The sequence below is a fragment of the Anaeromassilibacillus sp. An250 genome (assembly GCF_002159845.1).
GTDB lineage: Bacteria > Bacillota > Clostridia > Oscillospirales > Acutalibacteraceae > Anaeromassilibacillus > Anaeromassilibacillus stercoravium.
In genome coordinates, this window is record NZ_NFJK01000007.1 from 57,672 (window position 1) to 115,342 (window position 57,671).

Annotated in this window: 51 protein-coding genes (1 of these 51 only partly in view); 33 read left to right on the forward strand and 18 right to left on the reverse strand. The window is 55.4% G+C overall.

From position 1 onward, the window contains the following. Positions 1–689 carry the 3' portion of a DUF362 domain-containing protein gene (locus B5F54_RS07880; RefSeq protein ID WP_172749634.1) on the forward strand. It extends 454 nt beyond the left edge of the window, so only the last 689 of its 1,143 coding nucleotides appear in the window; its start codon lies off the left edge, out of view; the stop codon is at positions 687–689. Positions 690–712: 23 nt separating this feature from the next. Then, a complete protein-coding gene (gene ispE / locus B5F54_RS07885; protein ID WP_087232816.1) occupies positions 713–1,630 on the forward strand; it encodes a 4-(cytidine 5'-diphospho)-2-C-methyl-D-erythritol kinase in 918 nt (305 codons plus the stop codon). Between the two features lie 115 nt (positions 1,631–1,745). Here ispE and B5F54_RS07890 read toward each other — a convergent pair whose 3' ends face one another. Beyond that, entirely contained in the window at positions 1,746–2,399 is a 654-nt protein-coding gene (locus B5F54_RS07890; RefSeq protein WP_087232819.1) for a DUF4190 domain-containing protein, read from the reverse strand. Between the two features lie 155 nt (positions 2,400–2,554). On the opposite strand from B5F54_RS07890, the gene spoIIR reads away from it, so the two are divergent. The 22 genes from spoIIR to leuS all read left to right on the forward strand — a co-directional run bounded on the left by spoIIR (position 2,555) and on the right by leuS (position 29,977). Next, a complete protein-coding gene (gene spoIIR / locus B5F54_RS07895) occupies positions 2,555–3,157 on the forward strand; it encodes a stage II sporulation protein R (protein ID WP_191362233.1) in 603 nt (200 codons plus the stop codon). Between the two features lie 114 nt (positions 3,158–3,271). Then, positions 3,272–6,661 carry a PD-(D/E)XK nuclease family protein gene (locus B5F54_RS07900; RefSeq protein WP_087232821.1) on the forward strand — a complete coding sequence of 1,130 codons (3,390 nt, stop codon included), beginning with the start codon at positions 3,272–3,274 and terminating at the stop codon, positions 6,659–6,661. Further along, positions 6,621–10,154 carry a helicase-exonuclease AddAB subunit AddA gene (gene addA, locus B5F54_RS07905; protein ID WP_087232824.1) on the forward strand — a complete coding sequence of 1,178 codons (3,534 nt, stop codon included), beginning with the start codon at positions 6,621–6,623 and terminating at the stop codon, positions 10,152–10,154. Before B5F54_RS07900 ends, addA begins: the two co-directional genes overlap by 41 nt. A gap of 206 nt (positions 10,155–10,360) precedes the next feature. Beyond that, positions 10,361–10,900, forward strand: coding sequence for a translation initiation factor IF-3 (infC, locus tag B5F54_RS07910; protein ID WP_191362230.1), 540 nt, complete (start codon positions 10,361–10,363; stop codon positions 10,898–10,900). Positions 10,901–10,923: 23 nt separating this feature from the next. Next, positions 10,924–11,121 (forward strand): 50S ribosomal protein L35, encoded by a 198-nt coding sequence (gene rpmI / locus B5F54_RS07915; RefSeq protein ID WP_085531901.1) that lies wholly within the window; start codon positions 10,924–10,926, stop codon positions 11,119–11,121. Positions 11,122–11,177: 56 nt separating this feature from the next. Then, entirely contained in the window at positions 11,178–11,531 is a 354-nt protein-coding gene (rplT, locus tag B5F54_RS07920) for a 50S ribosomal protein L20 (RefSeq protein WP_087232827.1), read from the forward strand. A gap of 61 nt (positions 11,532–11,592) precedes the next feature. Continuing rightward, positions 11,593–12,387 (forward strand): TrmH family RNA methyltransferase, encoded by a 795-nt coding sequence (locus B5F54_RS07925; protein ID WP_237966602.1) that lies wholly within the window; start codon positions 11,593–11,595, stop codon positions 12,385–12,387. Between the two features lie 15 nt (positions 12,388–12,402). After that, positions 12,403–13,566: a DNA-processing protein DprA gene (gene dprA, locus B5F54_RS07930; RefSeq protein WP_087232832.1), complete on the forward strand. Its 1,164-nt coding sequence runs from the start codon at positions 12,403–12,405 to the stop codon at positions 13,564–13,566. A 188-nt stretch (positions 13,567–13,754) separates the two neighbouring features. Further along, a complete protein-coding gene (gene topA / locus B5F54_RS07935) occupies positions 13,755–15,860 on the forward strand; it encodes a type I DNA topoisomerase (RefSeq protein WP_087232834.1) in 2,106 nt (701 codons plus the stop codon). 12 nt (positions 15,861–15,872) lie between these two features. Beyond that, positions 15,873–17,180 (forward strand): methylenetetrahydrofolate--tRNA-(uracil(54)-C(5))-methyltransferase (FADH(2)-oxidizing) TrmFO, encoded by a 1,308-nt coding sequence (gene trmFO, locus B5F54_RS07940; protein ID WP_087232837.1) that lies wholly within the window; start codon positions 15,873–15,875, stop codon positions 17,178–17,180. 47 nt (positions 17,181–17,227) lie between these two features. Next, positions 17,228–18,250 carry a phosphate acyltransferase PlsX gene (gene plsX, locus B5F54_RS07945; protein ID WP_087232840.1) on the forward strand — a complete coding sequence of 341 codons (1,023 nt, stop codon included), beginning with the start codon at positions 17,228–17,230 and terminating at the stop codon, positions 18,248–18,250. A 17-nt stretch (positions 18,251–18,267) separates the two neighbouring features. After that, positions 18,268–18,948 carry a ribonuclease III gene (gene rnc, locus B5F54_RS07950; RefSeq protein ID WP_087232843.1) on the forward strand — a complete coding sequence of 227 codons (681 nt, stop codon included), beginning with the start codon at positions 18,268–18,270 and terminating at the stop codon, positions 18,946–18,948. Further along, positions 18,945–19,970, forward strand: a complete 1,026-nt coding sequence (locus B5F54_RS07955) for an elongator complex protein 3 (RefSeq protein ID WP_087232846.1) — start codon at positions 18,945–18,947, stop codon at positions 19,968–19,970. The genes rnc and B5F54_RS07955 overlap by 4 nt, the downstream gene beginning before the upstream one ends. Continuing rightward, positions 19,961–23,539: a chromosome segregation protein SMC gene (gene smc, locus B5F54_RS07960; protein ID WP_087232848.1), complete on the forward strand. Its 3,579-nt coding sequence runs from the start codon at positions 19,961–19,963 to the stop codon at positions 23,537–23,539. The genes B5F54_RS07955 and smc overlap by 10 nt, the downstream gene beginning before the upstream one ends. A gap of 46 nt (positions 23,540–23,585) precedes the next feature. After that, positions 23,586–24,494, forward strand: coding sequence for a signal recognition particle-docking protein FtsY (ftsY, locus tag B5F54_RS07965; RefSeq protein WP_087232851.1), 909 nt, complete (start codon positions 23,586–23,588; stop codon positions 24,492–24,494). 11 nt (positions 24,495–24,505) lie between these two features. Beyond that, positions 24,506–25,084, forward strand: coding sequence for an XTP/dITP diphosphatase (locus B5F54_RS07970; protein WP_087232854.1), 579 nt, complete (start codon positions 24,506–24,508; stop codon positions 25,082–25,084). Next, positions 25,074–25,628, forward strand: a complete 555-nt coding sequence (locus B5F54_RS07975) for a GNAT family N-acetyltransferase (protein ID WP_172749635.1) — start codon at positions 25,074–25,076, stop codon at positions 25,626–25,628. Before B5F54_RS07970 ends, B5F54_RS07975 begins: the two co-directional genes overlap by 11 nt. Next, the gene (locus B5F54_RS07980) at positions 25,622–25,927 is read left to right on the forward strand and encodes a YhbY family RNA-binding protein (protein ID WP_087232860.1); all 306 of its coding nucleotides are present in this window, start codon (positions 25,622–25,624) and stop codon (positions 25,925–25,927) included. The genes B5F54_RS07975 and B5F54_RS07980 overlap by 7 nt, the downstream gene beginning before the upstream one ends. 24 nt (positions 25,928–25,951) lie before the next feature. After that, positions 25,952–26,548, forward strand: a complete 597-nt coding sequence (gene nadD, locus B5F54_RS07985) for a nicotinate (nicotinamide) nucleotide adenylyltransferase (RefSeq protein ID WP_087232863.1) — start codon at positions 25,952–25,954, stop codon at positions 26,546–26,548. Positions 26,549–26,575: 27 nt separating this feature from the next. After that, on the forward strand, positions 26,576–27,148 hold the full coding sequence (yqeK, locus tag B5F54_RS07990) for a bis(5'-nucleosyl)-tetraphosphatase (symmetrical) YqeK (protein ID WP_087232866.1): 573 nt from the start codon (positions 26,576–26,578) through the stop codon (positions 27,146–27,148). A gap of 24 nt (positions 27,149–27,172) precedes the next feature. Continuing rightward, positions 27,173–27,541 (forward strand): ribosome silencing factor, encoded by a 369-nt coding sequence (rsfS, locus tag B5F54_RS07995; protein ID WP_087232869.1) that lies wholly within the window; start codon positions 27,173–27,175, stop codon positions 27,539–27,541. Positions 27,542–27,562: 21 nt separating this feature from the next. Continuing rightward, on the forward strand, positions 27,563–29,977 hold the full coding sequence (leuS, locus tag B5F54_RS08000; protein WP_087232872.1) for a leucine--tRNA ligase: 2,415 nt from the start codon (positions 27,563–27,565) through the stop codon (positions 29,975–29,977). A gap of 590 nt (positions 29,978–30,567) precedes the next feature. On the opposite strand, the gene B5F54_RS08005 is transcribed toward leuS, so the two are convergent. Further along, entirely contained in the window at positions 30,568–30,864 is a 297-nt protein-coding gene (locus tag B5F54_RS08005; protein ID WP_087232876.1) for a DUF1294 domain-containing protein, read from the reverse strand. Further along, complete coding sequence (locus B5F54_RS08010) at positions 30,861–31,229, reverse strand: zinc ribbon domain-containing protein (RefSeq protein WP_087232879.1); 369 nt, start codon at positions 31,227–31,229, stop codon at positions 30,861–30,863. The genes B5F54_RS08005 and B5F54_RS08010 overlap by 4 nt, the downstream gene beginning before the upstream one ends. Before the next feature lie 208 nt (positions 31,230–31,437). Between B5F54_RS08010 and B5F54_RS08015 the strand changes: the two genes are divergently transcribed. Continuing rightward, on the forward strand, positions 31,438–32,730 hold the full coding sequence (locus B5F54_RS08015; protein ID WP_087232882.1) for a glycoside hydrolase family 10 protein: 1,293 nt from the start codon (positions 31,438–31,440) through the stop codon (positions 32,728–32,730). Here B5F54_RS08015 and mtaB read toward each other — a convergent pair. Beyond that, positions 32,727–34,025, reverse strand: coding sequence for a tRNA (N(6)-L-threonylcarbamoyladenosine(37)-C(2))-methylthiotransferase MtaB (gene mtaB, locus B5F54_RS08020; RefSeq protein ID WP_087232885.1), 1,299 nt, complete (start codon positions 34,023–34,025; stop codon positions 32,727–32,729). The genes B5F54_RS08015 and mtaB overlap by 4 nt on opposite strands. Positions 34,026–34,125: 100 nt before the next feature. On the opposite strand from mtaB, the gene B5F54_RS08025 reads away from it, so the two are divergent. Next, entirely contained in the window at positions 34,126–34,362 is a 237-nt protein-coding gene (locus B5F54_RS08025; RefSeq protein ID WP_087232888.1) for an HPr family phosphocarrier protein, read from the forward strand. Positions 34,363–34,431: 69 nt separating this feature from the next. On the opposite strand, the gene abc-f is transcribed toward B5F54_RS08025, so the two are convergent. Beyond that, positions 34,432–36,324, reverse strand: a complete 1,893-nt coding sequence (gene abc-f, locus B5F54_RS08030) for a ribosomal protection-like ABC-F family protein (protein ID WP_087232891.1) — start codon at positions 36,322–36,324, stop codon at positions 34,432–34,434. Between the two features lie 95 nt (positions 36,325–36,419). Beyond that, positions 36,420–36,857, reverse strand: a complete 438-nt coding sequence (locus B5F54_RS08035) for a hypothetical protein (protein WP_087232894.1) — start codon at positions 36,855–36,857, stop codon at positions 36,420–36,422. 303 nt (positions 36,858–37,160) lie between these two features. On the opposite strand from B5F54_RS08035, the gene B5F54_RS08040 reads away from it, so the two are divergent. The 3 genes from B5F54_RS08040 (at position 37,161) to B5F54_RS08050 (ending at position 39,362) form a co-directional block, all read left to right on the forward strand. Further along, positions 37,161–37,946 (forward strand): sugar phosphate isomerase/epimerase family protein, encoded by a 786-nt coding sequence (locus tag B5F54_RS08040; RefSeq protein WP_237966594.1) that lies wholly within the window; start codon positions 37,161–37,163, stop codon positions 37,944–37,946. Positions 37,947–38,048: 102 nt separating this feature from the next. After that, positions 38,049–38,510, forward strand: coding sequence for a transcriptional regulator NrdR (gene nrdR, locus B5F54_RS08045; protein ID WP_087232897.1), 462 nt, complete (start codon positions 38,049–38,051; stop codon positions 38,508–38,510). A gap of 57 nt (positions 38,511–38,567) precedes the next feature. Continuing rightward, a complete protein-coding gene (locus B5F54_RS08050) occupies positions 38,568–39,362 on the forward strand; it encodes a class I SAM-dependent methyltransferase (protein WP_087232900.1) in 795 nt (264 codons plus the stop codon). Positions 39,363–39,553: 191 nt separating this feature from the next. Here the strand turns inward: B5F54_RS08050 and B5F54_RS08055 are convergent, their stop codons facing one another. The 3 genes from B5F54_RS08055 to pyrB all read right to left on the reverse strand — a co-directional run bounded on the left by B5F54_RS08055 (position 39,554) and on the right by pyrB (position 43,465). Next, positions 39,554–41,293, reverse strand: a complete 1,740-nt coding sequence (locus tag B5F54_RS08055; RefSeq protein ID WP_087232903.1) for a PASTA domain-containing protein — start codon at positions 41,291–41,293, stop codon at positions 39,554–39,556. Between the two features lie 176 nt (positions 41,294–41,469). Continuing rightward, complete coding sequence (locus B5F54_RS08060; protein ID WP_087232906.1) at positions 41,470–42,216, reverse strand: YebC/PmpR family DNA-binding transcriptional regulator; 747 nt, start codon at positions 42,214–42,216, stop codon at positions 41,470–41,472. Between the two features lie 190 nt (positions 42,217–42,406). Next, positions 42,407–43,465: an aspartate carbamoyltransferase gene (gene pyrB, locus B5F54_RS08065; RefSeq protein WP_191395316.1), complete on the reverse strand. Its 1,059-nt coding sequence runs from the start codon at positions 43,463–43,465 to the stop codon at positions 42,407–42,409. A gap of 318 nt (positions 43,466–43,783) precedes the next feature. Between pyrB and B5F54_RS08070 the strand changes: the two genes are divergently transcribed. Further along, positions 43,784–46,678: an acyl-CoA dehydratase activase-related protein gene (locus tag B5F54_RS08070; protein WP_087232909.1), complete on the forward strand. Its 2,895-nt coding sequence runs from the start codon at positions 43,784–43,786 to the stop codon at positions 46,676–46,678. A gap of 23 nt (positions 46,679–46,701) precedes the next feature. Further along, complete coding sequence (locus tag B5F54_RS08075; protein WP_087232912.1) at positions 46,702–47,991, forward strand: 2-hydroxyacyl-CoA dehydratase; 1,290 nt, start codon at positions 46,702–46,704, stop codon at positions 47,989–47,991. 146 nt (positions 47,992–48,137) lie between these two features. Here the strand turns inward: B5F54_RS08075 and B5F54_RS08080 are convergent, their stop codons facing one another. Genes B5F54_RS08080 through B5F54_RS08090 form a run of 3 tightly spaced genes read right to left on the reverse strand, consistent with a single transcriptional unit; the run spans position 48,138 to position 51,861 of the window. Continuing rightward, the gene (locus tag B5F54_RS08080; protein ID WP_087232915.1) at positions 48,138–49,274 is read right to left on the reverse strand and encodes a Ger(x)C family spore germination protein; all 1,137 of its coding nucleotides are present in this window, start codon (positions 49,272–49,274) and stop codon (positions 48,138–48,140) included. Beyond that, positions 49,271–50,389: a GerAB/ArcD/ProY family transporter gene (locus tag B5F54_RS08085; protein WP_087232918.1), complete on the reverse strand. Its 1,119-nt coding sequence runs from the start codon at positions 50,387–50,389 to the stop codon at positions 49,271–49,273. The genes B5F54_RS08080 and B5F54_RS08085 overlap by 4 nt, the downstream gene beginning before the upstream one ends. Next, positions 50,386–51,861: a spore germination protein gene (locus B5F54_RS08090; protein WP_172749636.1), complete on the reverse strand. Its 1,476-nt coding sequence runs from the start codon at positions 51,859–51,861 to the stop codon at positions 50,386–50,388. The genes B5F54_RS08085 and B5F54_RS08090 overlap by 4 nt, the downstream gene beginning before the upstream one ends. A gap of 138 nt (positions 51,862–51,999) precedes the next feature. Between B5F54_RS08090 and B5F54_RS08095 the strand changes: the two genes are divergently transcribed. Together B5F54_RS08095 and B5F54_RS08100 are read left to right on the forward strand one after the other, a co-directional pair. After that, a complete protein-coding gene (locus tag B5F54_RS08095) occupies positions 52,000–52,689 on the forward strand; it encodes a DUF421 domain-containing protein (RefSeq protein WP_237966589.1) in 690 nt (229 codons plus the stop codon). Next, entirely contained in the window at positions 52,686–53,066 is a 381-nt protein-coding gene (locus B5F54_RS08100) for a DUF4363 family protein (RefSeq protein WP_172749638.1), read from the forward strand. Before B5F54_RS08095 ends, B5F54_RS08100 begins: the two co-directional genes overlap by 4 nt. 133 nt (positions 53,067–53,199) lie before the next feature. Here B5F54_RS08100 and B5F54_RS08105 read toward each other — a convergent pair whose 3' ends face one another. From B5F54_RS08105 to B5F54_RS08130, 6 genes are all read right to left on the reverse strand, one after another. Further along, positions 53,200–53,994 carry an amidohydrolase family protein gene (locus tag B5F54_RS08105; protein WP_242969664.1) on the reverse strand — a complete coding sequence of 265 codons (795 nt, stop codon included), beginning with the start codon at positions 53,992–53,994 and terminating at the stop codon, positions 53,200–53,202. 159 nt (positions 53,995–54,153) lie between these two features. Continuing rightward, positions 54,154–54,414, reverse strand: a complete 261-nt coding sequence (rpsR, locus tag B5F54_RS08110; protein WP_087232927.1) for a 30S ribosomal protein S18 — start codon at positions 54,412–54,414, stop codon at positions 54,154–54,156. A gap of 41 nt (positions 54,415–54,455) precedes the next feature. Next, positions 54,456–54,947: a single-stranded DNA-binding protein gene (locus tag B5F54_RS08115; protein WP_087232930.1), complete on the reverse strand. Its 492-nt coding sequence runs from the start codon at positions 54,945–54,947 to the stop codon at positions 54,456–54,458. Between the two features lie 5 nt (positions 54,948–54,952). After that, positions 54,953–55,267, reverse strand: coding sequence for a 30S ribosomal protein S6 (rpsF, locus tag B5F54_RS08120; RefSeq protein WP_087232933.1), 315 nt, complete (start codon positions 55,265–55,267; stop codon positions 54,953–54,955). A gap of 123 nt (positions 55,268–55,390) precedes the next feature. Next, entirely contained in the window at positions 55,391–56,266 is an 876-nt protein-coding gene (galU, locus tag B5F54_RS08125) for a UTP--glucose-1-phosphate uridylyltransferase GalU (RefSeq protein ID WP_087232936.1), read from the reverse strand. Between the two features lie 117 nt (positions 56,267–56,383). Beyond that, positions 56,384–57,466 (reverse strand): RING finger protein, encoded by a 1,083-nt coding sequence (locus B5F54_RS08130; RefSeq protein ID WP_087232939.1) that lies wholly within the window; start codon positions 57,464–57,466, stop codon positions 56,384–56,386. Between the last annotated feature and the right edge of the window lie 205 nt (positions 57,467–57,671).

The window sequence follows — 57,671 nt, forward strand, 5'->3', positions numbered from 1 at the left end:
CTAAGCTAAAAACACATGGAATGATGGGGTTGAGCGCGGCGGTCAAGAATTTGTTCGGCTGCGTCCCCGGTTTGATGAAACCGGAGCTGCACTGCCGTTTCCCGGAGCGTGAGGCGTTCGGGGAGATGGTAGCAGACCTGTGTTGCGCCTTGAAGCCCGCGCTCTGTGTGGTGGATGGCATCGTGGGGATGGAGGGTAACGGCCCCACCGGCGGGAAACCGCGGCTTGTGGGCGCGTTGGCCTCTTCGCGGGACCCGTTTGCGCTGGATATGGTTTGCGCGTCGTTGATCCATCAGAACCCCGTGCATGTGCCATACCTCCGCGCGGGGATGAAGCGTGGGGTGTGCCCGGAGAGCTTGGACGGGCTTTCCCTTTGGGGCGTGCCGGTACAATCGTTGGCAGTTTCCGACTTTATTCAACCGGAATCGTGCAGTGTGAATTTTTTGGATTGGCTTCCGAAGTTTTTACGCCCTTTGGCGGAAAAGGTGGCCACGCCGGTTCCACGCATTCAGACGAATCACTGTGTCGGATGTGGAAAATGTGCGGAAAGCTGCCCGCAGCACACCATCCGGATCGCCGGCGGCCACGCCGTGATCGACTACCGGAAATGCATCCGGTGCTACTGCTGTCATGAAATGTGTCCGAAGCACGTGATCGACATCAAGCGCTTCCGGCTATTTCGCTTTTGACACAAATACAGAAGATACAAAACATGGGGATTGCTGTGCCGCGCATGGCGGTCCCGATTTTATTGTGGGGGATGGTCATGCGGATCAAGGCGTATGCAAAAATCAACCTGGCGTTAGACATCACAGGCAGGCGGGAAGACGGCTACCACCTCTTGGACATGGTGATGCACACGATTTCCCTATGCGACATCCTCACCCTGCGGCAGGGGGGCGATGGGCTTTCCGTGACCTGCGGGCGGACGGATGTGCCGTGCGGAGAGGAAAACACGGTGTACCGTGCAGCGGAGGCGTTCTTCCGGGTGATCGGGCAGCGGCCGAATCTTTCGATCGAGATCGAAAAGCGGATTCCCTCCCAGGCAGGTTTGGCCGGTGGAAGCGCAGATGCGGCCGCTGCTCTGCATGCGCTCAATCGGATGTACCGCGCGGAATTGCCGCTCGAAACGCTTTGTGAAATCGGCCTTACGGTTGGTGCGGATGTACCCTTCTGCGTGTGGGGCGGTTCCGCGCGGGTCCAGGGGATTGGAGAGCGGCTGGAGCGCGCCCCACTGCTTCCAGGCGGTTGGTTGGTGGTCTGTAAGCCGCCGGTCGGGGTCAATACAAAGGAGGCGTACCGGTTGGCGGACGCCCAGGGGGGAAGTTCCGCATCGCGCCATGCGGCCAAGGTGATGGAAGCGCTTTCGCGGGGAAACCTTGCGGAGGTCGGCGCATCCTTGGGAAACGCCTTTGAAGATATTTTACAGCTGCCGGAGGTCGAAACCATCAAGGCCGGGATGCGCGGGTGCGGTGCGCAAGGGGCCTGCATGACCGGGAGCGGCTCGGCGGTCTATGGGCTGTTCGATCGGGAAGAACCGGCAGTAGCATGTAAGGAGCGGCTACAAGGCCGGTACCCCGAGACCTTTGTCTGCCTGCCAATATCTACGTCCGTGGATGTTTTGGAATAGGCCGGACTGCCAGGAAGCTTGCGTTTCCTATGGGGCAACGCACAAAAATTTTGCTTGACATGAAAGAATCCCCCATACCAAAACATGGTATGGGGGATTCGATTTCATTTTCCGCTCAGGCAATCGCCAGAACAAAGGACAGCACAAAATTGAGAATCCAAATAGCAGCACCGATCACGAGGCCGATGATACCGGTGACGAAACCTGCCGAGGCCAGCCCTTTTGCGGTGCTCTGTTTGCCGACCCTGCCGGTGGAAATGGCAATGATGCCGAGAATCACGCCAATCAAGGGAATAAACAGGGACGTAAGGATGCTGAGGATACCCGTCACAAGGGAAATGGTCGCCTTGTTGGTGGGGTTATGTACGGCCACTGGGACGGGAGCGGGTGTGGGGGATTCCTTTGCGAAGGAATCTGCTGCGGTTGCCCCTGTGGGAATCGGTGCTTGCGTCGCAGGAATCTCTTGCGCGAGAAGCTGCACAAGGGTTTGCACCCGGCTGTTCAGTTCGCTTTTCGGCAGCGCGCCGTAAAAACCGGTTACGCCGTGCTCGCCAAAGGATTTGATCCAGGCTTCCAAATGCACGTTTCCCTGCCCGTACTGCAATTTGATGAACTGGGGAGCGGAGACGGCCCCCACCCCTTTTTTCCACACAGTTTCGCCCTTATAGACCGTCTGACGAAACCCTTCCTTCGTGAGAAAATCTTCCGCAATGAATTTGATCAGATCGTCCGGCTTGTTGATGGTGTAATCTGCAATATATCTGGACATGTTCTTCCTCCTTCGTTTCTTCATTTGCATCATAACGGAACATCGGGATTTTGTCAAACTGTTTAGGGGCATATTTCCCGTTTCTTTGGAAGGCGATGTATAATTTCAAAAATATGGGCAATACTCCCGGCATCCAACAGAAAGAGGGACTTGCCATGAAAGTGTTCGAAAAGTCGATCTGCCTTGCAATGATATTGGCCGTGCTGTTTTCCTTCACCGGGTTTGCAGCGCAGTGCGAGGATATTCCGGAGCACGTCCTGCGTCTGCATGTCCTGGCAAACTCCGATTCGCAGGAGGACCAAACGTTAAAATTGCAGGTGCGCGACCGCATTTTGCAGGAGAGCGCGGGGATGCTCGACGGGGTGCGCAACAAGGAAGAGGCTGAACAGCGCATCCGGGAAACGCTCCCAGCGTTGCAGCGCGCCGCCGAAGACGAAATCGAACAGCGCGGCTATACCTATCCGGTTACCGTGGAGCTGGAACAAACCTACTTCCCCACCAGAGAATATGAGCAGGTGACCCTGCCTGCCGGCACCTATGAGGCCCTTCGGGTGTGCATCGGCGCGGCAGAGGGGCACAACTGGTGGTGTGTGATCTTCCCGCCGATGTGCCTTCCGGCGGCAGAAGAGCCGCAGGAGCTTGCAGATGTGCTGGACGCCCAACAGCTTCAGATTGTGGAGGGGCAGAACCGGTATGTGATTAAATTTAAAGCGTTGGAATATTATGAGCAGATCAAAGCGTGGCTGGCTGGTTTGTAAGAGCCATATGCATGAGAAGGAACCCGGTGATGGGTTCCTTTTTTTATATTTCGAATTATTTGTAGCCGGGAACACCGTATAATGGGGAGGAACGAACGATCGGAGGGGTTCATTTTGCTACATTTACTTCTTGGCCGTGCGGGAAGCGGAAAAACGGTACGCCTGCGCAATCTGCTCAAGGAAACGCCGGTGGAACAGCAGCCGGTTTTGCTGGTCCCAGAGCAGGGGTCCTTCCAAAATGAACGCGCGATGCTGCGCCTATTGGGGCCAAAGGAAGCCCAGCGGGTTTGGGTCTTTAGCTTTTCGCGCCTCGCGGATTTTGCTTTCCACCGGTTTGGAGGGTCGGCCGGCCGGCGCTTGGACGACGGCGGCCGCAGCATTTTTATGAGTCTGGCACTCGAGCAGGTGAAGGACCAGTTGGACTTCTACCACAAGAGCGCGGAGGATGCGGAGCTGGTCCGGCTGCTGTTGGCACAGGAGGCGGAACTCAAGATGTGTGGCATCCGGCCGTCCGATCTTTTGGAGGCGGTGGAAACGCCGTCGGACCAGCCGTTGTCCAGCACTTTGCAGCAGAAGGCCCGGGAGCTTTCCTTGATTTTGGAGGCTTACGATGCGCTGGTAGCGCAGAGCTACGTGGACCCGCTGGACGACCTGACGCGGCTGAAAGCGCTTTTGGAGCAACATACCCTTTTTAAAGGCTGCGTGGTAGCGCTCGACTCCTTCCAAAGCTTTACGGTGCAGGAATACCAGATCATCGCCGCCATGCTGGAACAGGCGGACGAGGTGTATGTGTCCCTCTGCACGGACCAGCTGGACGACCCCGAGCGCGGCATGGGGTTGTTTTCCCTGGTGCGCCATACGGGGAACACCCTCATCCGGATGGCCAAGGAGCGCGGGGTGCGTGTTGCTGCGCCGGAGGTGTTGGAGCCGGGGAAACGGTTTCACGCCAAGGGCCTTTCTGCTTTGGAGGCGGGCTCTTTTCGGACGGCCCACGGCGCCCCGCAGCCTGCGCAGGGGGTGACCCTCTATGAAGCGAAAGACCTATACGACGAGGCAGAGACCGCTGCGGCTGCGATCCGGCATCTGGTGATGGAAAATGGCTACCGCTACCGGGATTTTGCCGTGATCGCCCGCACGCCGGACCAATACCGGGGGATATTGGATGTGGCTTTGGAGCATCGGGACATCCCCTACTTTATGGATAAGCCCCAGGCGGTGGATGCGGAGCCCCTGATGCGGTTGGTGCTTTCTGCATTTCAGGTGGTGCGCTCCGGGTTTGCCTCTGGCGATGTGTTTGCCTACTTGAAGACGGGTTTGGCCGGCTTTTCCACGGAACAGATTTCCGCGTTGGAAAATTATACCTACTTATGGAATCTGTCCGGCCGGAAGTGGAAAGAAGCATGGGCGGACCATCCACGTGGATTTGTGGAGGAATGGACGGAGCGGGACCGCGAGCAGCTGGAAGCGCTGAATGAGAGCCGCAGTGCGGTGGTAGAGCCTTTATCCCGGTTTGCCCAGCGGGTGGCGGAGGCCGACGGCGAAGAGATGGCGTTGGCGGTGTACCGCCTGTTGGAGGACGTCCAGGCGGCGGAACATCTAAAAGAATTGGCGGCACGGCTGGCGGCGGACGGAAGGCCGGAGCTGGCGGAACGGCAGCTGCGCCTGTGGGATGTGCTGATGGCGATCCTCGACCAGAGCGCCCTGGTGCTCAAGGGATGCCGTCTGCGCCACACGCGGTATGCAGAGCTCCTGCGTCTGGTGATCTTGGCGAACGACATTGCCAGCATTCCGGAGGGCCTGGACGAAGTGACCGTCGGCGCTGCGGACCGTATCCGCGCGGAGGAACCGAAGGTGGTCTTCCTGCTTGGGGCGGCGCAGGGCGATTTCCCGCTCTCTCCGAGCTCCCATTGTGTGTTCAGCGATGGGGAACGCCGGGAGTTGATCGCGCTCGGCCTGCCGCTGAACGATACGCTGGAGGGCGTTGCCGTGCAGGAACGCTTCCTTGCCTATGCGGCAATGAGCGCCGCTTCGGAGCGATTGTACATCAGCTTTGCCGCGGCCGGTCCGGAGGGCGAGCCAAAGCGCGCCTCTGCGATTGTCACGGAGACACTGTCCATTTTGCAGGGAGTGCCTGTTTATACCCCGTACAGCCTGCCACAGACCTGGACGGCAAACGCCGCGCAGCCCGCCTTTGCGCTGGCCGCACAGCAATGGCAGCGGAATACGCCGCTTTCCGCAACGATGAAGCAGCTCTTTGCGGAGCGGCCCGGCTATGCGGCGCGCACCGCTGCGGTGGACCGAGCGGCTCGGAAAGGTGCTGCCGGTTTCCAGGACGAGGAGAAAGCGCGGAAGCTCTTTGGCGCAAATATGCATGTATCCGCAACGCAAATTGAGACATTTTACCTCTGCCGGTTTCAATACTTTTGCCGTTATGGGCTGCGCGCCAAGGAGCGCCGCACCGCGGAGATGGATGCATTGGAATACGGGAGCCTGATGCACTACCTTTTGGAGCACATCTTCCGCGAGACGGGCGCGCAGGAATTGCACGCCATGGGCCAACAGGATCTCAAAGCGGAGATCGACCGCCTGTTGGAGCAATATATGGAGACGCATCTCGGCGGATCGCGCAATAAGTCGCCGCGTTTTGCGTATCTGTTTGCACGGCTGTCCGAGTCCGCGCTGGTGATCATTGCGCACATAGCGGAGGAACTCTGCCAGAGCGAATTTGCGCCCGTGGACTTCGAACTGCCCGTCGGCGAGGACGGGGTGCCCGCTCTGTCGATCCCTCTGCCGGACGGCGGGCGGGTGTCCATCGACGGGAAGGTGGACCGCGTGGACCTGCTCCAACGGGACGGGGTCCAGTATTTGCGCGTGGTGGATTACAAGACCGGCAAGAAGGAATTCAAGCTGTCGGATGTGATCTATGGCGTCAACATGCAAATGCTCATCTATTTGGCGACCTTGAGCGAAAACGCGGAAGCGCGCTATGGCGGCAATCTGGCGCCGGCGGGGATTCTTTATGTGCCCGCCTCGAGGCCCAATCTCTCCGTGGCGCGCGGCACGTCCAAGGAAAAGGTGCGGCAGGAAGAAACCAAAAAACTGCGCATGAACGGCCTATTGATCGACGACCCAGACATTCTCCACGCGATGGAACCCGACGGCGCGGGGACATACATCCCGGTGACCATCAAAAACGGCGCTCCCGCCCGGCGCGACAGCGTGGTGTCGCCGGGGGAGATGGACGCCATCTTGCGCCGGGTGAAGGATTTGGCCGCATCCATGGCAGAAGAGCTGCACCGGGGCCGCGTGGCGGCGGTCCCGCTCAAGGGCGATACGGACGCCTGCCAGTGGTGCCCGTATTTTGCGGTCTGCGGCAGGGAACAGGAGGACGCCGCGCGGCAGATGGGCAAATGGGACCGCAACGCGGCCCTAGCGGAATTGACAAGGAAGGGGGAGCATACAGATGGGACGGAATTGGACGCCAGGCCAACGGGACGCGATTGAAGCGCGCGGAGGGACGCTGCTGGTTTCCGCCGCTGCCGGTTCGGGCAAGACGGCGGTCCTGGTGCAGCGCGTGATCGAGCGATTGACCGACGAGCGCCATCCGACGGATGCGGACCGCCTTTTGGTGGTCACGTTTACGAAGGCCGCGGCTGCGGAAATGCGGGACCGGATCGCCGCCCAGATCGCCCTGCTGTTGGAAGAAGACCCGTATAACGTGCGTTTGCAGCGTCAGCAGATCCTGTTGGCGCGGGCACAGATCAGCACCATCCACAGCTTTTGCAGCGAACTGGTGCGGGAGAATTTTTATAAGCTCGGCGTGTCGCCGGATTTTCGCATCTTGGACGACGCGGAAATGACGCTGCTTCGCAACGATGCGATGGCGCAGGTGCTGGATGAATATTACGCTCTTTCAGACCCGTCGTTTTTGGAGCTGGTGGACGCCTTTTCCGCTGGGCGCGACGATGCGCGGATTGTCTCAACAGTGGAGACCCTCTATGAATTTGTGCGTTCCCACCCGTTCCCGGAGCGGTGGCTGCGCGAAAAGGCCGCCCTCTATCGGGAGGAGATTCCCGCATCCCAGACCATCTGGGGGGAGACGGCGCTCCGCTATGCGGCGGACGCGGTGGCGTACGCTATCGCCCTGACACAGAACGCACTGTCCCTGATGCGGCAGGATGAGGCGATCGAAAAGGCCTATCACGATGCGTATGCGTCGGACTTGGCCGGTTTGCTGGACTTGCAGGCGCGCATCGCACAAAAGGATTGGAATGGGCTTGCCTTTGCGTGCGGGGATTTTACCTATGAGAAGCTGAAGCCCCTGCGCGGCTATGGGGACGACCCTTTGAAAAATAAGCTGACGGCCTCCCGCAAAGAGGTCAAGGCCACGGTGGAAAAGTTGGCCGGCCTGTTTCAGGAGAGCGAGCTGGAATGTGCGGCGGACATTGCGCGCCTGGCCCCGCTGGTGGCCAAGCTCTTCGAGGTGACGGTCCGCTTTGGCGAGACGCTCGACCGCTTGAAGCAGGAACGCCGCGCCGCCGATTTTGGCGATTTGGAGCACTGGGCGCTGAAGCTTCTTGTCCGCGACACGCCGGAGGGGGCTGTCCGCACCCCGGAGGCGGAGGAGCTGGCCGCGCGGTTTGATGAGATCATGGTGGACGAGTACCAGGACACCAACGAGGCGCAGGACATGATTTTCCGCGCGGTGTCGCGGGAGGAATCGAACCTGTTTTTTGTGGGGGATGTCAAGCAGAGCATCTACAGCTTCCGGCAGGCCATGCCGCAGATTTTCCTGCGCCGCCGCGCGGCCTATCCGCCCTACGACCGCACGCGGGATGTGTACCCGGCCAGCATTGCGCTGGACCGGAACTTCCGGAGCCGCGCAGGGGTCACCGGGGCGGTCAACTTTGTCTTTCGCCAGTTGATGAGCGTCCAGACGGGCGACCTCGATTACGGGGAGGGGGAGGAGCTGATTCCGGGCGCGTCCTATCCCCCCAGCGCGGAGCCCGACACCCAGCTCGACATCATCGACCTCTCCAAAGGGGACGAGGAAGAGATGGTCCGCGTCGAGAGCCGCCACATCGCGGAGCGCATCCACCGCATGATGGCGGAGGGCCTGCTGGTCACGGAGGATGGGGTGCAGCGCCCCGCCGGTTACCACGACTTCTGCATTTTGCTGCGCAGTGCAAACCGGTACGCAAAGGAGTATGCCAAGGAGCTGCAGCGCCTTGGCGTTCCCGCATGGGCGGATACGGGCGGGGGCTTTTTTGCCGCGCCGGAGGTGGCTGTGGCGGTGTCGTTGCTGCGGGTGATCGACAACCCGATGCAGGACATCCCGCTGTTGTCCGTATTGATGAGCCCCATCTATGGGTTTACCCCGGACGATCTGGCGGACATCCGCATCCGGGAGCGCAAAGAGCCGCTCTACATCGCCCTGGTGCGGGCGGCGCAGGAGGGCGATGGGCGGGCAACGCAGGTTTTGCGGGACATCGAGGAGTACCGTGCTCTGGCCGCAACCCTTCCCTCGGACCGGCTGATCAATCTGGTATACGAAAAAAGCGGGTATCCGGATCTGGTGCAGGCGATGGAAAACGGCGAACTCCGGCTGGCAAATTTGCGCCTGCTGTTGGAGTATGCCAAGAAATACGAGGGTTCCGGCTTCAACGGGCTGTCCGGCTTTGTGCGGATGTTGGATCGCTTGGAACAGCAGGATGCCGACCTCGCCTCAGCCTCCACAGTGGGCGGGGCCGAAGTGGTGCAGATTATGAGCATCCATCGCAGCAAGGGGCTGGAATTCCCGGTCTGTATCCTGGCGGGCTGCTCCCGGCGGTTTAACAAGGAGCGCGGGGACGTTCTGCTGCATCCGGAACTGGGATTCGGCGTGAAACTGCGCGACCCGGAGACCGGCGCGCGGGTGACAACCTTGCCCAGGGAGGCCGCCGCATTGGAGATCGACCGCGGGGAGATGAGCGAGGAATTGCGCGTCCTGTATGTGGCGATGACGCGCGCAAAAGAAAAGCTGCTGCTTGTGACCACGGTGAAAGATGCGGAGAAGACGCTGGGAAAGCTGGCCTCCCGTCTGACCGAAGAGCCGCGCCTACAGCCCTATGTGGTGCGGAGCGCTTCCTGTATCTCCGACTGGCTGCTCCTGTGTGCGATGCGCCATCCGGATGGAGGAACGCTGCGCGAGATGGCGGCGGCGCTGCCGGGCGTCACCGTTTCCTGCGATACCCCCTGGGCGATTCGGATCGTTTCTCCCCCCGCCGCGGAAGAGCAGGGGCAGCCAGAAGCGGAGGCCCCGGCAATGCCCGACCAGGCGCTGCTAAGTCAATTGAGAAGCGAACTGGATTTTGTATATCCCTACGCCGGTTTGCGCGGCGTGCCGACCAAGGTGGCGGCCAGCGATCTGGCGGCGGAACCGTTTTCTTTCCAGTATGCCGCCACAGCGCGCCCCGCTTTTTTGAGCAAGCAGGGGTTGACTCCTGCAGAGCGCGGCACAGCGCTGCACCAGTACATGCAGTTCTGCGACTATGAGACGGCGCGCACGCAGCCAGAGCGCGAGTGTGAGCGCTTGGTGAAGCAGGGGTTCCTTTCCCGCGAGGAGGGCGACGCGGTGGAGATGAACCGGGTGCAGGCGTTTTTTGCCTCACCCCTGGCGCAAAGGATCCTGCATGCGAAGCAAGTCCTCCGCGAGTACCGCTTTACCGTGGAGATTCCCTCCGGAGAAGTGCAGCCCGGCCTGCCGGAAACGCTCGCAGGGGAGCCGGTGGTGATGCAGGGCGCGGTGGACTGTGCATTTGAGGAGGACGGTAGCCTGGTTATCGTGGATTTTAAAACCGACCACACTAAGGACGAAGCCGCCCTGTGGGAGCGCTACCGGGCACAGTTGGCCCTTTACCGCCGGGCGCTCGCGGTCTGCACCGGCCTGCCGGTCAAGGAATGCCTGCTGTACTCGTTTTATCTGAACCGCGAAATCCGTGGGGAAGGGATGGGTTGATGTGCGTCCATCTTTTGAAAAATTGTCCTTGACAAACGCTGGGCTAGATGGTAAAGTTAGTAGGTAAAACAAAGCGGGGCTTTGCCCACACCTGTGTGGTTCCGTCCGTCATGGGTCAATACGTACACAGAGCAATCTGTGAAATGAGGTATTGATGCGCGAGCGGAAGGATTCTGCCCGCGCTTTTTGTTGCATTCATAAATAACGTGATTTGGAGGTGCTTAACCATTAGCAACAAGGAACTACAGATCAACGAAGAAATTCGTGACAGAGAAGTGCGTGTCATCGGTTCGGACGGCAACCAGCTTGGGATTATGCCCACCGCGAAGGCGTTGGAGATGGCGTTCGGACAAAATTTGGACCTTGTAAAAATTGCGCCGCAGGCGACGCCTCCGGTTTGCAAAATTATCGACTACGGAAAGTACCGTTTTGAACAGACGAAGCGCGAGAAGGAAGCAAGAAAGAACCAGCGTGTCGTCGAGATCAAGGAAATCCGCCTGTCCCTCAATATCGACACCCACGACTTTGAGACGAAGGTTGGCCATGCCACCCGATTCTTGAAGGAAGGCAATAAGGTCAAGGTTTCCATCCGCTTCCGCGGCCGTGAGATGGGGCATCCTGAGCAGGGCCACGAGATCATGCGGCGCTTTGCAGAGGCGCTCAGCGAGCTTGCCAATGTGGAGAAACCGGCGAAGCTGGAAGGACGCAACATGCTGATGTTCCTTGCATCCAAACCCGCTAAATAATCATTATTAAGGAGGAGCATATCATGCCCAAGATTAAAACACACAGCGGCGCGAAAAAGCGCTTCAAGCTTTCTAAGAATGGAAAGGTCATCCGCGCCCACGCCAATAAATCCCATATCCTGAACAAGAAGACCACCAAGCGCAAGAGAGGCCTGCGTCAGACCACTGTGGCGGACAAGACGAATGTACGCCAGGTGAAGCGCCTGGTGCCTTATAAATAATCGAGGCAGCGTTTCGTTTCCGATCAAAACTATAACCATTACTGGAGGTATATAAAATGGCACGTGTAAAAGGCGCGTTGATGACACGCAAGAGAAGAAAAAAGACTTTGAAGCTGGCGAAGGGCTATTTTGGTGCAAAGAGCAAGCACTTTAAGATGGCGAAACAGGCCGTCATGAAATCCGGCAACTATGCATACATCGGCCGCAAGCAGAGAAAGAGAGATTTCCGCCGCCTGTGGATCACCCGGATTTCCGCCGCCTGCCGCATGAACAACATCAGCTACTCGGTGTTCATGAACGGGCTGAAGAAGGCAAATATCGCGCTCAACCGCAAGATGCTCGCTGAGATCGCTGTGAGCGATGAGGCTGCATTCAAGGCGCTGGTTGAGAAGGCAAAAGCCGCAAGATAAAAAAGCTGGAATTGCGCCCGGAAGAGATGCCGGGCGCAACTTTTCGTTATGGGTGAAAATGATGCCGGAAGTGATTACAAGCCGAAAAAATGAATGGGTGCGCCATGCCGCAAAGCTCGCCTCCTCCGCGGAATTCCGGCGGAGCGAGGGCCTTTTTATAATCGAGGGGGCCCGTTTGTGTGCGGACGCTGCGGACAGCGGCATCGCGGTCCGGACGCTGTTCTATACCGAACAGGCAGCGCAGCGGTATGCCTCGTATTTGGAGCGGGTGGTCCCCCGGGCCGCGCGTGCGTATCTGCTGGCGCCGCATGTGGCGGAATTGCTGGCGGAGACCAAGACGACGCAGGGGGTTTTCTGTATCTGTGAAAAGCGCCCTGGGACGGTGGGGCTGGAGGGGCTTTCGCCCCAAGGACACCTCTTGGCGGTCGAGAATTTGCAGGACCCCGGCAATTTGGGGGCGGTCCTGCGCACGGCGGAGGCATTGGGGCTTTCCGGCGTGCTGCTGGCGGGAAACTGCTGCGATGTGTATAGTCCGAAGGTGCTCCGCGCCAGTATGGGGGCAGTGTTCCGCCTTCCGTTCCGCTCGGTGGAGCGCCTGGCGGATGCGGCGCCAACGCTCCGGCAGATCGGTTTTGCGCTCTATGCCGCTGTGCCGGATCGGACGGCAAAGCGGGTTACGGAGCTCTCCTTTGAAAAGCCTTCCATCATTGCGGTGGGCAACGAAGGGAACGGGTTGGAAGCGGAGACAGTGGCCGCGTGCGGCCAAGCGGTGACGATCCCCATGCGGGGGCGCGCGGAGTCGCTCAATGCGGCGGCCTCCGCAGCCATTCTGATGTGGGAACTGATGCGGGATTGAGAGGAGGAGAACAGGATGGAGTTGGACCGGCGTGCCTATTGGATCTGGCTGCAACATGCCCTGCAAGCGGGCAGCAGCAAGCCGCGCCACATCCTGGAATCCTTTGGCAGCATCGAGGATTTTTACCGTGCGGGCCCGCAGGAGTGGGGCCTGCTGGGGATTTTCACACAGCGCGAGCTTTCCGCAATGCGGGAATATCCCCTACAGGAGGCACAGGCCCAACTCGCCCATTGTGCGCAGATGGGGCAGACGGTTCTCACGCCGGAGGACGGGGAATATCCCTTCCTTCTGCGGCAGATTCATAACCCTCCGGCTGTATTGTATATACAGGGAGAACTTCCGGATTTTGCGGAAGTCCCCGCCATCTCCATTGTGGGGACGCGGAAAGCGACGCTGGTGGGGAAGCGGGTTGCACACAGCTTGGGGTATGGGCTTGCCAAGGGCGGCGCCGTGGTCGTCAGCGGCGGTGCGCTGGGCATCGACACAGCTGCCCACAAGGGCGCGCTGCTTGCGGGAGGAAAGACGGTCTGCGTGCTCGGCTGCGGGATCGATTATCCGTATTTAGCCGCGAATACCTCTTTGCGGGAGGCGATTTCACATAGCGGCGCCCTGCTTTCGGAGTATCCGCCGGGGACACCGGCGCTTCGCAATCATTTCCCCATCCGCAACCGGCTGATTTCCGGACTGTCCGTCGGGACGGTGGTGGTGGAGGCTGCGGAAAAGAGCGGGTCTTTGCTCACCGCGAACAATGCGATCCATCAAAACCGCGACGTCTTTGCCGTGCCCGGCTTGGTCGGGAGCCGTATGTCCCAAGGTCCCAACAACCTTTTGCGCGAGGGAATGAAGGCGGTCAGCTGTGCAAATGACATTTTGGAGGAATATCTTTTCCGCTTTCCAGGAAAAATCCACTTGGAGGAATCGGCGGAAAGTGTTATGCTGATAAAGGCCGCACCGCAGGAGCAGAAACCCACACCGGCCTGCCGAAAAGTGCCGGAGGGCCTTTCAGACGACGCCTCTGCGCTGTTCCAGGCGCTTTCCAGAGAGCCGCGTGCCTTGGCTGAGCTTTGCTCGGAGGCAGGGGTTCCGGCGGCACGCGCCCTTCCAGCGCTTACGGAACTGGAGCTGATGGGTTGCATCCAGGGGTATTCGGGGAGAAGATACGCCTTAAAACATTCTTAGGCTTTATGAAAGCCCGTCCAAATGTCTTGTGGACAGGTTTTCACAAAGTCTAAAGGACTTTGCCATTTTTGGAGATCAACATTGATTTGTAAAACATAGATATATAGGAACGTTGTTGTGCGGGAAGATGGAGTTCCCGCAGCGGTACGGCGGCTGTGCCGTACGAGATGAAAGAGGTGGATAGATAGATGTCGAAATTGGTAATTGTGGAGTCGCCCGCAAAGGCGAAGACCATTAAGAAATATTTGGGCCCTGGATACGATGTGATTGCCTCGATGGGGCATGTGCGCGATTTGCCGGAAAACCGGTTGAGCGTGGATATCAAGAAGGATTTTAAACCGAAGTACGAGATCATCAAAGGCAAAGAAAAATTGGTGGAGGAACTGAAGGAAAAGGCAGAAAAGAGCGATTATGTATTCCTGGCAACGGACCCGGACCGCGAAGGGGAGGCCATCTCTTGGCATTTGGCCTATTTGCTGGACCTCAATACGGAGGACGACAACCGGGTGACGTTCAATGAGATTACAAAAACCGGCGTGACAAACGGGATGGAGCATCCCCGCAGCATCGATATGGATTTGGTCAATGCGCAGCAGGCGCGGCGGATTCTCGACCGGCTGGTGGGCTATAAGCTCAGTCCGTTCCTGTCCCAGAAGATCCGCCGTGGGCTTTCGGGCGGCCGCGTGCAGTCCGTGGCGGTCCGCCTGGTGGTGGACCGTGAGGAAGAGATCCGCAAGTTTGTCCCAAAAGAATATTGGACGATCGATGCGAAGATGATCCCCAAGGGGTCCCGCAAAGCGTTCCCCGCAACATTCTATGGCGACGAGAATGGGAAAATCGAGATTGAGAACAAGGAACAGGCGGATCAAATCCTTGCGGAACTGGAGGGCGCCGAATATAAGATCTCGAAGCTCAAAAAGGGCACGCGCCGCAAATCCCCTGCGCCGCCGTTTATCACCTCCACCCTGCAGCAGGAGGCCTCGCGCCGCCTGGGGTTCCAGGCGCGCCGGACGATGAAGGCTGCGCAGGAGCTGTACGAGGGCGTTGAAATCGAGGGGATGGGCGCGGTCGGTCTCATTACTTACATGAGAACGGACTCCTTGCGCCTGTCGGAGGATGCGCTCAAAGACGCCGCCGACTACATTTTGGAGCGCTGGGGGAAGAAGTATTTGCCGGATACCCCCCGCCACTTTAAGACAAAGAAAAACGCCCAGGACGGGCACGAGGCCATCCGGCCGACGATGCCCAGCCTTTCGCCCGATCAGGTGAAAGACAGCCTGAGTTCGGACCAATATAAACTCTATAAGCTGATCTGGGAGCGTTTCATCGCCTGCCAGATGGCAAACTGCCTCCAGAGCACGACGCAGGCGGAGATTTCGGCCAAGAATTATATCTTCAAGGCGTCCGGCTATACTGTCACCTTCGACGGATTTACCGTGCTTTACGAAGAGAAGAAGGACGAAGACTCCGAGAGCGGCGGGGCGCTGCCGCCCCTCGAGAAGGATATGCCGCTGCGCTGCAAGGAGATCGCAGGCAACCAGCATTTCACGCAGCCGCCCGCCCGCTATACGGAGGCGTCGCTCATCAAGGCGTTGGAGGAAAACGGCATCGGCCGTCCGTCCACCTATGCCACCACGATTTCAACCATCACGGGGCGCGAATATGTGGTCCGCGATGGCAAGGCGCTCAAGCCGACCGAGCTGGGGGAAGTGATCACCAAGCTGATGAAAGAGCGGTTCCCGAAGATCGTCAATGTCAAATTCACCGCACAGGTGGAAGAGGAGCTGGACGAGGTACAGAGCGGGAAGGTCGATTGGGTGGAGACGCTGCACGACTTCTATGGCGATTTCGAGAAGACTTTGAAAAAGGCCAAGGAGGAGATGCAGGGGGTCAAGATCCAACTGAAAGAGGATGAGACCGACATCATCTGCGAAAAGTGCGGCCGCAAGATGGTCGTCAAAATGGGCCGCTACGGGAAATTCATTGCCTGCCCCGGATACCCGGAGTGCAAGAATGTGAAAAAGCTGGTGCAGGAGACCGGGGCGGAGTGCCCCAAATGCGGCGGCAAGGTGATTGTGAAGAAGTCCAAGAAGGGGCGCATCTTCTATGGATGCGCGGAATATCCCAACTGCGACTTCATCTCCTGGGATGAGCCCAGCATGGAGAAATGCCCGCGCTGCGGGAAGACCCTCTTAAAGAAGAAGGGGAAACATCCCAAGTACTATTGCGTTACGCCGGACTGCGGTTATGAGCGCGTGGAAAACCCGGATGAGGAAAATAAAGACGAAGTATAAAAGGAGACGCCGATGAAGATACGAGTGATCGGGGCTGGATTGGCCGGCTGTGAAGCGGCATGGCAGATTGCACAGGCCGGTGTGCAGGTGGAGCTCTGGGAGATGAAACCGCAGAAGTATTCCCCCGCGCACCACAGCCCAGACTTTGCAGAGCTGATTTGTTCCAACTCCCTCAAGGCGGCGCGTGTGGACAGCGCGGCCGGCCTGCTCAAAGAGGAAATGCGGCGGCTCGGTTCCCTGCTGATGCAATGTGCGGATCAATGCCGTGTCCCCGCGGGCGGGGCGCTCGCCGTTGACCGGCACGCCTTTTCCGCGGCGGTGACCAAGGCGATTCGGGAGCATCCGCAGATCGAAGTGCACAGCGGGGAGATTACGGAAATCCCTACGGACGGCGTCAACGTAATCGCCACCGGCCCGCTGACCTCCGACGCACTGGCGGAGAAGATCGCCGCCCTTTGCGGCGGGAGTTTGAGCTTCTTCGATGCAGCTGCCCCGATCGTCACCGCGGAGGGCCTCGGCCGGGACCGCATTTTTGCCGCGTCCCGCTATGGAAAGGGAGAGGACGACGCGTACTTAAATTGCCCGATGAACAAAGAGGAGTACGAGCGGTTCTATGAGGCGCTAATCCACGCCGAGCGCGCGCCGGTCCACGACTTTGATGTGGCGGACCCGAAGGTCTACGAGGGCTGTATGCCCATAGAGGTGATGGCGCAGCGCGGACCGGATACCATCCGCTTTGGCCCGCTTAAGCCGGTCGGCCTGCGCGACCCGGCGACCGGGCACCGGCCCTGGGCGGTCGTGCAGCTCCGGCGCGAAGACCGGGAGGGGACGCTCTACAATCTCGTCGGGTTCCAGACGAACCTCAAATTCGGCGAGCAGAAGCGCGTCTTTGGCCTGATCCCGGGCTTGGAGCAGGCGGATTTTGTGCGCTATGGAGTGATGCACCGCAACACTTTTTTGAATTCGCCAAAGGTGCTGAACAGCGATTTCAGCTTGCGCGCGCGTCCGGATTTGTTTTTTGCGGGCCAGATCACGGGCGTGGAGGGCTATATGGAGTCCGCCGCGAGTGGAATCCTGGCGGGGAAGAACGCCCTTCGCAGGTTGCAGGGAAAGGAGACCCTTACGCTGCCGCCAGAGACGATGATTGGCGCGCTGAGCCGCTATGTACAAAACGGCGGCGAGGGCGATTTCCAGCCCATGGGCGCAAACTTTGGCGTTATGCCGCCCGTGGTTCCGCATATCCGGGACAAGCGTTCCCGCTATGCGGCCTTTTCCGAACGCTCTTTACAAACGTTAGACGAGTTTCTTAAAAATACATAGAAGATCAGAAATCCAAAGTAGCCGCACTGCGGCGGGGAGGTATCGCGATGAAAATTATTGTGGACGCTTTTGGCGGGGACAATGCACCCCTGGAAATTTTGAAAGGATGTGCCGAGGCGGTAAAGGAGCTGGACATCGACATCCTGCTGACCGGCAGCGAGGCGGAGATCCGGCGTGTGGCAAAGGAGAATGACATCTCCCTGGATCGCATGGAGATTGCGGACACACCGGATGTCCTCACGATGGAGGATCATGCGGGGGCTGTTTTGAAGGAGAAGTCCAACAGCTCCATGGCCCTGGGCCTGAAGTTGCTTGCAGAGGGCAAGGGCGACGGCTTCCTCTCCGGCGGCAATTCCGGCGCACTGGTGGTCGGTACAACGATGATCGTCAAGCGCATCAAAAACATCAAGCGCGTGGCGTTTGCCCCGATTCTACCGAAGAAAAAGGGCTTTTTTATGCTCATTGACAGCGGTGCAAACGTCGACTGTAAGCCCGAAATGCTGCGCCAGTTCGGTGTGATGGGGTCGATCTATATGGAAAAGGTGATGAATGTTTCCAGGCCGCGCGTGGGATTGGCCAATATCGGCACGGAAGAGCACAAGGGCGGCGAGCTGCAGCAAGAAGCCTATGTTTTGTTAAAAGAATCGGGGCTACATTTTGTCGGAAATGTAGAGGCGCGGGAGATCCCCGAAGATGCGGCCGATGTGGTCGTGGCAGATGGCTTTACCGGTAACATGCTGCTCAAGATGTATGAAGGCGTGTCGATCGCCATGATGCAGATGTTTAAAGAGGTTTTCTTTAAAAATTGGAAGAACAAGCTGGCAGCGTCCATGCTTTTGAAAGATATCAAGGAGCTCAAGAAGACGATGGACTACAACGAATACGGCGGGGCGCCGATCATGGGCGCGGCAAAGCCGGTGTTCAAGACCCACGGAAGTGCGAAGGCGAAAACGGTAAAAAATGCACTCCGCTTGACCAAGTCCTATATCGCCGGAAATGTTGTGGATGAAATCGCCGCTGCTGTGGCAGTCTATAAGGAGAGCCAGGCAAAGGAGAAGCAGGCGGATTAATGGCAGGAGGCCGAAAAATGGACTATCGAGAATTTGAAGAAAAGCTAGGGCACCGTTTTCACAACAAAAAATACCTCATCACCGCATTGACCCATTCCTCCTATGCAAACGAAGCAAAGGGCAAGGAAGAGAGCAACGAGCGCCTGGAGTTTTTGGGCGATTCGGTGCTCGGGTTTGTGGTTGCGGATTATCTGTTTAAAAATTACACGCAATTTCCCGAGGGGGATCTCACCAAAAACCGCGCTGCCCTGGTGTGCGAAAAGGCATGCTGCGGCTTTGCGAAGCAGATCGACCTGGGGAATTATCTGCGGTTGAGCCACGGCGAGCAGAATTCCGGCGGGCGCACCCGCTCGTCCATTTTGGCGGATGCGTTTGAGGCGGTGATCGCCGCCATTTACCTGGACGCCGGTATGGAGGAAGCGCGCAAGTTTATCCTTCGCTTTGTCCTGCCCATGCTGAAGGCACACAAGCCAAAGGCGTTTAAGGACTACAAGACCGCCCTGCAGGAGATCATCCAGCAAAACCCGGAGGAGCATTTGGAGTATGTGCTTACGGGCGAGAGTGGGCCGGACCACGATAAACATTTTACCGTGGAGGTCCACCTCAACAGCAATGTGATCGGCAAGGGGGGCGGCCGCAGCAAGAAGGAAGCGGAGCAGCAGGCGGCGCGCGAGGCGTTGGAGCTGATGGGCTATTGAGACACGCCAATGTTGCCCTGTTTGTGCCCCACAACGGCTGCCCGCACCAATGCAGCTTTTGCAACCAGAGAAGCATCACCGGGCAGCAGACCCAGCCGGCGCCGGACGATGTGCGTGCAGCGGCCCTTACAGCTATGCAGAGTATCCCCTGTGCAGGACAGGCGGAGATCGCCTTCTTTGGCGGGAGCTTTACGGCGATTGAGCGTGGCTATATGGTTTCCCTTTTGGATGCGGCGGCGCCGTTTGTCCAAGAAGGCCGCTTTTCCGGGATTCGGATTTCTACCCGGCCCGATGCGGTCGGTGACGACGTCCTTGCACTGCTCAAGAAATACGGCGTGACTTCGATCGAGCTGGGGGCGCAGAGCATGGAGGACCGCGTCCTCGCCATGAACGGGCGGGGGCATACGGCGGCACAGGTGGAGGATGCGGCTAGGCGCATCCGTGCACAGGGCTTTTCCCTGGGCTTGCAGATGATGACCGGTCTTTACGGCGACACGCCCGCAGGCGCGGAATATACCGCGCGCAGGCTTGCGGCCTTAGAGCCCGATACGGTGCGCATCTATCCAACCATCGTGATGCGCGGCACCGAACTGGAGGAAAAATATCGCTCGGGTGTCTATCGCCCGATGGCCTTGGAGGACGCCGTGGAGCTTTGCTCCCGCTTGTTGGCGTTTTTTGAGAACCGCGGCATCCGCGTGATCCGTTTGGGGCTGCACAGCACGCCGGAGTTGGAGCGCGGCCGTGTAGCAGGGCCCTGGCACCCGGCGTTTCGGGAACTCTGCGAGAGTAAGCGGATGTTCCTCCGTTTGATGGAAATATTGGAAGGCAATCAAGTTTCAAAAGGAACGATTGAAATCAAAGTAAATCCCAAAATACAATCAAAAATGGTTGGGCAAAAGCGGGCGAATCTTGATCGCCTGCGGGAGAGAGGGTATTCGGCCCGCGTGACGGCGAACGCGACGCTGCCGGAGCATACAGTTACCATTGCCGCTTTGGAGAAGGATGTGACAGCTTGCTTTTAAAATCGTTGGAAATACAGGGGTTTAAAACGTTCCCGGATAAGACGACCCTCAAATTTGACCGCGGGATTACAGCCGTGGTGGGGCCGAACGGAAGCGGCAAGAGCAATATCAGCGACGCGGTGCGTTGGGTGCTGGGGGAGCAGTCTACCCGGACGCTGCGCTGCACCCGCATGGAGGATGTCATCTTCAACGGCACGCCGGCCCGCAAGCCCCAGGGATATGCAGAGGTCACCCTCACCATCGACAATTCCGACCGGCGGCTGGATTTTGACGGCGATACGGTGGCGATCACGCGCCGGTATTACCGTTCCGGAGACAGCGAATACCTCATCAACAAAGTGGCGGTCCGCCTGCGGGACATCAACGAGCTGTTCATGGATACCGGCCTGGGCCGCGACGGATATTCGATCATCGGGCAGGGCAAGATCGACAGCATTGTCGGAGCGCGCAGCGAGGACCGGCGGGAGATCTTTGAGGAAGCGGCGGGGATTTCCCGCTTCCGCTACCGGAAAGAGGAGTCCGAGCGCCGCCTAAGCCAGGCGGAGGAGAATCTGCTGCGCCTGCGGGACATCCTTTCCGAACTGGAAGACCGCGTCGGCCCCCTGAAGGAACAGGCGGAGAAGGCGCAGCAATATTTGGAGTTTGCCTCCGAAAAGCGCACCTTGGAAATCGGCCTGTGGCTGAACACCCTCGAGCGCTCCGGCCATGTCCTGCGGGAGCACGATGATCGCATCGTCATAGCAAAGAACCACTACGACGAGTTGGAAGAGCAGCTGGCGGCGATTGAACAGCAGATTGAGGACAATTTTGCGCAGGCGAACGCATGCACGGCAAAGGTGGACGAGGCGCGCCAGGAAGCAGCCCGCATGGAGGAAGCTGCTGTGGCCAAAGATGGCGAAGGGTCCGTCCTTGCGAACGACATCCTACATAATCGGGAGAACATCGCCCGCATTGAGCGGGAAATCGAGCAGTCCAACCAATCCGGAAAGGATATGGACGAAGAAATCGCGCAGAAGAAGGCGGAAATCGAGGAAAAAGCGGCGTTTATTGCGGAGAAGGAAGCGGAAAGCGCCGCGTGCACCAAGCGCCTGGAGGAACTGCGCCAGGGCATGGGGGAGACGGCGGCGCAAATCGACCGTTATTCCCGCCAGATTGACGAATTGTCTACGGAATCCACCCAGGAAAAGCTGGCCTCCATGACCGCCGCATCGACCATCTCGGAAATCCAACTGCGGATGCAGACAGTGGAACAGACGTTGGCGGAAAAGCGGGAGCGCGCAGAAACGTTAAAACAGAGCGATGCGGACTTTGCCAAGATGCTGGCCGATACGGAAAGCCGCATCCAGGCGCTTTCCAACACGGTCAAAGGATATGAGATGCGGCTGAATTCCCGCCGCCAGCGCGCGGAAGCCGCCAAGAAGCAGAGTGAAAAACTGCATCTGGACGCCAACGAATGCGCCCGCCGCGCCCGCCTGTTGGAGGATCTGGAGCGCAATCTGGAGGGCTTTTCCCAAAGCGTCAAGCTGGTGATGAAAGAGGCCAAGCACGGCACCCTTCCGGGAATCCATGGACCGGTTTCCCGCCTGATCAAGGTCCCGCGCGAATACGCGGTCGCGATCGAGACGGCCTTGGGCCCGGCCATGCAAAATATCGTGGTCGGCAGCGAGCAGGATGCAAAGCGCGCCATTGGCTTTTTGAAGCAGCGCGACGGCGGCCGGGCGACGTTCCTGCCGCTGTCGAATATCCGGGGGAATGTGTTGAACGAGCCGGGATTGGAGGAATGCCCGGGCGTGGTCGGCATCGCCGGGAAGCTCTGCACCTGTGACGAGCAGTACAACGGGATCCTGCATTCCCTTTTGGGGCGCATCGTTGTGGCGGAGGATCTGGACGCCGCGACAGCGGTCGCCCGGCGGTACCGCTACCGGTTCCGCATCGTCACCTTGGACGGCCAGGTGGTCAATGCGGGCGGTTCGTTGACGGGCGGTTCCCTGGCGCGCAATTCCGGGTTGCTGAGTCGCGCTTCGGAGATCGAGCGCATCAGGGCGCAGGCGGATCAGCTCCGCGAACAGGCGGAACAGGCGGCCGCAGCCCTGCGCGCTGCCAACGAAGAGGCCAGTGCAGCGGAGGCCGCTCTAACCGGTGCGAAGGGCGAATTGGCGACGGCGCAGGAGGAACGCATCCGGATCGAAGCGGAGCACAACCGCGCCAAAGCGGACCGGCAGACCATCGCGGCGGACATCGCCGCCTTGGAACAGGAGAGCGCCGTTGCAGCCGGGCGTCTGGAAGAACAGCGCGCCATCCAGAAGCAGGCCGAGCAGAAGCTGGGGGAGGCAACGCTTCAGATTTCCGTTTTGCAGGGAAAGATGAACGAGATCCGTTCCGGCCGCAGCGAACAGAATCAGCTCTCGGACACGCTGTCCAATCAATTGCAGGAGCTGCGCATCGAGAGTCTCTCCGCGCAGAAGGATATCGAATCTTTGCGGGCAACAATTGCGGACATCGAGCGCCGGAAAGAGGACCGCGCCGGGCATGTTGCAGGGCTGCGCCAGGAGATGGAGCGCGTACAGGATTCCATCGTGTCGTTGCAAACGCGCATCGAAGAACTCAAGAAAGAGGCGGCGTCCCTGCGGGAACAGGCCAAGGCGTCCACCGCGCGGATCGAGGAGCTCAATGCCCAGCGGATGGCCTTTGAAAAGAAGTCCGCGGAATTGCGGGCCAAGGAGCGGGAGCAATCCAGTGCGCGGGAAAATGTGGGCCATGAGCTGGCGCGCCTGGAAGAGCGCAAAGCCAGCCTGCAAAAGGAATACGATGAAATTATCAGCCGCTTGTGGGAAGAATACGAACTGACCCGGCGCGAGGCCGAGGAGGTCGCCGCCCCCATCGAGGACGTGGGGCAGTCCCAGAAGCGCTTAAACGAACTAAAGGGCAAGATCAAGGCGTTGGGAACGGTCAATGTGGCGGCCGTAGAGGAATACAAAGAGGTCAGCGAGCGGTATGCATTTATGAACGCACAGGTGGCCGATGTTGAGCAGAGCCGCGACGAGCTGAAGCGCTTGATCGGCGACCTCACCCGCCAGATGCGCGAGCTCTTTATTGAGCGTTTTAAGCAGATCAATACGAATTTCTTGCAGACCTTTCAGGAACTGTTTGGGGGTGGGACGGCAAACCTCTCCCTGACCGACCCGGAGGATATTCTCCATTCGGGCATCGAGATTTCGGTCCAGCCGCCGGGCAAGATCGTCACCCATTTGGAATTGCTTTCCGGTGGCGAAAAGGCATTGGTGGCCATTGCGCTGTATTTTGCCATTATGAAGGTCAGCCCGCCGCCGTTCTGCATGTTGGACGAGATCGAGGCCGCCCTGGACGACGTCAACGTCGACCGCTTTGCGGCATATCTGCGGCGCATGACCAGCAACACACAATTTATTGTCATCACCCACCGCCGCGGCAGCATGGAAGAGGCGGACGTCTTGTATGGCGTCACCATGCAGGATGAAGGTGTTTCCAAGCTTTTGGAGCTGCGGGCAAGTGAAATCGAACAAAAACTGGGGATGGATGCCGCAAAATAGGCGGCTTCGATCTTCGGAATATTTCAAATAGGCAGGTGTTAACCACATGGGTTTGTTTTCGAAAATTAAAGAAGGATTGAAAAAGACCAGGGAGAGCTTCAGCGCTTCACTGGACAATATGCTCGGTTCCTATACGGAAATCGATGAATCCCTCTTTGAGCAGTTGGAAGAGCTGCTCGTCATGGCGGATACGGGCGTCCCGACCGCCGAGCGCATTTGCGAAGAGGTGAAAAAGCGCGTAAAGGCACAGCGGGTTACCGACCCGACCCAGATCTTTGAGATGCTGCGGGAGACGGTGGCGGAGATGATCGCCGGCGATGAGGAGCTGCATGTCCGCACAAAGCCCTCGATCATCCTGGTGATCGGCGTGAACGGCGTGGGAAAGACCACCACCATTGGAAAGATCGCTTCCCGCCTGCGTCAGGAGAAAAAGAAAGTCCTGCTGGCAGCGGCGGATACCTTCCGTGCAGCGGCGATTGAGCAGTTGGAGGTCTGGGCGGAACGCAGCGGCAGCGAGATCGTGAAACATCCCGAGGGCTCCGACCCCGCCTCCGTTGTATACGATGCGATTGCGGCAGCCAAGTCGCGCGGCACCGATGTGGTGATCTGCGATACGGCGGGACGCCTTCACAATAAGAAAAACCTGATGGATGAGTTGGCGAAAATCAACCGTATCATCGACCGCGAACTGCCCGACGCGGACAAGGAAGTCCTGCTGGTGCTGGACGCCACAACCGGGCAGAACGCCGTCAACCAGGCGCGCGAGTTCCAGAACGTTGCAAACCTGACCGGCATCGTGCTCACAAAGCTGGACGGCACAGCGCGCGGCGGCGTCGTTTTGGCAATCCGCGAAGAATTGAAACTGCCGGTGAAGTTCATCGGCGTGGGCGAGCAGGTGGACGATTTGCAGCCCTTTGATGCGAAGGCGTTTTCGGAGGCGCTGTTTACACGATAAGGAGGACGCTTGTGAAATATGTGATGGCAACGCACAACCCCAACAAACTGTTGGAATTGCAGCGCATTTTGGAGCCGCTGCACATAGAAGTGACAACGGCGGATCTACAGGAAGTCGAGGAGACCGGGACGACCTTTGCGGAAAATGCCTATCTCAAGGCCAAGGCCGCCTGCGAGCAGACTGGCCTGCCGGCTGTGGCGGACGATTCCGGCTTGGTGGTGGACGCCCTGAACGGGGCCCCCGGCGTCTACTCTGCGCGCTATGCAGGGCCGGACGCCACAGATGCGCAGCGGATGGACAAACTGCTGCACGAGCTGGACGGCGTCCCGGCAGAACAGCGCACCGCGCGGTTTGTCAGCGCCATCTGTGTGGTTTACCCCGATGGGGAGCGCATGGATGTGGAGGGGGTCTGTGAAGGGAGCGTGGCGTTTGCGCCGCGCGGCCATGATGGATTCGGATATGACCCGATCTTTTTGGTGGGCGAAAAAACATATGCGGAGCTGACCCCGGCGGAAAAGGATGCGGTCAGCCACCGCGGAAAGGCGCTGCGGGAACTCGCGGCCCGCTTGGAGGAACGGCATGGGAACTGAGGTGCAGATCCGTGAAGCGACCCACGGGGATTTGGATCGGGTTGTGGAATTGTACGACGCGATCTGCGACTATTTGGACGCAACGTTCAACTATCCCGGCTGGACGCGCGGGGAATATCCTGCGCGTTGGACGGCAGAGCAAGCGTTGGCCAACGGGGAGCTCTATGTCTGTGCCGATGGAGAAGCGTTGCTCGGGACATGCATCCTCAACGGGGTACAGCCGGAGGGTTACCGGGACATTCCCTGGCAAGAGGGGATTTCCCCGGCGGAGGTTTTGGTGGTGCACACGCTTGCCGTGCATCCTGACCACCTGCGGGAGGGCGTTTCCGGGCATCTGCTGCGGTTCGCCGAACAATACGCCCAAGGGCATGGAAAGCGCAGCATCCGCTTGGACGTCTATGAACGGAATGTCCCCGGCGTACGCCTCTATGAACGGCATGGCTACCATGTTGCGGGAAAAACCGATCTGCATTTGGGCGACAATGGCCCACAAATTTCCCGTTGTTACGAAAAGATCATCGATAAAGGAGAAAGACTATGCTGACCAGTAAACAACGCGCATATCTGCGCTCGCTTGCCGTGGATTTGGATACGATCGTCATGGTGGGGAAATCCGGCATGAGCCCGGAGCTGACCAAACAGGCGGACGACGCGCTGACGGCGCGGGAGCTCATCAAGGGGAAGGTCTTGGAAACCGCGCCGCTTTCTTCTCGTGAGGCGGCGGAACAGATTGCGGCAGACGTACAGGCCGATGTGGTGCAGGTGATCGGCTCCAAATTCGTTTTGTACCGTAAAAATGAAAAGGAACCGAAAATCACTCTTCCCAAACCGGCAAAAAAGTAATAAAATAGTGAGGAATAGAGCAGCATGAACCGGATTGCGATCTTTGGCGGCACGTTTAATCCTATCCACAATGGCCATCTGCACATTGCACAGCAGTTTCAAAAACAGCTGTGTGCGCAGCGCGTGCTGTTTATTCCCACGTTTGTGCCCCCGCATAAGCGGGCCCCGGACTTGGCGCCCGCGGAAGACCGGCTGGAAATGTGCCGTCTGGCGTGTGAAGGAACCCCATTTGAGGTGAGCGATCTGGAGATCCGCAGGGGCGGCCCGAGCTACACGGCGGAGACGCTCCTGGCTTTAAAGCGCGAATACCCGGACGCGGAGCTCTGCTTTCTCACCGGGGAGGACATGTTTCTGACGCTGGAAACCTGGTACAAGCCGGATGTAATCTATTCGTTGGCAACCATCTGTGCGGCGCCGCGCAGCACGGACGGGTTGGAGAAGCTTCGCGCATATGCGGAGAAACTTGCGCGGCATGGAGCGAAGGTCATTTTGCAAAACATCGACTATTTGCCGGTTTCCTCCACCATGGTGCGCGAGGCGGTGCGCCAGAACCGGGCGATTGATGCGCTGGTGCCTGCAGAGGTGGCGCGTTATATCAGGGAAAACGGCCTGTACCATTGAAACTGAATCAAAGAAGGAAGCGGTAAAATGAGCCATAAGGATTATAAAGCGGTCATCAAACCGTTTTTGAGCGAGAAGCGTTACCGTCATTCTCTGGCTGTGGCGGAGGAAGCCGTGCATCTGGCCAAAAAATATGGGGCGGATGAGGAGAAAGCCTACACAGCGGGAATCCTGCACGACATCATGAAGGATATGCCGCCGGAGGAACAGCTGAAGCGGATGACGCGGTACGACATCGTGCTCACAGAGGTGGAGCGCAGCGGCCAAAAGCTGTGGCATGCGATGCTGGGGGCCGCCTATGTGGAACAGGAACTGCACATCGAGGACCAGGACATTTTAAACGCCATCCGCTACCACACGACCGGACGCGCCCACATGACGCTTCTGGAGAAGGTACTGTTTGTGGCTGATTTTACCTCTTCCGACCGGGACTATCCCGGCGTGGAGGAGATTCGCAAGGCTGCTCGGAAGAGCCTTTTGGCGGCCATGCTTTCCGGCATGACCTACACCATCCAGGACCTGGCTGAGCGCCGCTTAGCGATTCATCCGGATACCATCGCCGCATATAACGAAGCGGTGTTGGAGGACCGGGCCATTTAATTTCCAAACAAAGGGGAGAAGACAATGACATCATTGGAACTGGCCAAGGAAGCCGTTCAGATACTGGATAAGAAAAAAGGAATGGATCTCAAGCTCATCGGAATCCGCGATATTTCCGTGCTGGCGGACTATTTTGTCATTGCCACCGGTACAAGCAGTACGCACGTCAAGGCGCTGGCGGATGAAGTGGAATTCCAGCTCAAAGAGCGGCATTCGATTGCAACGGAGCACACCGAGGGTTACCGTTCCAATTCCTGGATTCTGTTGGACTACGGCAATGTGATTGTACATGTCTTTACGGAGGAATCCCGCGCATTCTACGATTTGGACCGCCTGTGGCAGGACGGCGAAACCGTGGACATCACAGAAATCCTGAAGGCAAACGAAGAATAATTTTTGGGAGCGAAACAGATCATGAACAAATATGACCATAAGCCAATTGAAAAGAAGTGGCAGGATAAGTGGGAAGAAGCGGGTGTTTTTCACGCCTCCAACACGGACATGCACAAGCCGAAGTATTATGCGCTGGTCGAATTCCCGTATCCGTCCGGCCAGGGGCTCCACGTGGGGCATCCCCGTTCCTATACGGCGCTGGACATCGTGGCGCGGAAACGCCGCTTGCAGGGCTATAATGTCCTGTATCCGATCGGCTGGGACGCGTTTGGCCTGCCGACCGAAAACTATGCTATCAAGAACCATGTACACCCGGCCATCGTAACGGAGAAGAACATCGCGCGCTTTAAGCAACAGCTCCAGTCGCTGGGTATTTCGTTTGACTGGTCCCGCGAGATCAATACGACGGACCCGGACTATTACAAATGGACGCAGTGGATTTTCCTTCAGCTCTTTAAACACGGGCTGGCTTATAAAAAGGAGATGTCCGTCAACTGGTGCACCTCCTGTAAATGCGTGCTTGCCAACGAAGAGGTCGTGGAGGGCGTCTGCGAACGCTGCGGCAGCGAAGTGGTGCACAAGGTCAAGTCCCAGTGGATGCTGAAGATCACCGAATACGCCCAGCGCCTGATCGACGATCTGGAGCTGGTGGATTACCCGGAGCGCGTCAAGGCGCAGCAGCGCAATTGGATCGGCCGCTCTACGGGCGCGGAGGTGGATTTCTCCACCACAACGGGGGACAAGCTCACCATCTATACCACCCGCCCGGACACGCTCTATGGCGCAACGTATATGGTCATTTCTCCGGAGCACCCGATGATTGAGAAGTGGGCGGACCGGATTCAGAATATGGATGAGGTGCGCGCCTACCAGGCAGAGGCGGCGAAGAAGTCCGACTTTGAGCGCACCGAGGTTGCCAAAGAGAAGACCGGCGTCCGTTTGGACGGCGTTATGGCGATCAACCCGGTCAACGAAAAGGAGATCCCGATCTTTATCTCCGACTATGTGCTCGTTTCCTATGGCACGGGCGCGATCATGGCTGTGCCGGGACACGATACCCGCGACTGGGATTTTGCCAAAAAATTTGGCCTGCCGATCATCGAGGTGGTCAAGGGCGGCGACGTGGAAAAGGAAGCCTTCACGGACTGCGCCACCGGCATCATGGTTAATTCCGGTATCCTGGACGGCCTGACCGTCGAAGAGGCCAAGAAAAAGATCATTGCATTTTTGGAGGAAAAGGGCATTGGCCATGCAAAGGTCAACTTCAAGCTGCGCGACTGGGTCTTCTCCCGCCAGCGCTATTGGGGCGAGCCCATCCCGATTGTATATTGTGAGAAGTGCGGCTATGTGCCGCTGCCGGAGAGCGAGCTCCCGCTGCGCCTGCCGGATGTAAAATCCTATGAGCCGACGGACAACGGCGAATCCCCGCTGGCCCATATGACGGACTGGGTGAACACAACCTGTCCGCATTGCGGCGGTCCAGCCAAGCGCGAGACGGACACCATGCCGCAGTGGGCGGGTTCTTCCTGGTACTTCCTGCGCTATATGGACCCGCATAACGACCAGGCGCTGGCCAGCCCGGAGGCGCTGAAGTATTGGTCGCCGGTGGATTGGTACAACGGCGGCATGGAACATACGACGCTGCACCTGCTGTACAGCCGGTTCTGGCATAAATTCCTCTATGACATCCATGTGGTCCCGACGCCGGAGCCATATGCAAAGCGCACCAGCCACGGCATGATCCTCGGCGAAAACGGCGAGAAGATGAGCAAGAGCCGCGGCAACGTGGTCAACCCGGACGACATTGTCAACGAGTACGGCGCGGACACCATGCGCCTGTATGAGATGTTCATCGGCGACTTTGAGAAGGCAGCGCCGTGGAGCACCTCCAGCATCAAGGGATGCCGCCGGTTTGTCGAGCGCTATTGGAATTTGCAGGGGATCATCTGTGAGGATGAGGGCATCCGCGCAAAGCTGGAGACGCCCTTCCACAAGACCATCAAGAAGGTTACCGAGGACATCGAAAACCTGAAATTCAACACGGCGATTGCGGCGTTGATGACCTTACTCAATGACATTACTGCGGAAGGGTCCATCACTCGCGAGGAGCTGCGCATCTTTACGCTGTTGTTGAACCCGTTCGCACCGCATGTGACGGAAGAGGTCTGGAACGTGATGAACTTCGGCGGCATGGTTTGCGAGCAGGAATGGCCGTCCTACGACGAAGCAAAATGCACGGAAGACACGGTGGAAATTGCCGTACAGATCAACGGCAAGGTGCGTGCGCGCCTGCGCATTGCGGCGGACCTGGCAAAGGACGACGTGTTTGCAGCGGTCAAGGCGGACGAGAAGGTCGCGGCGGAGATTGCCGGAAAGAACATCGTCAAGGAAATCTATGTGCCGGGCAAGTTGGTCAACATTGTGGCAAAGGGTTAAGACTTCATATTTTATAAGGAATAAAGGACTATAAAAGGGGTTGTTCTATGTACAACATGGAATAACCCCTTATTATTTTATTGTAGATAGATGTGATATAAACAAAATAATTTAAATATACAATTATGTATTGACATATGGCGATGTTTTAATGTAAAATTTGAATAAACGTTACTATAAATATGGGAGCTAATGATGAAATACAAAAAAATTTTGCTATTTATAGGCGCTATTTTGATGGCGGTTCTTTTAATCATTTTAGCATCTCTTTTTGTTGGCAATCATGGCGATGATAGCAATTTTCCGGGATCGTCTTCAGTTCCGACGGTAATAGATAACTAATAAAATTGCATTTCTATTGGACAATGCTTTGTAGGAATTGCTGTTGCTCAAATAACGGGAGGACTTTTTTATGTTACAGAATATATTAAATTTGGTGATCTCGGTAGAAGCAATTGTTTTATTGGGCGCCGCGATTGTGCTTTTAATCAAGCTCATTGATAAGGTAAAATAGATAAATTGGGCGTCGGGTATTTCCCCGACGCCCAATTTATCTATACGGATGATTGAAATGCTATAGGATTGCTTTTTCAAAAATGAAAAATTTTATCCCAAGAAAAAGGGACATATTGTAAGATTAAGATCCATAACGCCACCTGCGCTGCAAAGATTGCCGGGATGCCCCACATAAATTTCCGATGCTGGGTTTTGTGATGGATCAACCGCATGGCTGCATACATGCCCACAGAACCGCCCAGGGCGGAAACCCAAAGGAGCGTGGCCTCCGGCACGCGCCAGCGATGCCGCTGCGCCGCACGTTTGTCGTGGATGGTGAGTGCAATGCCGATCAAATTGATGGCGAGCAGATAGATCAAAAGGATTTTCATGGATTTCCTCCTAAAAAAGCGCCGCACTGGGGGCAGTACCGGCTGTTTGCTTCCACATTGCAGCCGCAGTGCGGACAGCAGCGCCGGCCGCTTTGCCGCAGGAAGGATAACGCGGTTGGGTCCGCCTGTGCGTGGGGATCGCGCTCCAGACGGCGGCCTTCCTCCTTTGAGAGTGCATAGATCGAACCACAGCGCGGACATGTGAGAAAATATCGTTTTTGGAAGCGGAACAGCGGGACAAAAAAGAGCGTGAACTGGTGAAAGCTACAGGTGAGGACCGCTCGTACCATGCCGCAACAGGGCAGCATGCAGCTCCGTTCGCCAAGGTCGCGCATACCACTGACAACGCCAAATAGAAAAAACATCTGCTGCACCTCTTTCCAACCAAGCAAAATGCTATAGCTGTATCCTACATGATTTGCGCCTTTCTGTCAAACGCTTTGCAGTACAATGGAAGGCAGAAACGATTGCGCTTAGATGCGCTGTGCCGGCTTCTCCTTCCATCGTTCTATGCTCACATCTTCCTGTTGCCGTTCACAGTTCCGAACCTTTAAGAGAAAGGATGAACAACTTATGGTAATCAAGCTTTTCCACCGCCACAGCCTGCTGGTCTGCATTGGCCTTCTGGCAGGGGTTGTGGCGCTCTGTATGGCGGTTAACTTCTTTGGAAATCAGGAGGATGTTCCAGCACAGGCGCCCCTATTGCCGTCAAGCAGCTTTTCGGACGGGCAGGCGGATTCCTCTGTGCCGGAGATTCCCGTAGAACCCGCCTCAGAGGACGAGATGCGCGCGGTATGGGTGCCCTATATGAGCCTCAATATGAGCCAGGAGAGCGACCGGAGCGAAGCGGCCTTTCAACAGAAATTTGACACCATTGTGGAAGAAGCAAAGCAGTGCGGGATGAACGCATTGGTGGTACATGTGCGCCCGTTTGGGGATGCGCTCTATCCATCCAACTATTTCCCATGGTCGCACATCGTAGGGGGGACGCAGGGGACGGACCCCGGCTATGACCCGTTGGAATATATGGTGGATGCTACGCACAAGGCCGGGATGGAGTTCCATGCATGGATTAACCCCCTGCGCATCCAGTCCGGCGGCGATACCCCTTCGGCTTTGGCGGCAGACAACAACTATACCGTCTGGCATCAGGACGCCAGCAGGGATGGCTGGACCGTCCAGACCGCGACCGGCAAGTATTATAACCCTGCCTACAGCGGCGTCCGGAAACTCATCGCGGATGGCGTGAAGGAAATAGTGGAAAACTATGCGGTGGACGGCATCCAGTTTGACGATTACTTTTATCCCTCCGAGGATCCCGCGTTTGACGAGGGCGCGTATAATGCCTATGTGGAGTCCGTTTCACGGAGTGGGAAACCGCTGGAATTGCTGGAATGGCGGCAAGCCAACATCAATGCGATGGTGTCGCTCACCTATAGCGAGATCAAAAGCGTGAATCCCGACGTCCAGTTTGGCATTTCTCCACAGGTCAATGTCTCCAACGATCTGAAAATGGGTGCGGATGTCGAATCTTGGTGCTCGGTGCGCGGCTACGTGGACTATATCTGTCCCCAGTTGTATGTCAATTTTGAAAACCCAGTGCTCCCTTATGACGTTGCCGCAGAGCAATGGCGTGAGATGACCACCGACCCCAATGTCAAGTTGTACTTTGGATTGGCCGTCTATAAGGCCGGTTCAGATGCCGACGGCGGCACGTGGAAAAAAGCGGACAATATCCTGGCGCAGCAGGTTGCCCTTGGGCGCCAGGTCAAATGCGACGGGTTTATGTTTTACAGCTGCGAATACTTGGATCACGACCAGACAAGGAAGGAAATGGAAAACGTAATGAAGCAATTCGCCGGTTAAATATTTTCCTGAACCGTACCATAGCAGTTGTTGCCATCCGTTTCACGCAGCAGAACGGGGAGGATTTTCCCGCGCAGGTCCTTAGCGCTGGAGACTTTGACCGGCGTATAATTGGCCGTATAGCCGTCATAGACATGGGGAGCCACTTCCTGTTCAAAGAGAACCGTCTCTACACGCCCCAATTGTGCCTGGAAAAAGGCAGCTTTGGTCTGCTGGGTGGCGGCGATCATCCGGCGGCTGCGTTCCTCTTTGACCCGCTGTGTGATCTGATCGGGCGCGTCATTTGCCTTGGTCCCCGGGCGGCGTGAATAGGCAAATACATGCGCCTTTGCAAACCCGATTTCCTTGGCGAACGCGAGGGATTCTGCAAACTCTTCCTCGGTTTCCCCGGGAAAACCAACCATAATATCCGTGGTGATGGCGCAGTTTGCAAAAGAGGCACGCAGATTTTGAACAATGGTGCGGTATTCGTCGGCGGTATAGTGCCGGTTCATCCGCCGCAGGGTGGCGTTGCAGCCGCTTTGGAGGGACAGATGGAACTGCGGGCAGAGCTTATCCTGCTTTGCAAGGCGCGCGATCACATCCGCGCTGAGCTGCTCCGGCTCCAGGGAGCCGAGGCGCACGCGGGCGATCCCCTCCGGCATACAGGCGGCTTCCACGGCATCGCAGAGGTGCAGGCCAAGCTCCTGCCCATAGGCGGAGAGATTGATGCCGGTCAGCACGATTTCGCGGTAGCCGTTGGCAGCGAGGTGGGCGACCTCTTCCCGCAGCTCTTCCAAGGGCTTGGAGCGCACGCGGCCGCGTGCATAAGGGATGATGCAATACGAACAGAAACGGTTGCATCCGTCTTCGATTTTGATAAATGCGCGGGTGCGCTCAAAAAAGCGCTCGACCTGCATCGATTCGAACTCCGCCGCCTTTTCGTGCGGGACGATGTCCACGATACGCTGGCGGGAGGAGAGGTATTGCAGAATATCCGGGACAAGGGAGTGGCGGTTGGAGTTGCCCAGCACGATGTCGGCGTCGGTCAATTGCTCCGCCAGTTCCGGGAAGGCCTGCGGCATGCAACCGGTCAGCACAATGACAGCGCTGGGATTTCCGCGCCGTGCACGATGCAGGGTCTGGCGGACCTTGTGATCGCTGGTGGAGGTGACCGTACAGGAATTGATCAGCACAATGTCGCTTTCCGCCGCGCTTTCACATGCTGAAAAGCCCGCGCGGACGAGCTGATCGAGCATGGCCTGCGATTCGTATTGGTTGACTTTACAGCCCAGAGTGATGACGCTTACTTTCATTTTATCGCTCCTAATAATTTACAAATTTTGTATTGACCGATTACAGCAGGTGCGTTATTATGAGAAAACAAAGAATGACATCAAAGTGGAGGTTTTTAAAATGAGTCAGATACAAGTGATGCTTACCAGCATCGAGGAGGTCAAGAACTTCGTTTCGCTTACGAACAAATATGCATTCCCGATCCAGATGACAACGGAGAAATATAAGATCGATGCGAAGTCCATCATGGGAGTATTCAGCCTGGATCTGTCGAAGCCGATCAACGTCGTAGTCGAAAGCGACGCGCCGGAGGTACAGGATTTTCTTGCACAAGTAGCGCAGTTTCAAGTGCATTGATAAATAGGTTGAAAAGCTCAGCCATCCGGCTGAGCTTTTTCTTTTGATGTTTGATAAGAAAGGACGGCCCTATTCGCCCAATTTTTCACTCAAAGTACTCCACTCGAGAAACAATTCCTCGTTTTTCGCTTTCAATTCCTCCAATTTCTTGGAAAGCTCCAGCATGGCCTGGTAGTCGCTTACAATCTCCGGGTTTTCCAGCTCTGCCTCCGCCTCCGCAATGGCCTGCTCGGTCTCTTCGATCTGCGCTTCCAAGCGGCGGACAGCGGCGCGGTCCTTGCGGATGGCGGCCTCGCGCTCCTTGCGGAGCTTGTATTCGTTGACCTTCGGAGCGGCCTTCTGCGTCTCCTGGACGGCGACCGCTTTGGCCTTTTCCAAATAGCTGTCGTAATTGCCAATGTATTCCTTCACGCCGGTTTCGTCCAGATAGTAGACGCGGTCGGCGATTTTATTGATTAAATAACGGTCGTGCGAGACGATCAGCAACGTCCCCTCATAGCTCTGTAAGGCCGTCTCTAACGCCTCACAGGAGCCGATGTCCAGGTGGTTGGTGGGCTCGTCCAACAGGAGGAAATTGTCGCGGGAGAGCATCAGGCGCAATAGCAGAACGCGCGCCCGCTCTCCACCGGAGAGGGCGGAAACGCTCTTGAACACGTCCTCCCCCTTGAACAGGAATACCGCCAGTGCGTTGCGGATTTCCGTCTGCGTCATCTGGGGATAGCTGTCCCAAATCTCGTCCAATACCGTTTTTTCCGGATGCAATCCCTCCTGGATCTGGTCGTAATAACCCGTTTCGATCCCCGCGCCAAAGCGGACCTCGCCCTTTGTAGGGGAATGGATGCCCAGGAGCGTCTTGAGAAGCGACGTCTTCCCGCAGCCGTTGGGACCGATCAAAAAGACGCGCTCCCCACGGCGGATGTGCATATTCACATGTTGGAACAGCTGTTTGTTGTCAAAGGAGAGAGCTAGATCGTCCACCATCAGCACGTCGTTGCCGCCGCGCTGCCGGATTCCAAAATCAAAGTGGATGGATTCAACCTCTTCGTCCGGCCGTTCCAGCGTGCTCTCCAGGCGTTCAATCATCTTCAGCTTGCTTTCCGCGGTCTTGATGTTCTTTTCGCGGTTCCATTGCCGTTGTTGGGCGACAACGCCCTCCAACCGGTGGATTTCCTTGGTAGTGTTTTCGTACTTGCGCTGAACGGCCAGGTTGTCCTCTTCCTTTTGCCGGAGATAATTGGTATAGTTTCCCTTATAAAGCGTGAGTTTGTGATTTTCCATCTCAAAGGTGCGGTTGGTGATGCGGTCGAGGAAGTAACGGTCATGGGAAATCACGATGAACGCGCCGGAATAGGCCCGCAGGAAATCCTCCAACCATTCCACGGACGTGATGTCCAGATGGTTTGTCGGTTCGTCCAGGAGCAAAAGATTGGCGCCACAGAGCAGCATTTTGGCGAGCTGAAGCTTCGCCTTCTGGCCGCCGCTCAACACGCCGATCGGCATTCCCATCTGCGCGTCGTCAAACCCCAGCCCCAGAAGGGTGGAACGCGCCCGCGCCCGGCAGGTGAGCCCGCCCAACCGGACGAACTGGTCGTTGAGGAGCGCTTGGCGCTCGATCAGCGCGTCGGTGGGATGCGCCTGCAATGCCAGGTTGATTTCCTCCAATTCCTTCTCCATTGCGAGCAGGTCGGAAAAGACGGTGAGCACCTCGCTGTAGGCGCTGCGTTCCAAATCGCGGCAGACGTGCTGTTCCATATATCCCAGCACAGTGGCATTGGCCTTATAGATATTGCCGCTGTCGGCGTCGAGTTCCCCGGTTAAAATCTTAAAGAGGGTGGTTTTCCCGGAGCCATTGACCCCAACCAAGCCAACGCGATCGTTTTCCTGAATCTCAAAGGACGCATTGCGGAACACAAGGTCGGTGCCAAAGGATTTATTCAAATTGCTTGCACTCAGCAAAGCCATGGAAATTCTCCTTTTGTGGGCAAAGATGCCCGGTCATAAAAATAGGGAACGCCCAAAGACGTTCCCTTCCATTATAAAGAATTCCCAGCATGAAATCAAGATAGATGCTGCTTTAATATCTCGATGGATTTTTGCTGCCCCCGGATGAATTCCTCTGCGAGCTTTTTGGCCCCGGCATCAGCTTCATCCAGCTGGTTCAGCTTTTTGGTCATATCCACGATGCCCATGGTGGTGCCGTTGATCATCATCTCCGCGATATGCGTGGGGGAGGAATCCATCAGCGTGTTCATTTGTACTGAGCCCCACAGCATGGCTTTCTTCATGGCGGATTCTGCATCCGGGGTTTCGCCGGCCTCTGCAAGCATACGCTCGGTTTTGACAGCAAGCCCTTTGTAGGTTTGGCGCTGGCGTTCGATTTCCTCGCGCAGGCTTTCGTCTTTGACTTTTGGGGTGACCAGGTTGGTCGCTTCAATCCCCATATGGGAGGCCTCATAGAGTTCCTTTAACAGCTGGACATTTTGATTTTGGACCATACTTTTTGCCGCCTTTCTGTTTTTGGTTAGTATGTGCGCCGGCATGCCCGTTTAATCTGGCTTTTTTTCGGGGAGGATGGTATAATACAGTTCAGTGTAAGCGGCAGCGAACTTCAAATGATTTTTCCCAAGAGGTTTTGATGCAGCAATCAGCTGCAAATTCCCGGCTGCGATCGAAACACATGGGACAGACCGCCTGATGCAATGGCCTTATCCCTTCAAACGACGGGATTCAAACGTCAAAAGATGTGAAACGTGTTATAATAAAAAGAACGGTATCTAGCAAGAAAATGAGGTGTATGAATGATGCGAACAGGTATTTCCACAGCCTGTCTTTATCCTTTGGAGTTGGAGCGCTCCTTTCAAACGCTTCTCTCCCTGGATTTTCGTTTGTTTGAGGTGTTCTTAAATACTTTTTCAGAGTTTACGCCGGATTATCTGCGGCAACTGCGCAATGTGGCGGATGCATACGGTGCGGAGATTAAATCGGTACATCCGTTTACCTCCGGCTATGAAGGGTTCCTATTGTTTTCTGAATACGAACGCCGGTTTGAGGATAGTTTGGAGTTTTATAAACAGTATTTTGATGCGGCAAACTGTCTGGGTGCTTCGATTGTGGTGCTGCACGGGCAAAGGGACTATGCCAATGCTGGCATTTCCGAAGAGACCTATTTTGAACGGTATGCGACGCTCTATGCGTTGGGGCAGTGCTACGGCGTAACCGTTGCGCAGGAAAATGTCAATAAGTTTCGCAGTGAGTCCCCTGGGTTTCTCCGGCGGATGCGCGCGTATCTGGGGGATACGTGCGCATTTGTGATCGACTTGAAGCAGGCAGTCCGCGCAGGGCAGGACCCTTTTGCGGTCTGTGAAGCCATGGGGGAGCGGATTGTCCATGTGCATATCAACGACAACGCCCCCGGCTACGATTGCCTGCTGCCTGGCCGCGGGACCGTGGATTTTCAGCGGTTCCGGGAGATGCTGCTCGGTTTTCATTACCAAGGAGATTTGATGATTGAGGTTTATCGCAAGAACTTTTCGGCCCTTTCGGAATTGCAGGAGGCAAGGGACGTTGTACAACAGCTCGTATAAAGGAAAAAGCGACCCTTTTCGGACAAAACATCTTGCATTTTTTCTCATAAATATGTTACAATTTGATAAAATCATACAATTTCTTGTGGAGGGGTAATAGCTGTGAAATGTCCGTATTGTGGTTATGATGAAAGTAAAGTGATCGATTCGCGCCCAACGGACGAAGGGGAACGTATTCGGCGGCGTAGGGAATGCTTAAAATGTGGGAAACGTTTCACAACTTATGAGGTCATCGAGACAGTTCCGATCATTGTCATTAAAAAGGATAAATCCCGCGAGAGCTTCGACCGCAATAAGTTGTTGAATGGCCTTTTGCGCGCCTGTGAGAAACGCCCGGTTTCCATTGATACCTTAGAGCGTGTTGTGGATGAAATCGAGGGAAGCTTGCAGAATTCCTTGGATCGCGAGGTCCCATCAAGCCTGATTGGAAAGTACGCGATGGAGAAATTGAAAACCATCGATGAGGTTGCATATGTGCGCTTTGCCTCCGTCTATCGTGAATTCAAGGATATTGCAACCTTTAAAGAAGAATTGGACCGGATGATGAAAGCCCGCAGGGATTGATTGTATACGAGAGAAGATGGCGCAGTTTTGTGCCATCTTTTTTATGGAGGGATTGCCATGGCGGTTGTAAATCCAAAGGTGGACGGTGGGAAGCCGTTTGATTGGGGAAAGGCATCCGCAGATTATGCAAAATATCGGGACATCTATCCCGAAATGTTTTACCGGCAGATTTTAGACGCCGGCCTATGTGTACAGGGGCAAACCGTTTTGGACTTGGGGACGGGGACGGGAGTTTTGCCGCGCAACCTGTACCGCTATGGCGCGCAGTTTGTAGGGATCGATCTTTCGCCGGAACAGATTGAACAGGCCCGGCGGCTCGCAAAACAGGCGGGTATGCAGATCGATTTCTTTGCTTGCCCGGCGGAATCCGTGGATTTTCCGGATCATACTTTTGATGTGGTCACAGCGTGCCAGTGCTTTTTCTATTTTGATGCAAAGAAGCTTTTGCCAAACTTGCGACGGATGCTCCGGCCCGGGGGACGGCTTGCGATCCTCTATATGGCATGGCTGCCGGGGGAGGACCCCATTGCACGTGCAAGCGAGCAATTGGTACTCCGCTATAATCCGTCCTGGAGCGGCGGGGGAGAGACCAGGCATCCCATCGAACTGCCTCCTGAAACCGAGATGTATTTTACGGTCGAACAGGAATACCTGTTCGATTTAAAGATTCCGTTTACCCGGGAAAGCTGGAACGGCAGAATGAAGGCATGCAGAGGGATCGGGGCGTCCCTCTCTGAAAAGGAAGTAGCGGCGTTTGAAGAAGCACATATGCAGCTTTTGCAGCAAATTGCGCCGGAACATTTTTTCATTGAACACTATGCGGCGATGACCGTTTTGCGCGTTAAAAAATAGGCCGGCCAGTGAAGCATTTTGGCCGTTTGCGAGGTTTATATATCGGAAGCCATGGTGCGCCTGTTCAGACAGAAGTGTGTTAGATGTTGTGCTGGATCGCCCACAATGGTTACAAAGGGATATAAACATATAAAAAAGACAAGCTGGGAAATCTTTTCCCAGCTTGTCTTTTTTATATAACCCATTGCCAATTATTCCACCAAGGGAATAGACGATTGCTCTTCTGTAGACGGTTCCGCAGGTTCGGAAAGCAACGCATCCGGATTTTCCGGACCCTTGCTGATGACGATGACCACCTGAGACCCATAGGGAAGTTCGCTCCCTTCCTCCAAGCCTTGGTAGCCGATCGCATAACCGGATGGAATCGTATCGCTGAATGCTTCGGCCTTTGTAGGGACAAAGCCTGCCGCGGTAACCGTTGTGGAAGCATCCGCGAGTGTTTTCCCAGCGATGGGCGGCAAGGTGCGGATCTCCGGACCCTTGCTTACCACCACAACGATGGAGCCGCCGCGTTCCATTTCTTCCCCAGGGGCAGGCGATTGCGAGATGACTTCGCCCTCCGGAACCGCATCGTTGAATTCTTCGGAGGAGCGGAGCACTTGATAGTCTGCCCCGGAGGAAGTGACCTCAATTAAAGAATCGTAGTTCTGCCCGATTAGGTTCGGAGCTTCGATCTTATCGTTTGGAATGGCCGACTCGCCAGGGGTTAACTGTAGCATAGCCGCTTCTTCGCCGCCGGATGCGTCGGAAGAGGATAAACTGGTTTCGGCTCCAGACTCCAGCCCTTCAGAGGTCTGTGTTTGGATAAAAGGCCCTCCATAAGAAAGCCAAATAACGCCGACGGCTGTAAACAAGACCAGCGCCACCAAGCAAGGAATTAACATCCAGGCCGCCGTGTGTTCTTTCTTTTGGGGAGGTTCCCGATTTTCAAGCCCTTCCGAAAGTTCCGGCCCCTCGATTGTAGCTGTAATCGTTGGTGCAGCGGAAAGCTCGGCACGCAACCGCTCAAATGTAGTTGTGCGTTTGTCCGGCATAACCTGCAGTGCATTCGCCAATGCTGTCACCACATGGGGCGGAATGGTGCGCAAAATATTGGTCGGAATCAAAAGCCGCGGGTCTTCCCGCCGCTTGAGGGCGTCCTGTGGCAATTCCCCGGTCAATGCAAAAAACAGGGAAGCTGCAAACCCATATACGTCCGTTGATTCATCGGGCACATACCCCATCACATACTGCTCAATGGCGGCACACCCCGGCGTCAGATCGGCCGGAAGATCGGCATCCGCACGGCGGACCGGCGCAATGCAAAAGCTTCCCAGGACCATCCTTCCATCCTTCATGATGCGCAGCGTATCGGGGGAAATCCCCAAATGGCTGATTTTTGCCGTATGCATGGTGCTCAGAGCGGAAAGGACCGGCATAAAAAGCTGCCGGGCGGCGTTCCAGTTGAGGTTGCCGCCGCTGCGTTCGACATAATAGCGCAGCGGAATGCTGTCGTGCCATTCGGATACGGTGTAAGCAGTGTGATTCTCCTCGAAGATATCGTAAATCTGGACAATTGTGGAGAGTTCCCGCAAATGGGCAATATCACGTGCATAGCTGAGAAAATCCGCAAGGTATTCGTTGAATGCCACTTCGTTGCCCGGCAGAATACGAATATCGGCCTCGCCGTCCGTACGTTCGCATAGGCTCTGCGGGAAGAATTCCCGCACCTCTACAGGCAGGCGGAGCACCGTATCGTATCCAATATAGGTCATGCCTTCGCCGTTGTTGGATTTCATACGTCCAACAATGTACCGGTTCTGTAACATAACCCGCAGAGGCAAGGCATGCGGCGCCTGTGGCTCGCCGGACTGGCAGCCGCAATTGGGACATTCACTTTTTCCGGCTGTATCCGACATACAGTTCATGCACAGGTTTTCATAACCAGCCATGTCGTTTCCTCCACTTCTGTGGAACCGCATGGTGGGGCGGCTGCTCTTTGCCGCCCGGTCCTTCATCCCCTTTGGTTGTTTGATGGGAAAGACCTTTCCAGGAAGCGCCCGCTTCCCGGTTCCTTCGACGGTTCCTAAACTTTATACATTACTATTGTTGCAGAAAGGAACCGTTTTTATTCCTCGTCGTCTTCGTCTGCGTTCTCCCAGTTGTGCCATACGTTCTGCACGTCGTCGTTGTCTTCCAAAGCGTCCAACAGGCGGCGCATCTTAGTGATGGCGTCCTCATCGGTCAGGGTGGTGTAGGTACTCGGCACCATTTCCACTTCCGCAGAGACGAATTCGTATCCCTTTTGCGTCAGGTCGTCCAGCACGCCGCTGAAATCATCCGGCTCTGTATAGATCTCGAAGACATCCTCGTCCGCCTGGAAATCGGAAGCGCCCGCTTCGAGGCAGTCCTCCATGACCTTGTCCTCTTCCAATCCCTCGCGCTCGATGACGAGTACACCCTTCTGCGAGAACATGAAGGAAACGCATCCGGAGGTGCCGAGGTTTCCGCCGAATTTATCAAAGTAGTGGCGCACATCGCCGGCCGTGCGGTTGCGGTTGTCCGTCAAGGTCTCGACAATTACCGCGATGCCGCTAGGACCATACCCCTCGTATGTAATGTTTTCATACTTGGCGTCGTCCCCTTCGCCCGCTGCCTTTTTAATGATGCGTTCAATATTTTCATTCGGCACATTAGCCGCCTTTGCTTTGGCAATACAATCCTTCAATTTGGAGTTGGAAGCCGGGTCCGGGCCGCCGCCCTCTTTTACCGCCACCGCCAATTCGCGTCCGATCTTTGTAAAGATCTTGGCTTTTGCGCCGTCTGTTTTTTCCTTCTTCCGCTTAATATTATTCCACTTCGAATGGCCTGACATAGAAAAATCCTCCTGCCTGTTCCAGATGGCTGGCGATCAAACCGTCTTCCAAGGAACCCCCAGCCTACTGTGTTTTTATACGTTTACAATACGTTTTATCATATCACAATTTTTTGTACCTGACAAGATAATAACAACCCATCGGGAGACATTCCTCTTAGAAAATCCTCTCGAAAGGGAAGAGACACCCTCAAATCAGTGTCCGGCCGTCGCAGTATTTGCATTCGAGCATATCGCCTGTTTCGAAATAAAGCCGCGGCAGATAGGGCTCCGTCTTGGTAATGCACTTGGGGTTGGAGCATTCCACCGGGTGGGAAGACTGCGTCGGCGGCTTTTTGCGCTTGTACTGGGGATTCATCAGCATGCTGAAGATCAACGCCATGCGCGCATACATCCCATAGACCGTCTGTTTAAAATAAGCGGCGCGCGGGTCCTCATCCACGTCCGGCGTAATTTCGTCTACGCGCGGCAGAGGATGCAGCACCTTCAAGTCCCGTTTGCCCATGTTCAATTTTTCCCGGTCGAGTACGTAGACGCCCTTTTGCGCTTCGTATTGTTCGCGGGTCGCGAAACGTTCCTGTTGGATGCGCGTCATATAGAGCACGTCCAGCATGGGCATTGCTTCACTCAGGCTGGAAACTTCCACATATTTGCACCCGGCGGCGTTCATGATGTCCTTGACATAATTGGGCAGGGCCAATTCCGGCGTGGAAATCAAAACAAAGGAGTTGTTGTGGTACCGTGTCATGGTCTTAATCAGCGAATGCACGGTGCGCCCGTACTTGAGGTCGCCGCATAGGCCGATGCACAGGTTGTCCAAACGTCCCTTTTCATTATATAAGGTAACGAGATCCGTCAATGTCTGCGTCGGATGCAGGTGCCCGCCGTCGCCCGCGTTGATGACCGGGACACGCGAGTACATCGCTGCGGCTTCCGCCGCGCCTTCCAGCGGATGGCGGACCACCAAAATGTCCGCGTAGCCGCTTACAACCGTCACCGTATCCTTCAAGCTCTCGCCCTTGCTGACCGAGGAGCTCTGCGGATTGTCAAAACCGATGATCTCGCCTCCCAAACGGAGCATTGCCGTTTGGAACGACATCTTTGTGCGGGTTGACGGTTCATAAAACAAGGTTGCCATGATCTTGCCGCGGCAGGACTCGCAGTATTCCTTTGGATAATTCCGAATCTGATTGGCCAGCGCGATCATCTCACCGATCTCTGCCAAGCTGGATTGATCCAAATCGATCATGTTGCTGATCTGCACAATGCCTCCCAGCTTGCTGAGCTTTACCTCGCCGCGCAATTTGCTGATATCCAAGCATACCACCCCATTCTTATTTTTTCCATTCTATCACCCTTTCCTGCATTTTACAAGCGCATTCCCGTCAAAGCGCACAGTACGGCCAGATATTGACAGGCTGAAATTAACAGAACGACTCTTGACAATTCTCCGGCTTTTTCGTAAAATGTGTTATCAGATATTTAATGTAGTTAACTTTTTTAAATTGGGATGGCCGCATCGTATGTGCGGCCATATAGCGGCTAAAAGGCCAGAAGAGGGTGTCATATGAAAGTCGGTTTAGACGTCGGCTCCACGACCATCAAATGCGTGGTTCTCGACGACCAGAACAACATTGTTTATAAGTCCTATGAACGCCATCTTTCACAGATTACGGAGAAGATGAGCGAGTTGCTCACCAAAGTGCGCGATGAGGTCATCCACGGCACGGACGCACAGATTACGGTTTCCGGTTCCGCTGGGATGGGCGTGGCGGAAACCTGTAACCTGCCCTTTATGCAGGAAGTCTACGCGACGCGCATCGCCATCGGCAAATTGATCCCGGATGCGGACGTTATTATTGAGCTGGGCGGCGAGGACGCCAAGATCCTGTTTTTGTCCGGCGGCATGGAAGTCCGCATGAACGGCACATGCGCCGGTGGAACGGGGGCGTTCATCGATCAGATGGCGACCCTGCTGAACGTATCGCTCGATGAGATGAACGAGCTGGCGGCGGAGTATGAAAAAATTTATACCATCGCATCCCGGTGCGGCGTTTTCGCCAAATCGGACATCCAGCCGCTTTTGAACCAGGGCGCGCGGAAGAGCGATATATCCGCCAGCATCTTTGCCGCTGTTGCCAACCAGACCATCGCCGGGCTTGCACAGGGACGGCAGATCAAGGGAAACGTGGTTTACCTTGGCGGACCGCTTACGTTTCTTTCGGGGTTGCGCGATGCGTTTGACACGGCGTTAAAGGTGAAGGGGCTTTGCCCGGAGAATTCCCTTTATTATGTGGCGCTCGGCGCTGCATTCAGCAGTGCGACTTCCATTGACCTAGAAACAGCTTTAAAGAATATTGCTAATTACGGAACAAAAGCGGCGTTCCTCTCCATTGAGCCGCTGTTCAACAACGAAGAGGAATATGAGGCTTTCCGTAAGCGTCACGAGGCGTGCAAAGCGCCGCGGGGCGATATCGCCTCCTATCAGGGGGAGGCCTATCTGGGCGTCGATGCGGGTTCCACCACCGTCAAAACCGTGTTGCTCGGCAAGGACGGGGAGATCCTCGATTCGATGTATCAGAGCAACTCCGGCAACCCGGTCCCGATCATCCGGGAATATTTGTTGGGGCTGTATCACGATCATCCCAATATTCAGATCCGCTCCTCCGCCGTCACCGGATACGGGGAAGAGCTCTTGAAAAACGCATTTGGAATTGACTGGGGCATTGTGGAAACCGTCGCGCATTTTACGGCGGCCAAGCATTTCCTGCCGGATGTGGATTTTGTCATCGATATCGGCGGCCAGGATATGAAATGCTTCAAGATCCGCAAGGGCGCCATCGATAATATCTTTTTGAACGAGGCTTGTTCTTCTGGATGCGGGTCCTTTTTACAGACCTTTGCTAACACATTGGGATATAGCATCCAGGACTTTGCAAAGCTTGGGTTGTTTGCCAAGCATCCAGTCGATTTGGGTTCCCGCTGCACCGTATTTATGAACTCTTCGGTCAAACAGGCGCAGAAGGACGGCGCGACAACCGAGGATATTTCCGCCGGCCTGTCGGTCAGCGTTGTAAAAAATGCCATTTATAAGGTCATCCGTGCTTCTTCCGCGGAGGAACTGGGGAAAAATATTGTTGTCCAGGGTGGCACGTTCCTGAACGACGCGGTCCTGCGCGTCTTTGAAAAGGAACTCGGCGTAAACGTCGTGCGCCCGGATATCTCCGGGCTGATGGGCGCCTATGGTGCGGCGCTCTATGCGATGAATAAGGCTGGCAAGGCCAGCACGTTGTTGTCTTTGGAAGAGCTGGAGAACTTTACGCACGAAGTCCGCGTGACCTCCTGCGGCTTGTGCAACAACCATTGCCGCCTGACCATCAACGTCTTTGGCGGAAACCGCCGGTTCATCGGCGGAAACCGCTGTGAAAAACCCGTAACAAAGCGTTCCAATCAGAGCGAACAGAACATGTATGCCTTTAAACTTGAAACGCTCCGTTCATATCTTCCGGTGGAGGGGCCGCGCGGCAAGCTGGGCTTTCCCATGGGATTGAATATGTACGAACTGCTGCCGTTCTGGTATACGTTCTTTACCAAGCTTGGGTTTGAGGTGGTTACGTCCCCGCTCTCCTCGCGTGAATTGTATATCAAGGGACAGAGCACCATTCCAAGCGACACGGTCTGCTTCCCTGCAAAGCTCATGCATGGGCATGTGGATGCGCTGATTGAGCAAGGCATCCAGAATATCTTCTATCCGTGTATGTCCTATAACTTTGACGAGAAGTTGGGGGACAATCACTACAACTGCCCGGTGGTGGCCTATTACCCGGAGGTCATTTCTGCGAATATGGCCAACCTCAGAGGATTGACGTTTATCCACGATTATGTCGGCATTCACCGCAAGCGCGACTTTCCCAAGAAAATGCACGCCATTTTAGCGCAGTATTTTGACGGCATTTCCCTGCCGGAGGTGAAGCAGGCCGCGAAAGACGCTTACGCCGAATACGACGCCTATATGCAGAAGATCCGCGAGAAGGGCGACGAGATGATCGCGCAGGCCCGTGCGGAGGGGAAGCCGATTATCATTTTGAGTGGCCGCCCGTACCACCTCGATCCGGAAATCAACCACGGAATCGACAAGCTGATTACCAGCTTGGGCGCGGCTGTTATTTCGGAGGATGTCATCAGCGCCAAAGAAACGAAATTTTCAGTCGGCGTCTTGAACCAGTGGACGTATCATGCGCGCCTGTATGCAGCCGCTGAATATGTGGGCAGCCAGAAGGATATGAATCTGGTGCAGCTCGTCTCCTTTGGCTGCGGTGTGGACGCCATTACGACGGACGAGGTGCGCAGCATTTTGGAATCCCATAACAAAATCTATACACAGATCAAAATAGACGAAATTACGAACCTTGGCGCAGTCAAGATCCGCCTGCGCAGCCTGTTCGCCGCTCTGGAGGGCTGAGCCCCATCCGAAAGGAGAATACTATGGCAGAATTGAAATTCGATAAAACGGGCCGTCTCCTGTTTACCAAGGAGATGAAAAAGGAATACACCATCTTATGCCCGATGATGTTGCCCATCCATTTTGAGCTGTTTGTGGACGTGTTCCGCAGCTATGGCTATAAAGCGGAGCTGTTGACTACAAGCGGGCCAAACATCGTGCAGGAAGGGCTCAAATATGTGCACAACGATACGTGCTATCCCGCCCTGCTGGTGATCGGCCAGTTCATTGATGCCCTCAAAAGCGGCAAATATGACCTGGACCGCACAGCGTTGATTATCACACAGACGGGCGGCGGTTGCCGTGCGAGCAATTATATCCACTTGTTGCGCAAGGCACTGCATAAGGCGGGATTCGACCAGATTCCCGTCATCTCGCTGAATCTTTCCGGCCTGGAGCACAACCCCGGTTTTTCGATCACCTTACCGATGATCCGCAAGATGGTAGCGGCTGTCATCTACGGCGACGCACTGATGCTGCTGAATAACCAAGTAAAGCCCTATGAGGTTGAACCCGGCGCCAGCAAGCGCATGGTCCAGAAGTGGACGGCCGAACTGTGCAAGCAGTTCCGTCACAGCGAGGGCATGGGCCTGAAAAAAGAAGAGGCGAACCTCCAACGCATCGTGAAGGATTTTGCCTCGATCCCGATCAAGAAGACGCCAAAGATCAAAGTGGGCATTGTGGGCGAAATTTATGTCAAATACGCGGCGTTCGCTAACAACCATTTGGAGGATTTCCTGGCGGAGCAGGGCTGCGAGGTCAACGTGCCTGGTTTGATGTCGTTTGTTCAGTTTAAAATTGACAATCGCCTTGAGGACATCAAGCTCTATGGGGGCAGCAAAGCGAAGTATGCGGTGGTGAATGTCCTGATGGAATATGCTACCAAAATGCAGGATGCTTTAATCCGGGCGGTTAAAACAGAGCCGAAGTTCTATGCGCCGGCATCTTATGAGCATATTAAGAGCCTTGTCAAAGGCGTCATTGGATATGGCGACAAGATGGGGGAGGGCTGGCTTCTCACGGCCGAGATGCTGGAGCTCACCGAAGCGGGATATGAAAACATTGTCTGCGCGCAGCCGTTTGGCTGCCTGCCGAATCATATCTGCGGCAAAGGGATGATCCATCGCCTCCGCGAAGTTGCCCCGAATTCGAATATTGTCCCGATCGACTACGACCCGAGCGCTACCCGCGTCAACCAAGAAAACCGCATTAAGTTGATGCTGGCGGTTGCCCGGGAAAAAATGGCCGCTGCCGGGGAAGGAAAATCCGAGTGACGGTTAGGCATATAGATCGTCCATCGTATCATAAAAATAGCAGAAGGCACCAAACGAAAGACCGTTTGGTGCCTTTTTAACGTAGAATCGTTTTTCTATTTATTTGCTTGCCCCATAGGAAACAGGGATTCCAAGAGAGTGGCTTGTCATGCATTGACGTCGCTTTGCAGGCCCGTGATTTCCTGTCCTCCACGCCGAAGCTGTACTTCTACTTGTACGTCGTATTCCGCTTGGTCCATCTCTTCCCTCCAGTTTGCCTCATGCTGTTTCCAGTACGCCGGCTGGGATTGATAGAGCCGGCGGCCAAAATTGAAAATGTCGCTGTGGTTGTCTTCGATGCATATGGAGATGGCTTCCATGCAATTCTGCGTTAGCTGTTCCTCTAACAGTTCGCCGATTTTCTCATACATCTTGCTGTCCAGGGATTTTCCGCTTGGCATATCCGCCGCGCCAATGGTAGCGCCGCATTCGACCTCAATGGAAAAGCGTGGTTTTTCCCCAATAATTTGCGGGGAAATCTTTGTAGAGGCTTCCTCTAATTCCAATGTCACTTTTCCGATTTCCGGAGATTGGACGACTGCCGTCCCATTGTGGAGCTTTCCAGTGATCAACAAAAGCCCTCTTGTCTCCTGTGCGTCGAGGTCAGCCACCAGCTGATCGCCGGAAAAGACCGCCGTGCCACTGGATACGATCGATTCTCCATCCTGCATCACAATGGGAAGATAGGGGGAAGACCCTTCTCCGCGCAGCTGGTTGATCACATCCAACATCTCTGTCTGGACAGTCTCCCCATTATACTTTCCACCCTTGGCCAGCTCTTCGATATCGCGCGCCTGGATATATTTTCCGTCCTCCTGCTCCGTGCTGAGGATGTCTTCGGCGGAGGAATCGGCCATGAGGACGTTCACAGTGGGATGGGATTCCGGATAGCGGATAAAAAAATCCATTACATTGCTAAGCCCCTTTTCGGCACAGCCGCGTCCCAGAACCAAAACCAGGCTATGGCTATAAAGCGGTTTCTTCCCGTTGGCGAGCGTGATGGCATTCAGGGCGTCCATGGCGGAATCCCCTTCGCCGTTCATGAGGGACACGGTATTTTCCTCCTGATCGCTCACCTTTGTGACCTGCACGGTTGCCCGGTAGACGCCATCCTCGTAGTCTATGCCAATCCCCTGAATCAATAGCCGTTGGCTCAACTGCACCTGATAGCTGCATCCTTGCAGGGAAAGGCAGGAAATGAGTGCAAATGCCACGGCAAGGCCTTGAATCACAACCTTTTTCACGCTGGTCCCTCCCCTTTTTGCGTTTTCTCAGGGACGCGCTTTTTCTTGCGAATCAGATCTACAATCAGCAGGACGAGCGGAATCCCCACAGCCGCCGTGATGGTGATTGTAAACAGGAGAGGAACGCCATAGAAGACCTTTTGCAGGGGCAAGGAATACGTCACCGCTACGGCTAGGGCCGCCACCAACAAGGAGGCCACGGGCAAAGCAATACGGCTTGTCTTTTTGTTGGCGACTTTGCGCAGGCAGGTCATAAATAGATAGGCGTCGGTGGACATTTGGATAAAGAGCCCGGCGACCCAGATCGTAATAAAGACCACGTCGAGGCGTTCCAAAACGCCCGCATCCGCTAGCGAAGCAGCCGTATAGACAGGAAACAGTTGATTTTTCAGATAACTGCCGCCCACACCCACCATACCTAACAATAGGAAGATCATCAGGCAGTAAATGCCGGTATTCCAGATGCAAAATTTGAGCTTCTTTTTTCCGCTGACCCGGGGGAGAAGCAGCGCCATAGTGGAAAATCCAGTGCTTCGTGCCAAGAAAAGGGCCGTGCCGGTGAAAAGCTGTTTGGGGCCATTGTAAAGAAATGGATCATAGTTGATCCACTGGATTTTTGGCAGAAGCGCCACGCCAATCCATACCATGCCGATGAGAATGATCGCCAGGGCAAATCCAGCGGTGCGGGCAATGGCCTCGATCCCCAGATAGGCGGCATAACAGACCACGGCGACAAAAGCCAATGCGACCAACCAGACGGGCATCAGTGGCTCCATGATGTTATTGAGGAAAATTTGGAAAAAGGAGAGGTAGTAGCTGTCAATCGCCATAAAATACAGTCCATAAAATACGGCGAGCAGGATGGCGCCGGGCTTTCCGACAAGACGCTCCCCGGTCTCTAGCACGTTTTCCTGTGGATTGCGGCGATGCAAAAAATAGAGCGGCAGAATTAAGACAAAATTTAAGACCAATGCCAACAGTGCAGAGAGAATATTGTCCACCATATTTTCCCCGCCGCCCAACAGGGTGTTATGCGTGAGCATAATCACGCTTCGATTGACAAATAGAATGGAAAAGAGCTGCCCTGCGCTGATACGATATTGCTTTTGCATCATACTTGCTTCCCTTTTTGATCTGGATTTTTGATTTCGGAGCCGGGCATATTTTGCACCATTTCAATATTCTTGGAGAGGATCTTCCAGCTTGCGCGCACGAGAACGTCGCGCATACTGTGAAGCTTAAACGGAGAGAGGGGAGCGCTGAAGGGGATCTGATAGACCATCTCGGCGCAGATATTGACCAGCATCACCATTAGACAGAGCGCCAGACCCCAGAATCCCAGTGTGCCGCCAACCACAATAAAGATAAAGCGCATGATGGTGACTGGACCATATAGGGTGGGCGTTACATAGGAGGCGGTTGCGGTTAAGGCAATCACCATAAGCGTAGGCGCGCCGACTAACCCCGAGGATACGGCTGTTTCGCCGATTACCAGAGCGCCCACAATGCTGACAGCATTGCTCAGAGGCTGCGGGACGCGGAGTCCCGCCTCACGCATGATCTCATAGAGAAAATGGATCACAATGGCCTCCAGCATAACGGGAAACGGCGTTGTTGCCTCCGCTTGCGCAATTTTGAGCATCAGTTCCTCCGGGAGCAATTCCGGGTGGAAGGTCGTTGCGGAGACATAGAAGCCCGGCAGGAATACCGCTAGGAAGAAAGCGAAGAATTTGAGCCAGCGGGTAAAGGTGGCATAAAATGGCCGGAATGCATAATCGTCAAAACTCTGAAAATTCTCGATAAAAAGGTGAGGAACAATCAAAACATTCGGAGTGCCGTCGATGATGATCGCAACACGGCCTTCGTTGATTTTTCCACACACAGTGTCCGGGCGTTCCGAGAGGCCGACCCCGCTAAATATGAAATGGCTATGTTTCCGGACAATCTGCGGGGAGACATAACCAGCGGCCAAAACGGTGTTGAGCTGTAGATCCTTAATCCTCTTTTTTACCCGTGAAAGGACTTCTGGGGAAACGGTATCCCGCAGATAGCAGACGCAAATATTTGTTTTGCTCTCCTTTCCCACAGTAAAGATTTCAAATTTTAGTTTTGGGGTGTGCATCCTTCTGCGGATCATGGACATGTTGATCAAAAAGGGTTCGACAAAGCCTTCCCGGGACCCACGCTGTGTCATCTCATTTTGGGGCTCGGAAATGCCGCGGAACGAGAACCCCTGCACGCTGAAGGCCATCATGCGGATGCAGCCGTCGATGGCGATGAGAGCAAACCCATTCATCAATTTTTGTATCGCCGCGTCGTATGTGTCCACTTCTGCCTGATCGACTGTGGCCAGTGTATTGTCTCGAATGTATTCAAATTTTTTGACAGGGTCCTGTTCCAGAATGGTCGCATGTAGGATGGGGTTCATGATGCCTTGTACAATCACCTGTTTATTGACCAAGCCCTCCAAGGTCAGCAAGGCGGCGTCCGTCCCTGTAATCTGAAATTTACGCACGATAAAGTCAGCGCTTCCATCAAACTGCTGATTGAAATACGCCAGATTTTCTTTTAAAGATGCCGTCATCATCGCAATCACCTCATCGAGGTTAACTTTGCCAAATTCCGTTGGTTTTATGCATATCCCGTCCATTGTAAAACGTTTCGCATAATTCTGACGGCTTGGGTTCATACTGAAATAGGAAAACAAAACGATTTGGATGGTGACATGGCAATGACGATTTCTCTTATCCGTACCCTGCTGCTATACATAGTGATTATTGTAGCAGTCAGGCTCATGGGCAAGCGCCAGATCAGCGAATTACAGACCAGCGAGCTGGTGGTCACGCTCCTAATCTCTGACATTGCGGCGATCCCCATGCAGGATACGGGACAGCCGTTGGTGAGTGGGTTTATCCCGATCGCAGTCCTGGTGATGTGCGAGATTGTTGTCTCGGTTTTAATGCTCAAGATCCCGAAATTCCGCCGCGTGGTGTGCGGCCGCCCAATTGTTGTCATCAGCGATGGGAAGCTGATTCAATCTGAGATGAAGCGCCTGCGCATGTCTACGGAGGACTTGGGGGAACAATTGCGGCAACGGAATGTCTTCAGCCTGGATGACGTCGCTTATGCGATTATCGAGACGAACGGCAAGTTAAGCGTCATCAAAAAGCCGGATAAGGAAACCCCGACGGCCGGGATGATGGGGGTCGCTTTGCCGAATACGGGCATTGAAACGGTGGTCATCAGCGACGGTATCCTTTCCGAATTTGCCATGAAGCTATGCAATAAAAGCCCGGAATGGATTCGTGGGATTTTGCATGCCAAAAATATCCGCCAGGAAGATGTGTTTATTATGACCGCGAACACAAAGGGCGATTACAATATCATTCCAAAGGAAAGGGGGACGTCGTTGTGAAGCGGCTTTGGGCGGCAATGGCAATTCTGGTTGTAGTGACTGGGTTGTGTTGGTGGGGTGTACACACCACCATCGAACTTTCCAATGAACTGAGCAGCACGCTGCAAGAAGCACGCAATGCTGCAGAGCAAGGAGATTTTGAGCGTGCTGCCGATTTAAGCAACCAAGCGGAGGAAAATTGGCGGAAATTCCATAAGACGCTGTCCACGTTTATTCAGCACACACGCTTGGAGGCGATTGACCTCTCTCTTGCATCTCTCTCCCCGTTGATTGAACATGGGGCAGTTGATGAATTCAGCTCGGAATGTGCGCGCGCAGCCGCACAAATTGCCAGCTTGCAGGAGGCGGAGCTGCCCATCTTGGAGAATATCCTTTAGCCGCATGGATTTATTGCAACAGAAAAGGAGCTGTCTGGCTGTAAAAACGCAGCCGGATAGCTCCTTTTTATGTTCCGCTTTATATTAAAAAATGAAAGAACGTGCGGGTACAACCAAAGGCCCAAATAGCCATTCATTGGGACAACCCTAATACCCGCTGGGCATTCTTATAATAAATATTTTCTTTTTCGCGATCGGTCAAATGGGTGCGCTCGATGAATGCAAATTCGTCGCAAGAACGGCTCCACGGGCAATCGCTGGCGAACAGGACGCGCTCAGACCCATGCTTGGAGACCAGGCGCTCAAACTGCTCCGGGGAGCACAGGCGGGCGGACATCGCGGTGTCGATGTAAAGCGGTAAGCCGGCGACATACTCTTCCGCCTCCTGATAGCGTGCCATCCCGCCCATATGCGCGGCAATCACTGTCATATGCGGGAAGAGCTTGACCACTTTGGCCACTGCCTGCGGCGTGGCGTGAATCAAATCAGGGGAGAGGGGGTCCCAGCCCGTGTGGAACGTTACAGGCAATCCCAGGGAGGAGATGGCATCATAGATCGGGAACATTTTGGGATCGTCAATGAGAAAGCCCTGGTAATCCGGATGTAGCTTTACCCCATATAGGCCGAGGTCCTTAATCCGTTGCAGCTCGTCGAGTGCGTCCGGCGCGTCGGGATGGACGGAACCGAAGCCATAGATGGTAGGATCATCGATCGAAGCGGCCCAATTGTTGACTACGGTCTGTTGGGTCGGCTTGGTGGCGATGTTCATCGCCATGGCCGCATCGACGCCCCAGCTCTTCAGTTTTTCCTTTGTATCGGATAGGGTGCCGTTTGTAAAATAGGGGCTTTTGCAGATGTTGGCGAGATTGGTCAACGCTTTTTGGGCGATTTTTTCGGAAAACATGTGAACATGTGCATCAATCAGCATGACAAAACTCCTGTTCTGAAAGGACAGCGGCCTGTATTCCAAAAGGTTTTCAGAGGGAAGAAGGAAACAGACCTGTCCGGGATTACAAAAAAGATGCGGGCGCAGCGCACCCGCATCTTCCATATGCAAAGCTAATATAGCTTGCCATATTTTGTTTTATCAGTCGCTGCTGAACGGGAGCAACGCAAGATGACGGGCGCGCTTAATCGCTACCGTCAGCTGACGCTGATGGCGCGCGCAAGTGCCGGTTACTCTGCGGGGCAGAATCTTTGCTCTCTCAGAGATAAAACGGCGCAGTTTTGCGACATCCTTGTAATCGATGGTTTCAATTTTGTCTACGCAGAAGCTGCAAACCTTTTTGCGGCCTTTGCGTCCACCCGGACGGCGGTTATCGCGCTCGGGTCTATCACCGTATGCCATAACGGAAACCTCCTTTTTTCAGTCTTTTCAGTCAAATGGAATTAGAACGGCAGATCATCGTCGGAGGGGATCTCCTCAAAATCACCCGTATTGCCGCTTGTGTAAGCGGGAGCGGGCTGTTCTGGGATCGGCTCCATTCTGGAGTGATAATTGTTCTCGTAGTTGCCACCGCCATAATTTCCTGCCGCGTAACCGCCTCCAGCGGAGGAATCACGCTTTGGCTCGGCAAAATGGACGTTGTCCGCAACGATTTCGAAGGCTTTGCGCTTATTGCCCTGGCTATCCGTGTAGGTGCGGGTCTGAATCGAACCCTGTACAGCCACCAGCTGCCCCTTGCGGAAGTATTTGCATACAAAATCCGCGGTGCTCCGCCAAGCGACAATATCGATGAAATCGGTCTGCCGGTCGGAACCGGCCTTTACATACGAACGGTCCACAGCGAGTGTAAAACTCGTCACAGAAATATCGTTGGCCGTATGGCGCAACTCTGGGTCAGCCACAAGGCGGCCCATCAAAACAGCAACATTGAGCATTCAGATCACTCTTTCTTTGCCTTTTCCGGCTCTTTCTTGATGATCAAGGAACGAAGAACACCGTCGGTGATCTTGTAGATACGGTCCAGTTCTGCGGTGAAGGCAGGCACGCTCGTGAAATCGATCAGAACATAATAGCCCTCCGCCTCTTTGTTGATGAGGTATGCAAGTCTGCGCTTGCCCCACTCATCCACGCCGTCGACCGTACCGTTTGCAGCGATCAGATCCTTGAACTTCTGGACCAAGGATGCGATGCCGTCCTCTCCCAACTTGGTGGAAAGAATGAAAACGGTCTCATAGGAATTTGTTACTTCTGGCATTGTATTGCACCTCCTTTTGGACGTTAGGCCCCGGATAGAACTTCCGGAGCAAGGATAGAAAGCCAAGAATATGGCTAACAGACATAATTATAACAGCGATAAACCGATGCGTCAACTAAAATTTTACAGGGTTTTGCTGATTTCCTTTAGATATGCCCGGAAAGCGCTTCCAATCTCTGGGTGCTGAAGCGCAACCTCGACCGAAGCCTGCATGATGCCGAGCTTATTGCCCATGTCGTAGCGTGTGCCGGTGAAATCCACCGCAACCATCCCTTTGTTGCGTGCCATGGTCCCCATCGCGTCGGTCAGCTGAATCTCCCCGCCGGCGCCGGGATTTGTGTTGTCCAAAATGTCGAAGATGTCCGGAGTCAGGACGCAGCGGCCCAGGATGGAAAACAGAGAAAGGATCTTATCCGGCGTGGGCTTTTCCACCATATCCGTACACTTATAGTAATTGTCGTGAATCGGCTCGACTTTCAGGGAGCTGTATTTTGTAATCGCTTCCGGCGTCACTTCCTTCACGCCCAACACACCGAGGCCGAACTCCTCGTAGGCGCGGATGAGCTGGCCGCAGGCCGGGTCCTCCCCGATGATGACGTCGTCGCCGTATAGGACGGCGAAGGGCTCGTTACCGACAAAGGAACGCGCGCAGTTGACGGCATGTCCCAAGCCGCGCGTCTCCTTTTGGCGGACAAAATAGATATTGGCCATATGGGAGATGTCCACGATCTCTTTGAGAATCTTTTCCTTTTCCGGGCCTCCGCTGGTCAAACGCGCCTCCAATTCCGGGACGCGGTCGAAGTGGTCTTCAATTAGGCCCTTCCCGCGGTTGGTGATGATGAGGATGTCTGTGATGCCGGAGTGGACCGCCTCCTCAACGATGTATTGAATGGCAGGTTTGTCCACGATCGGGAGCATTTCCTTCGGCATGGATTTGGTGGCCGGAAGCACACGTGTGCCCAAGCCGGCAGCGGGGATAACGGCTTTTGTTACCTTCACTGGGATTCCTCCTTAAAGTCATGATGGAACGTGCGTAGCGCCTGTGTTTTTCTGTCCTTAGCCTATGTGTAAAGAATCGCAGTATACTTTCCTGTGCGATGGGATTCTACTTTTCATTTAATAGAGAAAGAGCTGAGGGAGATAAACCACAATCATATAACAAATCAACAGACAGATGGCCAGGGAGGTGTTCACACCGCCGTGCAGCTGCAAACGGACGGCATAATCCGACGGGTCGGGGTTTTCCTCCCGGAGCGTGCGGATTTTGCGGATACAGTGGTTCATATACATGCGGTTTCCATTGAATCCGACAAACAGCATGAGGGCAAACCGGAGCAGAGAGAGCAGGCTGGGGGCCCATACCAAGAAAATCTGCCAGGGAGCCTGCTGCATCAGCAGCGCCATGAACTGGACCGACTGTTCCATGGTCGGGTAGGCGGCGTTGATATCCACGCCGACCTGCTGCATCAGATCCATAATGATAGGCGTGGCAAAGCGATAGGAGATAAAGGTGGAAAGCACATAGATCAGCAACATAATCCCCGTGAAAATGGCGCCCCATTTATATTGTTTGCGGTAAAGCATCCAACCGCCAGAGCAGAGAAACGCGGAAAAATTGAACCGGTTCCGATGGTAGCGCTTCCGGTTGACAAAGGCCGGAATATAATATTGGGGATTGGTTTGTACAAATTTCGCTGCATCGCCCGCCGTGACGCCGTCTCCGAGGGGTTCCTCCGGTCTAACGCCGCCCATAGGGTCGAAGGCGAACGGGTAAGGGCCGCTGTACGGGGCGTTTGGTGCGCCAGGGTTTTGATAGGGCGGGGAATTCGGCACGCCAGGATTCTGATAGGGAGAAGCATTGGGGTTCGGTGTCCCGTATGGGGAATACCCTCCATTTGGTGAGGCACCTTTGCTTGCTCCACCGCTTAACAGCTGACCACATTGGTCGCAAAACAGCGACTCACGGGCGTTTTTCTTGCCGCAGCGTGGACAGATCTTCCCTTCGGCGCCCGTTTCCGTTTGCTTTTCCGGGGGCTTCCATGCATCCGGTGTTCCGTGCTTTTCTTGAAAAATACAATGTCCAGCTTGCTGATAGCAGGCACGATGATAAGGCGCGCCGCATTCCGGACAGACGACAATGTCGTCGTCAGAGGTAAACGGTTTGCCGCACACAGGGCATTTCAAACCGGTATAATCCATTCTGTGTCCTCCTTGTCGGGGCCCTTTTTGACCCACAGTCCATTAATATAGTATTCTATCGTTTTTTAGGAGAAACTGCAAGGTTTCCAAGGATAAGTTTTCAGCCTATTCACAGTTTTTCAAAAATACGGAAATCAAACGCATGGTTGGCTGGATGCCATCGCATTCAAGCGGAGAAAGGACCATACAAAAAACAGCCCTTGGG

Coding starts and splice junctions, on each gene's coding strand:
- ispE (WP_087232816.1), top strand. CDS start 713: ATGGGGATTGCTGTGCCGCGCATGGCGGTCCCGATTTTATTGTGGGGG.
- B5F54_RS07890 (WP_087232819.1), bottom strand. CDS start 2,399: ATGTCCAGATATATTGCAGATTACACCATCAACAAGCCGGACGATCTG.
- spoIIR (WP_191362233.1), top strand. CDS start 2,555: ATGAAAGTGTTCGAAAAGTCGATCTGCCTTGCAATGATATTGGCCGTG.
- addA (WP_087232824.1), top strand. CDS start 6,621: ATGGGACGGAATTGGACGCCAGGCCAACGGGACGCGATTGAAGCGCGC.
- rpmI (WP_085531901.1), top strand. CDS start 10,924: ATGCCCAAGATTAAAACACACAGCGGCGCGAAAAAGCGCTTCAAGCTT.
- rplT (WP_087232827.1), top strand. CDS start 11,178: ATGGCACGTGTAAAAGGCGCGTTGATGACACGCAAGAGAAGAAAAAAG.
- B5F54_RS07925 (WP_237966602.1), top strand. CDS start 11,593: ATGCCGGAAGTGATTACAAGCCGAAAAAATGAATGGGTGCGCCATGCC.
- dprA (WP_087232832.1), top strand. CDS start 12,403: ATGGAGTTGGACCGGCGTGCCTATTGGATCTGGCTGCAACATGCCCTG.
- topA (WP_087232834.1), top strand. CDS start 13,755: ATGTCGAAATTGGTAATTGTGGAGTCGCCCGCAAAGGCGAAGACCATT.
- trmFO (WP_087232837.1), top strand. CDS start 15,873: ATGAAGATACGAGTGATCGGGGCTGGATTGGCCGGCTGTGAAGCGGCA.
- plsX (WP_087232840.1), top strand. CDS start 17,228: ATGAAAATTATTGTGGACGCTTTTGGCGGGGACAATGCACCCCTGGAA.
- rnc (WP_087232843.1), top strand. CDS start 18,268: ATGGACTATCGAGAATTTGAAGAAAAGCTAGGGCACCGTTTTCACAAC.
- ftsY (WP_087232851.1), top strand. CDS start 23,586: ATGGGTTTGTTTTCGAAAATTAAAGAAGGATTGAAAAAGACCAGGGAG.
- B5F54_RS07975 (WP_172749635.1), top strand. CDS start 25,074: ATGGGAACTGAGGTGCAGATCCGTGAAGCGACCCACGGGGATTTGGAT.
- B5F54_RS07980 (WP_087232860.1), top strand. CDS start 25,622: ATGCTGACCAGTAAACAACGCGCATATCTGCGCTCGCTTGCCGTGGAT.
- nadD (WP_087232863.1), top strand. CDS start 25,952: ATGAACCGGATTGCGATCTTTGGCGGCACGTTTAATCCTATCCACAAT.
- yqeK (WP_087232866.1), top strand. CDS start 26,576: ATGAGCCATAAGGATTATAAAGCGGTCATCAAACCGTTTTTGAGCGAG.
- rsfS (WP_087232869.1), top strand. CDS start 27,173: ATGACATCATTGGAACTGGCCAAGGAAGCCGTTCAGATACTGGATAAG.
- leuS (WP_087232872.1), top strand. CDS start 27,563: ATGAACAAATATGACCATAAGCCAATTGAAAAGAAGTGGCAGGATAAG.
- B5F54_RS08005 (WP_087232876.1), bottom strand. CDS start 30,864: ATGAAAATCCTTTTGATCTATCTGCTCGCCATCAATTTGATCGGCATT.
- B5F54_RS08010 (WP_087232879.1), bottom strand. CDS start 31,229: ATGTTTTTTCTATTTGGCGTTGTCAGTGGTATGCGCGACCTTGGCGAA.
- B5F54_RS08015 (WP_087232882.1), top strand. CDS start 31,438: ATGGTAATCAAGCTTTTCCACCGCCACAGCCTGCTGGTCTGCATTGGC.
- mtaB (WP_087232885.1), bottom strand. CDS start 34,025: ATGAAAGTAAGCGTCATCACTCTGGGCTGTAAAGTCAACCAATACGAA.
- B5F54_RS08025 (WP_087232888.1), top strand. CDS start 34,126: ATGAGTCAGATACAAGTGATGCTTACCAGCATCGAGGAGGTCAAGAAC.
- abc-f (WP_087232891.1), bottom strand. CDS start 36,324: ATGGCTTTGCTGAGTGCAAGCAATTTGAATAAATCCTTTGGCACCGAC.
- B5F54_RS08035 (WP_087232894.1), bottom strand. CDS start 36,857: ATGGTCCAAAATCAAAATGTCCAGCTGTTAAAGGAACTCTATGAGGCC.
- B5F54_RS08040 (WP_237966594.1), top strand. CDS start 37,161: ATGATGCGAACAGGTATTTCCACAGCCTGTCTTTATCCTTTGGAGTTG.
- B5F54_RS08050 (WP_087232900.1), top strand. CDS start 38,568: ATGGCGGTTGTAAATCCAAAGGTGGACGGTGGGAAGCCGTTTGATTGG.
- B5F54_RS08055 (WP_087232903.1), bottom strand. CDS start 41,293: ATGGCTGGTTATGAAAACCTGTGCATGAACTGTATGTCGGATACAGCC.
- B5F54_RS08060 (WP_087232906.1), bottom strand. CDS start 42,216: ATGTCAGGCCATTCGAAGTGGAATAATATTAAGCGGAAGAAGGAAAAA.
- pyrB (WP_191395316.1), bottom strand. CDS start 43,465: ATGATCGATTTGGATCAATCCAGCTTGGCAGAGATCGGTGAGATGATC.
- B5F54_RS08070 (WP_087232909.1), top strand. CDS start 43,784: ATGAAAGTCGGTTTAGACGTCGGCTCCACGACCATCAAATGCGTGGTT.
- B5F54_RS08075 (WP_087232912.1), top strand. CDS start 46,702: ATGGCAGAATTGAAATTCGATAAAACGGGCCGTCTCCTGTTTACCAAG.
- B5F54_RS08085 (WP_087232918.1), bottom strand. CDS start 50,389: ATGATGCAAAAGCAATATCGTATCAGCGCAGGGCAGCTCTTTTCCATT.
- B5F54_RS08090 (WP_172749636.1), bottom strand. CDS start 51,861: ATGATGACGGCATCTTTAAAAGAAAATCTGGCGTATTTCAATCAGCAG.
- B5F54_RS08095 (WP_237966589.1), top strand. CDS start 52,000: ATGGCAATGACGATTTCTCTTATCCGTACCCTGCTGCTATACATAGTG.
- B5F54_RS08105 (WP_242969664.1), bottom strand. CDS start 53,994: ATGCTGATTGATGCACATGTTCACATGTTTTCCGAAAAAATCGCCCAA.
- rpsR (WP_087232927.1), bottom strand. CDS start 54,414: ATGGCATACGGTGATAGACCCGAGCGCGATAACCGCCGTCCGGGTGGA.
- B5F54_RS08115 (WP_087232930.1), bottom strand. CDS start 54,947: ATGCTCAATGTTGCTGTTTTGATGGGCCGCCTTGTGGCTGACCCAGAG.
- rpsF (WP_087232933.1), bottom strand. CDS start 55,267: ATGCCAGAAGTAACAAATTCCTATGAGACCGTTTTCATTCTTTCCACC.
- B5F54_RS08130 (WP_087232939.1), bottom strand. CDS start 57,466: ATGGATTATACCGGTTTGAAATGCCCTGTGTGCGGCAAACCGTTTACC.